Raw genomic sequence first — 54,334 nt, forward strand, 5'->3', positions numbered from 1 at the left:
GGCCGGTCACGGTGTAGGTGACGTTGAAGCGGTCGCCCCAGCTCTCGCCGCGGGTCCAGCTGACGGTGCAGCCGTTGGTGGTGTTGCTGCCCGAGTCCGTGCCGTTGCCGGTGCCCGGGTTCCCGCCGTTGTCGCCGCCGCCGGGCGTGCCGTTGAGCGGCGCGACGGCCCGGCCCGTGGTCGGGGAGATCTGCCCCGCGCACAGGTTGCGCGCCTGCAGGTCCTGCAGGATCCCCGGGAGGGCCTGCACGGTCGCGCCCGGCCAGTCGTGCATGAGGATCACCTGCCCGGGCTGCAGCCGCTGCGCGGCCTGCCGGATCGCGGACGCCGACGCGTTGTTCCAGTCCGCCGAGTCGACGTCCCACGTCACGACAGTGAGCCCGAGCGACGACGCGACCGAGCGGACCGTCTGGTTGACCTCGCCGTACGGCGGGCGGAACACCTGGGGCGTGACGCCCGCGGTCTGCTGCACGACCTGCTGCGTGCGGGACAGCTGCGACCGCACGTCCGACTCGCTCATGTTCACCAGGTGCGGGTGGTCCCAGCTGTGGTTGCCGATCTGCAGCCCGGCGTTCTTGTACGTCTGCATGAGCGACGCGTTGTTCTGCGCGTTCTGGCCCGTGGGGAAGACGGTCGCCGACGCGCCGTACTGGCGCAGCGTCGAGACGATCTGCGACGTCGTCGCGGCGGTGGGCCCGTCGTCGAACGTCAGCGCGACGTAGCCGGCCGAGCAGGACGCGGCGCTCGCGGTCGGGGCCAGCGCGAGGCCCCCCGCCAGGACGACGCCGACCGTCGCGAGTCCGGACAGCGCACGCAGCGCGCGACGCGGGGAGAGGGTTCGGGACACGGGGGAAGACCTCTTCTCGGGGAGGGGCGCGACGGGTCGCGCACGGGCCAGTACGACGGTGCTGAATCGCCCTCACATGGTGAGAGTGCGATCCGGTCTGGTTGCGGATGGTGCTGGATTGCGCTCTCGCGGGTGGGGCGGGTGCCGGATCGCCCTCTCGCGGCGAGAGGGCGATCCAGCGCCCGGCGTCAGGAGCAGATGCCCCAGGGGATGTAGCTGATGTTCTGGGAGCCCTTGTAGTAGGTGACGCCGAAGCTGTTGGAGCCCGACGGGGTGAAGGTGTTGCCGCTGCGGTTGGCGCCCCAGGCGCTCTGGATGGACTGGCCGGTGTTGGGGTACACCGTCACCGACCAGTTGGACCGGCCGGTCACGGTGTAGGTGACGTTGAAGCGGTCGCCCCAGCTCTCGCCGCGGGTCCAGCTGACGGTGCAGCCGTTGGTGGTGTTGCTGCCCGAGTCGCCGCCGCCGGTGTTGCCGCCGCCGTTGTTCCCGCCGCCGTTGTCGCCGCCGCCCGTGGTCGAGCCGACCGTGATGTTCGACGAGCCGGACGACTGGTACCCCTCGGTCGCGAGGATCTGGTAGTTGTGCGTGCCGAGCTGCATGCCCTTCGACGCCCACGCGTTGAAGTGGTTCTGGGCCGTGATCGTGCCGCCCACGCGCTTGGACTGCCGCACCGACCAGAACTGCTTGAACGTCGAGCTGTTGCCCTCGATCGACGGCGCGTTGTACCGCGTCGTCTCGTAGATGTCGTACGTGCCGCCGTCGGACGTGACGGTGCCCTTGAACGTGCCGGTCGGGCGGTACGTGCCCCACGAGTCGACGATGTAGTACTCGACGAGCGGGCCGGTGGTCCAGCCGTACAGCGTGAGGTACGCGTTGCCGGACGGGTTGAACTGGCCCGAGTAGGAGACGGCGCGGCCGGTGCCCTTCTCCCAGCCCTTGCCGATGACGAAGTTGCCCGTGTTGGACCACTGCGTCGTGTAGTTGCCGCCGTCGTTCAGGTTGGCGGACACCGTGCCGGGCGAGTCGGTCCAGAAGGAGTACCAGTAGCCGCCCTGCGTGCCGGTCTTGTTGCTGTTGACGTACTCGGCGGCCGCCGGCGTGGCGAGCGCGACCGTGCCGGCGAGCAGCGCCGCCGAGGCGACGGCGCTCACGGCGGAGCGGAACGACCGGCGCTGACGGCGCCGAGCCGGGACGAAAGTATCGGACATCTCGCGACTCCTTTGTGCGTGCGATCCGGAGGGCCGGGGGAGGGTGGCTGCGCCTGCGCTGCGGTCCGGCAGGTGCGGGTGGCCGCCCCGGGCGGTGCCACGCGGGACGTCGTCGACCCGCGTGGATACCGTTATCGAGCGAGTCTGCAACGTGGGAGCGCGACCGCCGCGCCCCGTTCGGGCGATGAAGCGTTTCAGTCGGGAGCGTGCGGCGTCGTCGCCGACGCACGCCGGTGAGGAGCGCGGAGACGTCCGACGTGCTCGAAAGTTGCGAGCCACGTGCGGGGTAGTGCCCGCACACGACTACCGTCGTCCCGTGGCGGAGCACGCAGGCGTCGTGACGATCGACGGCGGGGACCTGGGCTGCGCGCGCCTCCTGCTGCTGCTGCGCGACCGCGTCACGACGCTCGCCCCCGGCACGGTCGTGCACCTCGTCACCACCGACCCCGTGGCACCCGTCGACCTGCCGGTGTGGTGCCACATGACCGGGCACGTGTACCGCGGCGTCGTCGCCGGGCCCGACGACCGACCGACCTACGCGGTCGAGGTCGCGGAGCGTCCCGCGGCTACCGACGCGCGGCACCCGTGGCGGCTGGGCCAGGGCTGACGGTTCGTCGTCGCGCCGCCGGCCCCGCGCCCGTCAGCCCAGGACGACGACGAACCCCAGCACGGCGCTCACGACGCTGACCGCCAGCAGCGCGACCGCCGGGCCCACCGGCTCGCGCCGCCGCACGTGCACCACGACCGCCCCGACCATCGTCACCGCGAGCGCCGTCGCCGCGACCGGGGCCAGCACCGGTGCGATCCCGGTCGCGAGCGGCAGCACGAGGCCGAGCGCCCCGAGCAGCTCCGCGAGGCCGACGAGCTTGACCGCGGCGGGCGAGAAGTCCTCGACCCACGCGAGCCCCGACGTGCGCAGCGCCTCGCGCGGGCGCACGAGCTTCATGACGCCGGCGCCCGCGAACGCGAGCGCGAGCAGGCCGTTCACGATCCAGAGCGCGACGGTCACGGGGTCTCCTCGGGGTGGGCGGTGGCGGGGGTGCTCGCGACGAGCTCGACCTCGAACCCCTGCGCGTCCTCCAGGTAGGCCGCGTAGTGGTCCGGGCCGCCCGCCCACGGGTGCCGGTCGGCGAACATCAGGGACCAGCCGTGCGCGAGGGCCTCGGCGGTCAACGCGTCCACGTCGGCGGGGGTGCCCGCGTGGAACGCGAGGTGGTTGAGCCCGGGGCGGCGCCGCTCGTGCGCGCCCGCGACGACGTCGGGCCCCGCCTCCAGCACGACGTACGTGCCGCCGCGGCGCCACGTGCCGCCCGTCGGCCACGCGTCGTCGCGCGCGTACCCCAGGCGCTCGAGCAGCCACCCGAGCGAGGTGGTGGCCGTCTCGAGGTCGGCCACCCACAGCTCGACGTGGTGCAGGGCCCCGGTCTCGCTCACGAGGTCAGTGTGCCGCGTCCGTCGGCGAGCCCGACGTCCCCGTCCGGCGCGGCTCGTGCCGTCCGGGTGTCCGCCGGGCGTCGGGCGGACGCCGGGCCTGGGGGCGTCACGGGTGCGCCCTGCCGGGTCGTTACCCTCGGTGGCCATGCCGACCGATCCGCGCGCCCGCGTGCGCCGCCTCGTCGAGGCCCGACCGTTCCAGCGCGCCATCATCGGCCTCATCGTGCTCAACGCGGTCGTGCTGGGCCTGGAGACGTTCCCGCGCGTGATGGCCACGGCAGGACCCGTGCTGGAGACCGTCAACCACGTGGTCGTCGGCGTGTTCGTCGTCGAGGTCGTGCTGCGCATCTACGCGGACGGGCGGGCGTTCTTCCGTGACCCGTGGAGCCTGTTCGACCTGTTCGTGGTCGTGGTCGCGCTGATCCCCGCGAGCGCGGGGTCCGAGGTGCTGCGCGTGCTGCGGCTGCTGCGCGTGCTGCGCCTGCTGTCGACCGTCCGCTCGATGCGCATGGTGATCTCGGCGCTCGCGACAGCGGTGCCCGGCATCGCCGCGATCGGCGGGCTGCTGGTGATGGTGGTCTACGTGTTCGCGGTGAGCGCGTCGACGCTGTTCGCCGCCGAGGCGCCGGAGGCCTTCGGCGACCTGTCCCGGTCGGTGACGTCGCTGTTCCGCATCATGGTCGCCGACGGCTGGGCCGACATCGCGGTGCCGATCGCCGAGCGGCAGGCGTGGGCGTGGGCGTACTTCATCGGGTTCACGGTCGTGTCGACGTTCGTCGTGCTCAATCTGTTCGTCGCCGTCACGGTCGAGGCCATGAACCGCAGGCATGACGAGGAGCGCGAGCCCGGCCCCGACGCGGACGCCCGGGTGCTCGCCGAGGTCGTCGCGCTGCGCGCGCAGCTCACTCGGCTCGAGGAGCGGCTCGCGACGACCCCGGCGCCGCGGGACGGTGCCTGAGCCGGTCGCCGTCGTCCGTCGTCGGGCGCGCCGTCCCGGCGTGCGGCGTCGGTGCGGGCGGTGGTGCCGGACGTCTCCGCGCTCGGGAGCCGCCGGCACCGTGCGGCGGGCGGGCGTCAGTCCCCGTGCGCGGGAGCCTCGTCGACCGCGCTGCGGAACGGTGCCGTGAGGGTCGGCAGCAGGTGCCGGCGGTGGTAGGTCGCCGCGGCCGCCGCGATCACCAGGTAGACGCCCGCGAGGACCAGCCGCCCGTGCGTGCCGGTGACCGGGAACTGCACCGCGAACAGGGCGAGCAGCGCCCACGCCGACCAGCGCGGGAACCGCAGCGCGAGCAGCACGGCGATCCCCATGAGGGTCTGCGCCGCGGTCAGCAGCATCTCCTCGGTCTGGCGGGCGTCGAGCACGAGGCTCGCGGTGCCGCCGCCGGCGAGGTACGCGATCGGCAGCGACCCGACCAGCAGGGTCCACTGGTTGATCTTCGAGGAGATGAGCGTCGCGATCGCCGCGGTGCCCTTGCCGCGCCACGCGAACAGCACGGCGACGATGAACTCCGGAGCCTCCGAGGCGAGCGGCGCGAGCCACTGCACCAGCAGGAACTCGTCGACGCCCAGGCGTGTGCCGGACGCGACCAGCGACTCCGCGAACGGTTCCGCGGACGCGAGGATCACGCCGGCGGCGAGCACGAACAGCGCGACGACGGTGATGCGGCGCGCCCGCCGGGGGAGCGCCCCGACGGCGGCGGCGGTGCCGATCAGGTCGGGCTCCTCGGCCTCGCCGCGCGTGAGGCGGACCATGTAGAACGCGAACCACGCGATGAGCGCGAGGCCCAGCACCAGGTGGATGTGCCCGGTGGCGGGGATGACGAACGCGACGAGCCCCGCGACCAGCAGGAAGCCGAGCTCCAGGCGGTTGCCCTGGTCGAGCGCGAGCTCGCGCACCGGCGCTCCGGTGGTGCGGGAGGCGACGAACAGCGCGACGAGCACGACGAGCGGCCAGCCCAGGCCCAGCAGCAGGCGGTTGGAGCCCGTCATGTTGGCCGCCGCGTACTGCACGTACGTGGGGTCGCTGCCCGCGGTGTAGGCGTAGTACAGGTCGACGGCGTACTCGGGGAGCACCGCGATGAGCGCGAGCACGGCGATCGCCAGCCCGCCGGACACGTCGACCTGCGCGGCCTCGGCCGCCCACGCGAGCACGAACGATGCCGCGACGACCGCCACGCCGAACACGGCGAGCTGCACGAGCGGGTCGAGGTGCGCGCCCGAGGCGCGCAGCACGAGCGCGGGCAGCACGAGGGCGACCGCGATCGTGGCGGACCGGGCGAGCGTGCGTACGGCGGCGCGGTCCACCACGCGCGAGGGCGAGCCGGGCGGCGCGGCGTTGTCGAGGGGTGTCTGCACGGTGCTGCCTCCACGTCGGGCGTGGTCGGGCCGTGCGACGGTCAGGGGTCGACGGCCTCGACCAGCGGTGTCCACTGGTCGAAGGTCTCGTCCACCGTCGTGGCGCGGTGACCGGGCGTCACCGCCAGCATGTCGACCACCGCTGCCGGCCTCGCGGCCGACCGGACTACTCCCCTTCGCGACCGCCACGCTAGGCGAGGCGTGGGACCGGGCGGAAGTGCGGGGCCTGTGAGGCTGATCTCGGAAAATCCGGGTGCCTGACCTGCGAAGACGAGGTTTCGGCGACCCGTGCTCCCGGTCGCCGGACGACCACCGCGCGGCACCTCGGAGACACGGTGCGGGGAGTTGCGGCGGCCTGGTGACCGCGTCGCCGCACACCACGTCGAGCGTCGGCGGCGGAGGCCGACGCCGGGCCGCTCGGACCTCGCTCAGCCCTCGCGCAGCACGTCCGCGAACGTGATCGGCGGCGCTCCGGTCACGTCCTCGACGTCCTGCGTGACCTGCGCCATGACGTCGCTCGCGATCGCCGTGTACGTCGACACCCACGCGTCGACCTGCCAGTCCGGGGCGCCGTAGGACGCGCGCGACGCGTACGCCTCGTCGAGCGTCTCGTCGACGAAGCGCACCGGGCGCCCGCGCACGTCGGAGATGACGCGCGCGACGTCGGCGAGCGTGAGCGCCTCGGGGCCCGTGAGGTCGTACGTGCGGCCCGCGTGCGGTGCCGGGTCCCGCAGCACGGTCGCGGCGACCCGTGCGACGTCCGCGCGGGCGACGAACGCGCAGCGCCCGTCACCGGCCGGGCCGCGCAGCGCACCGTCGGCGCCGACGAAGTCCTCGAGCACGTCGAGGTAGAACGTGTCCCGCAGGAACGTCCACGCGACGCCCGACGCGCGCAGGTGCTGCTCGGTCGTGAAGTGGTCCCGCGCGAGCGTGAACGTCGCGTCCGGCGAGGCCGCCGCGAACGACGTGTAGACGATGTGCCGCACGCCCGCCGCGGCGGCGGCGTCGACGAAGGCCACGTGCTCCGCGACGCGCGTCGCGCTCTCCGACGCCGAGACCATGAGCAGCGCGTCCACGCCGCGCAGCGCGTCGGTGCACAGCGCTCGGTCGGCGTAGTCGACGCGGGCCACCTCCGCCGGCCGGGCCAGGTGCGGGAGACGTGCGCTCGTGGGGTCGCGGACCAGCAGCCGCTGCGTCGCGCCGGCCTCGTCGAGCAGCCGCGCGACGCGCGCGCCGACCTGCCCGGTCGCCCCGGTGACGCCGATCGTGACCGTGCCCATGGTGCCTCCTGCGCGTGCCGCGTGGTCGCCGTCCATCCTCGCGCCGCACGGACGGCGGGGCCACCGGCGCCGGTGCCGGTGGCGGTCCCGCGGGGCGGTCCCCGGGCGCGGGCGTGGGCGGGTTGCCGGTAACGTCACGGTCCGCAGACGCGCCCGCCCACCCCCTCGCCGCGCGTCGCGCCCGTCCCCCGAGGAGCTCGTCCATGAGGATCGTCCGCACCGGCGTCGCGCTGGCCCTGCTCGGTGCGCTGGGGCTGACCGCGTGCTCGTCGGGGGCGTCGGGCACGGGGTCGCCGGGCACGGCCGCGCCCGTGGCCGACGCGGTGACGACGCCGGCCGCCCAGCCGACGCTCGCGCCCGTGGCCCAGGCGCCCGAGGAGTGGCGGACCCTGCCGCTGGGCCCGGTCGTGCTCGACGTCCCGGGCGGGTTCGAGATGGTGCAGGAGCCGGGCGACGACGACGCGCGGACCGCGTCGTGGGTCGTGCGGCGCGGCGACCAGGACGGCGCGCGGGCCGCGATCTCCGTCGCGCGGGACACCGACCCGACGCGCACGCCGGCGCAGAGCGCGCAGGCCGCGCTGCGCTCGGAGGAGTCGCAGCGCGGCGCGCACGACGGCGAGCGCACGCCCCTGACGTGGCCGGGCGTGCAGGACGCCGCGCACCTGAGCTACCTGCAGGACGTGCTGGTCGGCAGCCGCACGGTCGAGCACCGCGCCGAGTGGGTCTACGCCGACCTGCCGGACGGCTCGCAGGTGGCGGTCGGGGTGGTGGCGCCCGTCGAGATGTTCGACGAGCTCGACCTGCACGAGGTCCTGGAGACCTGGCGCCCCGCGTGACGGGGTCCGCGCGCCACCGAGGCGCGGGCGGTCCGCGTCAGACGAGCCGGACCAGCCCGGCGGCGGTCGGTCGCAGCCCGCACGCGTCCTCGTAGAACGCCACGAGGTGCGGCTCGTCGTCGGCGTGCACCCAGCGGCACCCGGCGGCGCGCGCCTGCTCGACCGCGGCGGCGACGAGCGCACGGCCGACCCCGCGCCCCCGCACGTCGGGTGCGACGCACGTGTCGAGGAGGATCGCGTGCACGCCGCCGTCGCCGACGACGTTGACGAAGCCGACGAGCCGGCCGTCGTGCCGCGCGGTGACCCAGGTGAGGCTGTGCTGCGCGAGGCGGCGACCCCAGGGCGTGGCGCCCGGGTCGTGCCCGAACGCGGTCGCGTGCAGGGCCTCGAGCTCGGCGTCGGTCAGCGCGCCGCGGACGTGCAGCGTGGGGGCGGGGTCCATCACGTCATCCTGCCTGCGACGTCACGTCGACTCCCGTGCGACCGGCCCCACGGCCCGCCGTGGGCTCAGGGTGCGGCGGCCGGCCCGGCGGGGACGACGGGCGTCGCGTCGTCGTCCCGCGGCGCACCCGCGACGAGCACGCGCCCGACGCCCGCCACGACGACGCCGGCCGCGACGACGGCGAGCAGCGCGACGCGCAGGCTCGCGGCGTCCGCGACGACGCCGACCAGGGTCGGGGACACGAGGAACCCGACGCGCAGCAGCCAGCTGACCACGGTGAGCCCGACGCCCGCGGGCAGCCCGGGCAGCTCGTCGGCGGTGTGCATGACGGCCGGGACGAGCGTCGCGACGCCGAGCCCGGCGAGCGCGAACCCGACGAGCGTGGTCGTGAGCGACGGCACCGCGAGCGCCAGGCCCATGCCGCCGGCGATGAGCACGCCGCCGACCCGGGCGACGCGTCGCTGGCCGAACCGGTCGACGACGCGGTCGCCCGTGAGGCGTCCGACCGTCATGGCGACCTGCAGCGCGACGAACGCGAGGCCCGCGGCGGCGGCGCCGGTGCCGACCTCGCCGCGCAGGTACAGCGCGCCCCACGACGAGCCGGCGTCCTCGACGAACGCGGCGGCGGCCGCGAGCACGCCGAGCGCCGCGAGCAGCGCGACGGTGCGCCCGGCGACGTGCCGTAGCGAGCGCGCGCCGGGGTGCTCGTCGGCGGGGGCGGCGTCGCGCTCGGCGTCCTCGGGGCCGCGGAGCAGGAACCGGTGGGCGACGACGGCGACGACGCTGAAGACGACGGACGTGACGGCGACGTGCAGCGGCAGCGGGACGTCGAGGCCCGCGGCGACGGAGCCGAGCAGGCCGCCGAGCACGGCGCCGACGCTCCACAGGCCGTGGAACGCGTTGACGATGGACCGCCCGTAGAGGCGCTGGACGCGGAACCCGTGGGCGTTCTGCGCGACGTCGACGACCGCGTCGAGCGCGCCGGCGAGCAGGAACAGCCCGGCGAGCGCGAACCAGCTGCCGGACAGCGGGATGACGGCGACGGCGGCGGCGAGCGCGACGAGCCCGAACGACGCGACGGCGGCGGACCCGAGCAGGCGGATGAGCAGCGGTGCGAGCAGCCCGGCGAGCAGCGCGCCGAGCGGCATCGCGGCGATGGCGGTGCCGAGCGCGGCGTTGCTGAGCCCCAGGCCGTCCTTGACCTCGGGCAGGCGGGGCACGAGGTTGGCGTAGAGCACGGCGTTGACGAGGAAGACGGCCGAGACGGCGACGCGCGCGCGGCGGGCGGTGCGCGTGACGGGGGCGGGCATGGGGCTCCGGGTGGTCGTCGACGGGAGGTCGGGGGGGCGGGCGCGCGGTGCTCGACGCCGATGCGGTCGAGCGTACGCATCGATGTGTACGATCGTCCACATGACGACGCGCGACCACTTCGGCGACGACCCGCGCACGAACCGCGAGCGCATGCTCGCGGGCGACCTGTACATCGCCGACGACCCCGAGAACGAGCGCCTCGCGCGCCGCGCGTTCGCGCTCGCCGACGCCTGCTACCGCGCGACCGTCGCCGGCGACGACGAGGCCGCCCGGCAGGCGCTCACCGAGCTGCTCGGGTCGCTCGGCGAGGGCGCGTACGTCAAGCCGCCGCTCGCCGTGGACTACGGCGAGAACGTCCACGTCGGCGCGCGCACGTTCGTCAACTCGAACCTCACGGCGCTCGACGTCGCGCGCATCACGATCGGCGAGGACTGCCAGATCGGCCCGAACGTCCAGCTGCTCACGCCGACGCACCCCGTCGACCCGCAGCCCCGCCGCGACAAGCTCGAGGCCGCGCTGCCCATCGTGCTGGGCGACAACGTGTGGCTCGGCGGCGGAGTCATCGTCTGCCCGGGCGTGACCATCGGCGACAACACGGTCGTCGGCGCCGGGTCCGTGGTCGTGCGCGACCTGCCCGCGAACGTCGTCGCCGTGGGCAACCCCGCGCGCGTCGTCCGCGAGATCGCCTAGGCCCCGCGTGGCCGAGCGGCGTGCCCGACGGCACGACCCCCAGCGGCGCGACCGCATCGTCGAGGCGTGCCTGCGGGTGATCGGCGAGGTCGGCGTGGCCGGCGCCTCGACGCGCCGCATCGCCGCCGCGGCCGACGTCCCCCTCGGGTCGATCACCTACCACTTCGACGACGTCGACGCGCTGCTGCGCGAGGCGTTCGAGCGCTTCACCCGGCGCGTCAGCGACCGGTTCGAGCACGCGATGGCCGCCGCGCCCGACCGCGCCGCGGCCCGCGACGCCGTGATCGCGCTCATCAGCGTCGACGTGCTCACCGACCCGCACGAGCTCGTGCTCACCCACGAGCTCTACACGCTCGCCGCACGCGACCCCGGCTTCCGGCGGCTCACGCACGACTGGATGTCACGCAGCCGCCGCGCGCTCGAGCGGCACGTGGACCCGCAGACCGCACGCCTGCTCGACGCGCTCATCGAGGGCATGACGATCCACCGCGCGCTCGACACCGAGCCGCCCGACCCGTCCGACGTCGCGGTCGCCGTCGACCGCGTGCTCGCGGGTGCACCGTCGCCGTGACCAGCGGCGCGGCGCCCGGCGCGACCACCGGCGCGACACCCGGCCCGGCGGACGACGCCACGGCCGGCCGCACCGCCGGCCCCGACGCGGGAGAGAGGGTCGCCGCGACGACCGCGCTCGGCACACGACCTGTCGGGCGGCTGCTGTGGCACGCGTGCACGCAGACCACGCTCTCGGTGGGCGTGTACGGCGTCTACGCGCTCACCAACGCGTGGTTCGTGGCACGCGGCGTCGGGCCGACGGCGGTCGCGGCCGTCAACCTCGTCGCGCCGCTGCTGCTCGCGCTCGGGGCGCTCGCGACCGCGCTCGGCGTCGGTGCCGCGTCGGTCGTGTCGCGGCGGCTCGGCGCGGGCGACCCCGCCGGAGCGGCACGCGCCACCGGCAACGCGTTCACGGTGTTCTGGCTCGCGGCCCTGACCACGACCGGCGTCGGGCTGACGTTCCTCGACCCGCTGCTGCACGCCCTCGGCGCGCGCGGCGCGACCCTGCCGTACGCGCGTGACTACGCCGTGGTCGTGCTCGCGGGGGCGGTCGTCTCCACAGGGTTCTCGAGCCTCGTGCGCGCCGAGGGGCGTCTGCGGTTCTCGGTGCTGCTGTGGGTCCTGCCGGTCGTCGTGCAGATCGTGCTCGACCCGCTGCTGATCTACGGCGCGGGGCTCGGCGTGCGGGGAGCCGCGCTCGGCACGGTCGGCGGTCAGGCCGTGTCGGCGGCCATGAGCGTGTGGTTCTTCTTCCTGCAGCGCGGCCGCCCGTACCGCGTCCGCGCCGCCGACCTGCGCCCGCACGCGCCGACCGTCGGCACGCTGCTGGGCATCGGGTCGCCGTCGTTCCTCGCGGGCGCGGGCACGACGCTGCTCGTCGTCGTGGTGAACACGGGTCTGTCCCGCGCCGCCGGTGCCGCCGCGCTCGCGGCGTACGCGATCTGCGCGCGCGTCCAGACGTTCGTGCAGATGCCGCAGCTCGGCATCAGCCAGGGCATGCAGCCCGTCGTCGGGTACAACGCGGGCGCGGGACTCACGGCGCGGACGTGGCGCGCGCGTGTGCTGACGCTGCGCGCGACCCTGCTGTACGGGCTGCTCGCGGGTGCCGCGACGGCCGCGCTCGCCGAGCCCGTGGTCGCGGCGTTCGTCGACGCGGGGCCGACGCGGACCGCGGCGGTCGACGCGCTGCGCGTGCTCGCGGTCGGGTTCGCCGCGGCGGGTGTGTCCCCGCTGGTCGCGGCGTACTTCCAGGCGCTCGGCCGGCCGCGTCCGGCCTACCTGCTCACGCTCGGCACGCTCGTGGTGGTGAAGGTGCCGCTGGTGCTCGGGCTCGGAGCGGTCGGGCCGGCGGGCACGTGGGTCGCGCTCGCGGCGGGCGAGGTGGTCGGGGCCGTCGTCGCGCTGGTCGTGCTGCGGCTGCGCGACCCGCTGCGGCGCGTGGTCGACGAGCCGGTGTGACGCGTCCTGGCGGTCAGGCCCGCCCGACCCGCCACGCGACGCCGACCTGCACGGCCGCCAGCGCGGTGAGCACCAGCAGCGCCGGACGCCACGACCCGGTCGCCTCGGTGAGCACCCCCGCTGCGACGGGCCCGGCGGCCGCGAGCAGGTACCCGAGCGACTGCGCCATGCCGGACAGCCGTGCCGTCTCGCGCTGGTCCCGCCCGCGCAGCGCGACGAGCGACAGCGCGACCACGAGCGCGGCCCCCTGCCCGAGCCCTGCGACGACGACCCACAGCACCACGAGGTCGGGCGCGAGCAGCAGCCCCAGCAGCGCGACGAGCGCGGGAGCGCTCGCGGCGACCGCGCCGAGGCGCTCGTCGGGGCCGCGGTGCAGCAGCGCGGGGACCACGAGCCCCCCGACGATCCCGAGGCCCTGGTAGACGAACAGGTGCACGCCCGCGGTCGTCGCCGTCACGCCCTGCGTGACCTCCACGGTCGGCAGCCACGTGACCAGCACGTAGAACACCGTGGACTGCAGGCCCATGAACGCCGTGAGCCACCACGCGGTGCCCTGCCGCCACACGCTCGTCACCGGGGCCGCGTGCGGGTCGACGACGTGCGACGCGGGGGGCCGGGCCCGCCACGCGCGCGGCGCCCACACGGCGGCCACGAGCACCACGAGCCCCGCGGACGACGCGAGCGCGACCCGCCAGCTCGTGGCGTCCGCGAGCGGAACCGCGAGCGCCGACGCGGTCGCCGCGGCCCCCACGATGCACGCGGTGTACACGCCCGTCGCGAGCGAGACGCGCCGGGCGAAGTCCCGCTTGACCAGGGCGGGGACGAGCACGTTGCCGACCGCGATCGCCACGCCGATCACGGCGGTCGCGAGCCACAGCCCGGCGGTGCCGGTGAAGGGGCGTGCGAGCGTCGCGACGCCCAGCGCGAGCAGCGCCGCGAGGATCGCGCGCTCGGGGCCCGTGCGCTCCGACAGCCGGTGCACGAGCGGCGACGCGGCCGCGAAGGCCAGCAGCGGCAGCGTGCCGAGCAGACCCTGCGCGCCCTCGCCGAGCCCGAGGTCGGGGCCGAGCTGCGGCAGCAGCGGGCCCACGGCCGTCAGCGCGGGGCGCAGGCACAGCGCGACGAGGAAGACGGTCGCGGGTGCGAGGGTGCGGACGAGCGTGCGCTCGGTGGTGCTCATGCGGGGCGGCTCGTTCCGGTGTGCGCGACGGGGTGCCGCACCTTCCTACACCCGCCCCGGCGCGGCGCCTGCCCCCTCGGCGCGGGACGGTGTGTGGCACGCGTCATGATGGGCCGGTGGACGGCTCGACAGTCATCGAGGACCCGCCCGTGCTGACGGACGGCGTCGTGACGCTGCGCTGCCTCACGGCCGACGACGTCGACGCGCTGCTCGCGGGCGAGGACGACGACCAGGTCCGCTGGCTGAGCGAGGGCCACCGCTCCGAGCGCCCGCCCACCACCGCGTGGGTCGCGCAGAACCGCGCGCAGTGGCGCGACGGCGGGCCGCGGCGGCACCTCGGTGTGCTCGACGCCGCGACGGGCGAGCTCGCGGGCACGGTCGAGGCCCACCTCGCGCTGCCGGACCTGCCGCGCGGCACGGCGAACGTGTCCTACGCGGTCCTGCCCGCGTGGCGCGGGCGCGGCTACGCGGTGCGCGCCGTGCGCCTGCTGCGCCGCTGGCTCGCCGAGCGCACCGACGCCACGAGCGCCGTGCTGCGCGTCGACGCCGCGAACGTCCCGTCGCTGCGGGTCGCGCGCGACGCCGGCTGCCTGCCGCCCGAGCCCGGGCCCGACGGGCTGCTGCACCACGTGCTGCCGTTGCGTGAGCCCGCGCGGGTCGTGCTGGTGTGCGGGCCCGCCGGCTCCGGCAAGTCGACCCACGCGGCGCGGCTCGCGCGCGCGGGCTGGGCGCACCTCGCGTTCGACGCCGCCGCGTGGGCGGCCGGGCACCGCGAGCACCCGCTCCCGGCCGACGTCGCGGCACGCGTCCACGAGGACCTGCGGGCCCGTCTCGTGGGCCTCGTGGGCGACGGCGTGGACGTCGTCGTCGACACGTCGTTCTGGTCGCGTGCCTCACGCGCGTCGTACCGCGCGCTGCTCGCGCCGCTCGGGGTCGTGCCCGTCACGCACCACCTCGTCACGCCCCGCGCCGAGGTGCTGCGACGCCTGGCGGCGCGCACGGGCGCCGGCCCCGACGACGTCGTCGTGCCGCCGGACCGCGCCGCCGTCTACCTCGATGGCTTCGAGGACCCGACGCCCGACGAGGGCCCGCTGGTCCGCGTCCCGCCCGCCTGACCCACCTCGCCCGACCCGCCCCCGTCGCGACGGACAGCGGTACGGCACGACGGACACGAGCGTGCGGCTATCCGTCGTGCCGTGGGCCTGTCCGTCGAGGTGGTGGCGGGGCGGCGCCCTCCGGGGCGCGGCGGGGTGCGGACCGGGGGCGGTACCGTGGCGCGCGCCGAACCGACGGCGGCGTGCGCCGAACCGGAGGAGACCCGTGACCGAGCCGACACCGACGGACGCGCCTGCCGACGGCACGCCGCCGACCGCCGACGCGTCCCGCACCGCCGACGCGCCTCGTCCGGCCGACGCGCCGCAGCGCACCGGCACCGCGTGCCTCGAGATCCACGTGCTGCCGTGGAGGCGACGCACGCGGATGGTCGACTTCGGGCCCATCGGCGGCATCCCGTCGGTCGACGACGACGTCCTCGGACCCGTCGTCGCGACGCTGTTCACGGTGCTGGGGATCCTGTTCACCGTCGTCGTGGTCGGGTCGGTCGTGCTCGTGCTGCTCGAGCTGTGGGTGCTGCTCGCGCTCGCGGTCCTGCTGCTGCTCGCGCGGTTCGTCGGGCTGCTGCCGTGGGTCGTCGACCCCGCGACCGGCGGTCCGCGCGAGCGCTACCGCTGGCTGCCGAACGCCGTGCGCCGCGTGCGCGCGCTCAACGGCGGCGGCCGGGTCCGCGTCCGCTGGTCCTGGGTCGGTTGACGACGCCCGGGCGGCCGCGCGGTCGGTGAGGCGGTCCGCCGCCCGCCGACGCGTCGGTCCGCCCCCCGGCTGTGCGGCGGTGCGGCACCTCACCGTGCGGTGCGGGAGGGTGAGGTCAGGCGTCGCGCAGGGCCGTCCAGCGCAGGTGCACGTCGAGCGGCAGACCGTCCTCGGTGCCCGCGTCGTCGACGAGCTCGCCGGGCACCGCGCGGCGCATGGCGTCCGGCACGGGCCGCGACACGGGTGCGCCGTAGTCGTCGGTCCAGTCGATCTCGTCGTCGTCGGTCGGGTCGAACGCGATGCCGTGGTCGGCCCAGAACCCGGCGGCGTACCGGTCCTCGATCGTGCGCAGCAGCGCGTACGTGCCCTGCTCGTCCTCGGGCACGTCCTCGACGCGGGCGTAGCGCGCGTAGTAGCTCGCGCCGAGGATCCAGTACGCGCTCAGCGCGGTCGCCCGGTCCGTCGTCGGGTCGTCGAGCACGGCGCGCACCAGGTGCTCGCCGCGGTCGTAGTCCGCGCGCCGCACGAACGTGTGGCGCTGCTGCGGGGTCGCCGCGGCGAGGAACTCGCGCAGGAACTGGTCCGGGTCGTCGGTCGCGGGGGAGCTCACCCGGCGATGCTAGACGCCCGCCCCGAGCCGTGCCCGTGGCCGGCCGCAGCCCGTGCCACCCACCCTGCCACCCGCCTCGCCGGTCACCCCGCGACTCACCAGGCGGCGCGCGCGTAGTCCTTGAGGAAGCACCCGTACAGGTCCTCGCCGGCCTCGCCCCGCACGATCGGGTCGTAGACGCGCGCGGCGCCGTCCACCAGGTCGAGCGGGGCGTGGAACCCCTCCTCGGCGAGGCGCACCTTGGTGTGGTGCGGGCGCTCGTCGGTGATCCAGCCCGTGTCGACGGCGGTCATGAGGATGCCGTCCTGCTCGAGCATCTGCGCCGCGCTCGTGCGGGTCAGCATGTTGAGCGCGGCCTTGCTCATGTTGGTGTGCGGGTGGCCGGGACCCTTGTACCCGCGCGAGAACACGCCCTCCATGGCCGACACGTTGACGACGTACGTGCGGCGCGCGGGCGACGCCGCGAGGGCGGGCCGCAGCCGGCTGATGAGGATGAACGGCGCCGTCTGGTTGCACAGCTGCACCTCGAGCAGCTCCATCGGGTCGACCTGCTCGACCGTCGCGACCCACGAGTTGCTCTCGGCGACGTCGGGGATGAGCCCGCCCGCGTCGATCGACGTGCCCGCGACGAGCCGCTCGAGGCTCGCGGCCTGCGCCGTGAGCGACTGCTCGACGAGCTCCTGCGCGTCCCGCGCGGCGCGCTCGATCGCGAGCGCGGGGCTCGTCAGGTCGCTCACCGACCCGGCGAGCGCGCGCGGGTGGGCGTCGCTCGTGTGCCCGAACGCGGTGATCATGCGGTCCCCGTCGTCCGGCAGCGGGGACAGCTCGGCGTCGACGAGCCGCGAGTACGCGCCGGGGGATCGCCGTACGGTCTGCGCGGCGTTGTTGATGAGCACGTCGAGCGGACCCTGCGCGGCGACGTGGTCGGCGAGCTGCACCACCTGCGCGGGGTCGCGCAGGTCGATCCCGACGACGTGCAGCCGGTCCATCCAGTCCGCGGAGTCCTCCATGGCGCCGAAGCGGCGCACCGCGTCCCGCGGGAACCGGGTCGTGATGGTGAGGTCGGCGCCGTCACGCAGCAGCCGCAGCGCGATGTACATGCCGATCTTGGCGCGCCCACCCGTGAGCAGCGCCCGCCGCCCGGTGAGGTCGGTGCGCGCGTCGCGCTTGGCGTGGTGCAGCGCCGCGCAGGCGGGGCAGAGCTGGTGGTAGAACGCGTCGACCACCGTGTAGTCCTGCTTGCAGACGTAGCAGGGGCGCGCGCGCAGCAGCGTCCCCGCCGTCGCGCCCGTCGCGTTCGACGTCAGCGCGATGCCGCGCGTCTCGTCGTCGATGCGGCCCGGGCTGCCGGTCGCGGTCGCGGCGACCACGGCCGCGTCGGCCTCGGCGATCGAGCGGCGCCGCTCGAGCCGGCGGTGCTTCTTCGCGGCCTTGAACAGCGCCGAGGCGGCGCGGCGGGCGACCGCGTGCTGCGGGTGGTCCTGCGGCAGCGCCGCGACCTGGTCGGCGACCCGCAGGAACGTCGCGAGGTCGGCGGGGTCGACGCCGGGGAGCGTGCCGTCGGGCGGGGTGGCGTCGGGCACGCTGCCGTCGGCGGTCGCGTCGTCGTCGGTCGTCGCGGCGGGGTGCCCCGCGGGGGCCGTGGTGTCCGCGCTCATGCGCCGTCCGTCCTGCGTGGGGAAGGGCCCGTCCGGTCACCGGGGCCCGGAAGATCGTACGCGCTGCCCCCGCGTTGCCCCCGGCACGAGCGCCCGTCCTCGCACCGCTCGCGCGCGCCTGCGTGCTCCAGTCGTCGACGGACAGCCCGACGGTCCCACGGACACCGGCGCGCGCGTGCCCGTGGGACCGGGGCGCTGTCCGTCGGTGGCCGGGGTGGGGCATGGCTACGGTGGTTCGTCGCGTCCGACCGAAGGAGGCCCGCCTTGCCCACCTCGCCCGTGTCGTCGCCGGCGTCGTCGTCCGAGCGGACGCTGCTCGAGACGTTCCTCGACGGCTGCCGGACCGCGCTCCCGGCCACGCTCGACGGCCTCGACGAGGAGCAGGTCCGGCGTCGGCTGGTGCCGTCGCGGACCACCCTGCTGGGGCTGCTCAAGCACCTGACGTACGTCGAGGCGTTCTGGTTCCAGCACGCCGTCACGGGGGCGTCGCTGCGCGACCTGGGTGTGGCCTCGACGCCCGACCGCTCGTTCGTGCTGCGGAAGGACGACTCGGCGGCCTCGCTGCGCGCCGCGCACGCGGCGGTGGTCGAGGCGTCCCGCGCGGCCGTGGCGGGGCGTCCGTTCGACGAGGTCGTCACGGGTCGCGGGCGGCCCGTCAGCGTCCGGTTCGTGCACCTGCAGGTGCTCAAGGAGTACGCGCAGCACACCGGCCACGCCGACATCCTGCGCGAGCAGCTGCTCGCGGGCTGACGGGCACCGGCCGGGGCGGACCCCTCAGCGGCGGCGCGCGACGAGCGTCGTGACGACCGGGGCGAGCAGCGCGACGGCCGACGCGACGAACGCGGCGTTCGCGACGGTCGCGTCGACGAGCGGGCCGTTGGTGCGGCCCAGGCCGATCCATGCCAGGCCCCACGCCATCGCCAGGCCGATCGGCAGCGCGACCGCGGGCCGCACGCGCGCGAACACGGCGTACGCGACGGACAGCGCCGCGCCCGCGGCGAGCACGACCACGGACCACGTCGTGGCGCCCAGGCCGAGCTCGCCGATCTCGGCCACCGTGAGGAACGCGGCGACGTTCGCGAGCGTCGCGACGCTCACCCACCCCAGGTACAGGCCGGTCGTCACGTCGGTCACCGCCGACGGCAGCGCCGCGGTGTGCGACGTACGGACCAGCCGCACGAGCACGACGGACAGCACGACGACCAGCGCGACGATGACGAGCACGCTGCCGCCCACCGACCCGGCCTGCACGACGCCGATCCACAGGGCGTTGAGCAGCATCGACGCGAGCAGCCACCACGACACGGCCCGCAGCCGCGCGTCGGACGCGTACCGCGGCAGCGCCTGCACGACCGCGAACACCAGGAGCGCGGTGTAGATGACGGACCAGATCGAGAACGCGGGGGTGTCCGGCGCGAGCGGGGTCGCGCTCGCGGACAGCGCGCCGCCCGCGGCGTCGGCGGTCGACTGCCCGCCGAACGCGCCCGACCCGTACGCCGCACCGAGCGCGGCGACGAGCGACCCGACGAGGACGACGACCTGCCGGACCCGGTCGCGGGTCGTGGCGGTCCCGGTGGTGGCGGTGAGGGAGGTCATGCCCCCAGCGTGCACTTCCTCAGCCTGCTGAGCATCTTGAACGCCCGCCCGGCTCCGCGGCCTGCCTAGGCTCGTGCCGTGACCACCCCCGCGCCCGTCCCCCTGGCCTCGACCGTCGTCGGCGACACCGGTGCCCCGGTCGTCTTCCTGCACGGCCTGTTCGGGCAGGGGCGCAACTTCACGCAGATCGCGAAGGCCCTCGCGCCGGACGCGCGGTCGCTGCTGGTCGACCTGCCGAACCACGGGCGTTCGGCGTGGACCGAGCGGTTCGACTACCTCGAGGTCGCCGACGCGGTCGCGGCGCACCTGCGCGGCGGGTTCGCGGCCGACGGCCCCGTGCACGTCGTGGGGCACTCGATGGGCGGCAAGGTCGCGATGGTCCTGGCGCTGCGCCACCCCGACGTCGTCGACCGGCTCGTCGTCGCGGACATCTCCCCGACCGCGCGTGGCTCGCTCGGGGAGTTCGAGCACCTGCTGGACAGCCTCGCGGCGCTCGACCTGCCGTCGCTGACGCGCCGCTCCGACGCCGACGACGCGCTCGCGCAGCGCGTCGACGACCCGCGCGTGCGCGGGTTCCTGCTGCAGAACCTGCGCGCCGACGGCGACACGTTCCGGTGGCAGGCGAACCTCGCGCTGCTGCGCCGCGACCTGCGCGCGATCGGCGGCTTCCCCGACCTGGGCGACGCGGTCGACGACGGCCCCGTGCTGTGGGTCGCCGGCGAGCGGTCCGACTACGTGCGCCCCGAGGACGGCCCGACGATGCGCCGGTACTTCCCGCGCACGACGCTCGTGACGATCAAGGGCGCCGGGCACTGGGTGCACTCGGAGCAGCCCGCGGCGTTCGTGTCGGTGCTGCGCACGTTCCTCGAGCTCGGGGCCTGACGGCGGCGACACCGTCGTCGGTCGCCCCGACGCACGCTTCGGGGCGACCGAAGACGGTGTCGGTGTGCGTCGGGGGCGACGGACGACGGTGTCGGTGTGCGTCTCGGTGGTCGGCGCCCTCCTCGGTCTGCGAGCCGTCATCGGTCGGCCCCCGGTCGCGGCTCGGCGGCGGCCTTCGCCTCGCGGCTCCCGAGGCGCGGGACCCGGGCGACCCGGGCCGCGCGTGGCCCGGCCGCGCGCGGGGTCGTCGTTCCCGGGACGTGCGCCGCCGTGCGGCACTACCGTGCAGACGTGCCTCGACGCGTGCGTGCCACCCTCCCGTCGGTCGTGCTGCTGACCGCGCTGCTCACCGCGCCGGTGCTCACGTCGTGCGCGGGTCTGCGCGCGGCGGACCCGACCGGCGCCGACGACGCCCGCACGGGCGGCGGGTCGACCGCCGACGTCGACGCGCGTCTCGCAGGGGCGGGCGTCGCGCGCGACCTCGTGCGCGTCACGGACGTCGACGGCTTCACCGTGGCGACGCAGTCCGTCGGGGTGTCGGGTGACGACGGCTTCGGCGCGTTCCTGGTCGGTCCCGACGGGGCGCAGCTGCTGCTGCGGACGTCGCGCGCCGCCGACCCGACCGTGGTCGCGTGCGACGACCTGACCGACGACGGCGCCGACACGCTGCGGTGCGGGGTCGAGCACGAGGGCGTGCACGTCACGCTCGAGGGCGACGGGGTCGACGCGGCGACGCTGCGCGCGGCTGGTGCGGCCGTCCGGGTGCCGAGCGGCCGCGAGCTCGCCGCGCTCGTCGTGGACCTGCCCGACCTCGGCGACCAGCCGGTCGAGCGCGGCGACCTGCCCCCGGGCGACGGCGCTCCGCGCAACGACGTCGGCGAGGGCGGCTGACCCGGGCCGACCGGGCGCCGCGGATCAGTCGGCGGACGGGGCCGTGCTCGCGGCCGGGTCGAAGTAGTCGTCGTCGTCCGCGGCGTCGTGGTGCGGTGCGGGCGGGCGCGCAGCAGCGGGCGCGCGGTCGTGCGTGACGTCGTCGTCCGCGTCGTGCTCCCGGGCGTCCGGGTCCTCGACGACCACGACGAGCGTGACGTCGTCGCCCAGCTCGACGCCCTCGGCGCGGCGGGCCGCGACCTTGAGCGGCACGAGGAACCCGCCGTCCTTCGGGAAGATCGACGTCGTGAACGTGGTCGCGCCCAGCCTGACGGTCGCGGGGACGCAGCCCCACCCGTAGGTCACGCGCGACGCGACCACCCGCAGCCGCTCGGCCTCGGGCCCGGGCAGCGCGACGAAGTGGTGCGGCGCGGGCCCGCGCCACCACACGACCTCACCCGAGAACCGCAGCTCCACGGCACCGAGCATGGCAGCGCCCGCCCACAGCCCGCCCGCCCACAGCCCGCACGGCCCCGTCAGCCCGCGGCGGCCGTGCGGCGCACGTGCGGGCGGTACGTGAGCTCGAGCGTGCGGCCGTCGAGCACGCGCGAGTCGAGCAGGTCGAGGTCGAGGTCGGGGGCGCCGCCGAGCACGGGGTCGGTGCCGGTCACACCCGTGACCACGGGGAACACGGTCACCTGCACGCGGTCGACCAGCCCCGCGGCGAGCAGCGCGCGGTTGAGCGACAGGCTGCCGTGCGAGCGCAGCGGCACGTCCGACTCCTCCTTGAGGCGCGCGACCACGTCCACCGCGGCGCCCGTCGCGACCGTCGCGTCGGGCCAGTCCAACGGGCCCGCGAGCGACGACGACACGACCGTCGCGGGCTGCGCGCGCATGAGCCCCACCCACGCGTCGAGCGCCTCCGACGGCACGGTCGCGGCCCCGAGCATCGCGACGAACTCGCGGAACGTCGTCGCCCCGAACACCATGCGCGTCGGCGCGGCGTACAGCGCGCGGCGCCGCTCCAGCAGCTCGGGTCCCTGCTTGCCCCAGTAGCCGCCCCAGTCGCCCGGTGCGCGGAACGAGCCGAACCCGTCGAGGCTCGTGAAGACGTCGTAGGTGTAGGTCGCGGTCACCTGGTGGCTCCTCGGTCGTGGTGGGCGGTGGTGTCGTGGTGGGCGACGGTGCAGACCGGGCCGGGGTGCGGGACTCGTCGGGAGGGAGGCGCGCGGATCGCACGCGGTGCGTCCGGCACGACGCCGCGCGCCCGTGCGCGGCCGGCCGCGACGGCGCGGGTAGCGTCGCCGGGGTCGACGCGACGTCGCGTCGACGCGCACGGAGGGTGGCATCGTGGCACGAGTCCCGACCGATCGGTTCGTCGCGCGCGGCCTGCCGCGCTGGCGGCTCGGCGAGCACCCGTGGCTGGCCGACGCGCCGCCCGTGCCGCCGCGGGCGCGCGTGATCGTCGACAACGACTTCGCGGGCGACCCCGACGACCTGTTCCAGCTGGTGCACCACGTGCTGTCGCCCGCGGTCGAGATCCCGCTGGTCGTGTCGTCGCACCTGCGCCGCGACGCGCCGGGCCCCGCGACGACCGCGACCGACGGGCTGCGCGTGGTCGAGGACCTGTGCGCGCGCCTGGGGCTCGACGCGGCCGACCGCCTGGTGGCCGGCGCCGAGGAGCCGCTCGTGGACGTGCGCACGCCGCGCGCGTCGGCGGCGGTCGACGCGATCGTCGCCGAGGCGCTGCGGGACGACCCGCGGCCGCTGTTCTACGCCGCGGGCGGCGGGCTGACGGACCTCGCGTCGGCGTACCTGCGGCACCCGGAGATCGCGCGCCGGCTCGTGGTCGTGTGGATCGGCGGGTTCGAGCACGATCCGCTGCCGTGGCTCGACGCGTCGGCGCCCGTGACGGCCGAGTACAACCTGTCGACCGACGTCGCCGCCGCGCAGGTCGTGTTCGACGCGCCCGACCTCGAGGTGTGGCAGGTGCCGCGCAGCACGTACCGCACGTGCGTCATGTCGGACGCCGAGATGCGGGTGCGCGTGCGCGGCACCGGGCCGCTCGGGCGGCACCTGTACGACGAGGTGCGCGCCGAGATGGTCAAGCACGCGCACCTGCGGCCGCAGGCCGAGGCGTACGTGCTCGGCGACTCGCCGCTCGTGCTGCTCACGGCGCTCGCGGACTTCTGGGAGGCGGGGCCGTCGTCGTGCGAGCACGTTCTCGTGCCGAAGCCCGCGCTCCGCGACGACGGCCGGTACGCGCCACGACCCGACGCGCCGCCGATGCGCGTCTACGGGCGCGTCGACGTGCGTCTCATGCACGAGGACCTGCACGCCAAGCTCGTGCTGTTCGAGCGGTGGCGGGCCGGGGCTGCGTAGCGCGCGACCCCGCGCGTCACTCCGCGACGCGGAACACGGGCCACCCGACCTCGGTGCGCCACGCGGCGGGGTCGGGCGTGTCCCGCGGCCCGACGACGTACGTCTCGCGCACCGGGCCGGCGACGGCGAGCGCGTTCTCGACGACCCACGCGCCGAGCGCGCCGTACGTGACGTCGACGTCGTCGTGCGGGCCGGCGTGCGTGGTGACCGCGAGCTCGACGGCGGGGAGCGTCGTGGCGTGCACGCGCCCCACGGGCGCCGCGAGGTCGACCGGCCGGTAGACGAGCGCGTGCCCGCGGCCGTCCTCGAACAGCGCGTTGTCGTACAGGCCGCCCGGCGTCCCGGCGGTGCCGACGACCGCGTCGAGCTCGGCCATCGCGCCCGCGTACCAGGCGGTGACGGCGTCGTGCGTGACGTGCCCGCCGACCGCGGCGACGGGGGTCGCGGGGACGGCGCGCAGCTCGACCGCGAGCGGCGCGGGCGCGGGCGCCAGCAGCCGGCGCAGCGACGCGACGGCGGTGCGGGTGCGGTCCAGCTCGTCCTCGAGGCGGGCCAGGTGATCGGCGACGAGCGCGGCGCGGTCCGCCGGGTCGGTCGCGTCGAGGATCCGCCGGACGTCGGCGAGCGGCACGTCGAGCTCGCGCAGCCGGTGCACGACCTGCGCGGTCGGGATCTGCTCGGGCCCGTAGGACCGGTAGCCGGTGAGGTCGTCGACCGCCGCCGGCTCGAGGATCCCCGCCTCGTGGTAGCGCCGCAGCGTGCGCACGCTCAGGTGGGTCAGCCGGGAGAACTCGCCGATGGTCAGCACGGCACCATCGTCCCCCCTCCCGCGGGGGGAGACCCGCGCGCTTGACCCTCCCGCGGCGCGACGCCGCAGCCTCGGGGCATGACGACACCGACCAGCATCGCGACCACCGACCTGCCCGCGACCGTGCGGGACTACCTCGCCGCCCACACGGCGCGCGACACCGACGCCGCCCTCGCGGCGTTCGCCCCGACGGCCGTGGTCGTCGACGACGGGCACACCTACCGCGGCACCGACGAGGTCCGCGGGTTCCTCGCCGACGCGGGCTCCGAGTTCACGTACACGACCGACCTGGTCGCCGCGCAGCGCGTCGACGCCGACCGCTGGACCGCGACGCTGCACCTCGAGGGCGACTTCCCCGGGGGCGTCATCGACCTGGTGTACCGGTTCGTGCTGGCCGACGACCGGATCGCGGAGCTCGTCATCGCGCCGTGACGCCGCACCGCGGGCCGGGGCGCGGCGACGTGTCCCCGGCCCGCGCGAGCCGCGCTACCGCCGCACGGCCCACACCAGCAGGTGCGTGCCGTCCACGGGGTGCAGCTCGACCCCGGGCTCGAGGCCGCGCTCGACGTCGTACGGCTGGGCCGCGCCGACCTCCCACGTGCCGTCGGGCTGCTCGGACGTCAGCGCGGGGCCCGTCGCGACGTCGTGCGCCACGGCCGTCGCGGTGTCGCCGGACAGCACGCACACCGACCCGTCGGTGCCCGCGTAGACGCTCGCACCGCCCGGGAGGGTCGTGACGTCCCCGACGGGGGCCTCGTCGCACGCGAAGGCGGGCGTGGGCAGCGGCGGCTCGCCCAGCGGGAACGTCGCCGTGCCGGCCCACGCGACCAGCGCGAGCGCGGCGACGCCCGGCAGCAGGCGCCGCGGCTCGGGCAGCGTCGCGCGCCGCGCGACGAGCAGCCCGAGGCCCGTGATCGCCAGGCCGAGGACGCCGCCGATCGTGTTGAGCAGGATGTCGTTGACGTCGAACGCGCGCCACGCCCACCCGACGGACGCGGACACGACCAGCTGGACCGTCTCGATCGTGACCGTCACGGCGAGGCACGTGAGCACGAGCGCCTCGTAGCGCCACCGCACGACGAGCGGCAGCAGCACGCCCAGCGGCAGCGTCATGAGCACGTTGCGCTGCGCCTCCCAGCCGCCGAGCAGGTCGGGGGCGCGCAGCGTGAGGTCCCAGCTCGGCCCGTCGCCGTGCGGCACCTGCTCGAACGGCAGCGGCAGGAACGCCGCGGCCGCGAGCACCACGAGGTAGAAGCCGAACATCACGGTCGCGACGAGGCGGACGCGCGGTGCGCGGTGCGGGCGGTCGGTGGCGCGGCGCGCGGTCGGGGTGCTCGACGCGGCGGACGAGGCCGGCGCGGTGGACGGGCTCGACGCGGTGGTCGGTTCGGGGCGCTGCTCGACGGGCTGCAGGGTCACGGCACCAGCCTGGCGCGCTGACCTGCGTCGGCGCGTCCGCCGGGAGCCGGATCATGCCTCCACCCCTGGTCGGAGGCGGGCGCGCTCAGGCCTCGCCGCTGGGGAGGCTGTGCGAGGTGTCGTAGTGACCGCGGCGGCGGCCTCGGCATCGCTGGCGGCGCACAGCCGGATGAGCACGTCGTGCTGGCTGACGGACGCGCGGCCGTCGATCGAGCCGAACCGCAGCATCTCGGCGCGGCGGATCACGGGCGTGAACTGCTCGCCGCCCCCGACCCCGCGAGCGACGGCCCGGCGAGAGCCGGCGTGGTTCGACCCGCCGGCGGTCCCCCAGGCTGAGCGCAACGACTTGTTGGCGCTGCACTGGGTTCGTGGCCAGGTGGCCGGAGAGCACCGGTGAGCGTCGCCGTGCCGGCGCCGACGACGCGCGGCGTGGGCCCGCTGGCAGGCCACGGTCGTGGCCGCGATCGGCGCCGTGATCCCGACCGTTCTGGCGGCCCAGAGCATGACGTCGCTGGCCGTCGACGTGCTCGGCTTCCTCGTGCTGGCCGCTGCGGCGCTGGCGGCTTCCTCGAACTCGCGCTCGTCTCGTCGGCGCTGCTGGCGCGCGCCGCGACCCTGGCCGGGCGGCCCGGCGGCGCCGACGCCGTCGCGGTGTGGGTCGTCTCGGCGACGTCGGGACTGCTGGCCGGCGTGCACGAGCTGGTCGTCACCACGCCCGTCGGGTCGTCGTGGAGCGTGGAGCCCGGGTCGGTCCTCGCCGCGGCGGTGCGCCTGGTCGCGCCGCTGGTCGCCGCGTGGCTGTGGGAACGGGTGTTGCAGGCGGCCCGCGCGGAGCAGGCGCACCGCACCCTGGACGATGTACGCCGGGACCGGCGTCTGCTCGCGGTGGCTCGCACGGCGCTGCGCGTGCGCCGCCTGGACGCGGCCGGCGCGATCGACCCGCAGCGCTGTGCGCGCTCGTCGACGCCTGGACCGTGCGCACGTCGCCGCGCTGCGCGTCGCGCCGCCGGGAAGGCTGCCGGTGGGGCCCACCGCATCCGGTGGGCCCCACCGGCCGGGGAGGTCAGCCCTTCCCGAGGGTGCTGGCGGCCTTGCTCTTGGCCGGCTTGCTGGAGGAGTCGGACGCGAGCGTGCGACCGGCCTTCGACAACTGCGCCTTGGACGGCTTGCCCATGAGGATCGCCCCCTCTTGGGTGGGCTACGCCCACGGTCCCACGCTGCACCGACACACCCTCGGACAGGTGTCCGACATTCGTGCAATGCGACGTCGTGTCGCTGATCACCAACCGTTCCCGCAAGACCCGTAGCGTGCCCCGCAGGCGCAGCGCGTGGGTGTCGACAGGTGATGCCGGGCTACATCGCCTGAACGGCCATTGGTTGGCTGCGAGAGCACCGCATGCCGGACCTGCATGTGGGTGTCGCCGTCGATCACCACAACGTCCACGTCGCGCGGGCCACGGCTTGCACGGCTCGACGAGGTGATGTCCAAGCGCGAGGCGCTCGACGGGCGGCTCTTCTTCAACGGACCTCTGACCCATGTGTCGGCGAGGCGTCGAGACCACCATTGTCAGATCACCGCCGCGACTGGTGTCATCGAGGACTGCAGCGGGGCCACGCGGAGCGGAGTGAATGAATGACTAGAAGCAGGCACAACCTGGCGCGAGGACTGGCGGCGTTCGTCGCGACGTGCTCACTATTTCTCCTGGGCGTCCTGCCCTCGGCGTCGGCCTCTCCTGTCGGGACGCTGACGACGGAGCAGGAGAGTCAGATTCGGGACGGCCTGGAGGCCTACGGGGTCGGCCAGGACGTCCAGGACTCGCTGATCTCAAAAATCATCGCCGGCGAGACGTGGGATTCTCTGGCGGGCGCCGAGCCCGTGGCAGTCGAGCAGCGACTCATTCGGGGCGAACTCGTCACGCTTTCGACCTACGCCGATGGCTCCATCACCGCATCCGGCGTCGAACGTGCCACCCCTGTGGACCCGGGAAGCATCAGGCCGTTCGATGTGAGCCGTTGCACCTCGAGGCAATCCGGACAGGTTCGCATCAAGACGGGGTGCAATGTCTGGGCTAGCACCGTCCTCATCACCATGAGTTTCGAGGCGGACTACAACCAGACATTCAGTGCAAGTGACCCTGTCTGGGTAACCGCCGGGTCGATTGTTGCGGTTCGTTACGCGAACGCCTCCACGCTCGCTGGGACGTACAGCGTCCGCAACTTCGGTCGGACGCAGATCAACGCGACAGCCTCGTCCCCGGCCAAGGCGCGCCTGACGCTCGATGTCCAGGCAGTCGGGGGCGGTGCTGCAACGACAGTGTGGCTACAGTTGAACGTGCCCACGAACACGTACTCCCTCGGCTACTCCAGCATCAACTAGGAGGACCAGATGACGGCGGCAACTCTGATGCTCGGAGGAGGGCTCGCCCTCTTGGGAGCGCTCGTTGTTGTGATCGTGCGGGCGCTCCGCACGACAAGCTCGAAGAAGCAGCGCTGACGGTGTGAACTCGCGAACGCTCCCTTCCGGCCCGCGCCTCTGGGATGGAAGGGAGCGTTCGGAGCCTTGCTGGCTCAGAGCCGCAAGGCGCGGAGGCTGCAGCTGCGCATGCCGGGCTCGGTCAGCGGGCCTGTCAGCCGTTGAGGAGGGCGGCGATGGCGTCGACGCGGGTCACAGATGCGGGAGCGTCGTTCTGCACACCTAGGCGCGTAGCGCGAACGATGGCCCCAGCCCGACCGGTGTGGGCCCCTCGTTCATGACACGCTGCTACGTCGCCACCTCACCCGACCGTCCTTGCCTACGCATGTCGGGAACATCCCCATCGGTGGTGCGACGTACGGCACCGGCTCGCCCGGCTTGCACAAGTCCTGAACGCGGGTCGTGGGCAGTGGGTGAGGTCCGTACCGCGTCCGCCTGCGGGCCGGTCATCCACGGCTGGGTGCAGATCAGTGTGGGTCGTGCGCCGGAGCACAGGACGACCGCGCGGCCCTTGGGCGTCGCCGCGGGGTCGGCGACGTCGAGGATTCGCTCGCGGTGCAGCTGCTGGGACACGGTGCGGTGACCGCGCCCCGTTGACCGTCGACGACGAGAGTCGGTCGTAGTCGCCGATGATTCGGGACAGGTCCTCGAGGAACGCGCCCTCGGAGACGCCGCCGCCGTAGACCTTCAGTTGGATGCGGACCACAGCTTCTTCATGCCGGACTCGCCCCAGACCTCCGCGCCCCTGGGACCAGGACTGCAAGATCGTCATGAGGACGATCCCGCGCGAGCCGTAGTGCGAGTACAGGTTGGGCAGCTCGCGCCACCGACAGACGTTCGCAGCCCCGTCGAGGACCCCGAGCAACGGGGTGGTCAGCCGGCCGCCGGCTGCGAGGGCGGCCAGTTCCTCGGCGGCCTCGACGACGGCGACGGTCGGCGCGGTGACCACGGCGCGCGCGGTGCCACGACCCTCTTTGGACAGCGAGTACAGGGTGCCGCCGTCGACGCGTACGAAGTCCTGCGGGTTGAGCTGCGGCTGGGCGTCGGCGGGTCCTTGCGGGGTGACCCATGCGGCCACCTTCTGGTTCGTCAGGCAGGAGGCCATCTGTTGGGCCGTGCCGACGACGCCGTCGGCGGCCTGGTCGGCGGTCAGCGGGAAGCCGTGGTCGCGCAGGATGTCGACGGCGGGTTCAACTGTGGGCCGCATCTGCCGCGTGTAGACGTCCGCCGGTCCGACGTCGTCGCGGACCTGGTACGGGAGGCCGCGCGCGTCACGGCCTGACGGCCTCGCTCCGCGACCTGCCCCGACGAGTTCCGCCGCCGGGGCCGGTCGACACCCGGGACACCCGAGCACGGAGGACCCGCGATGCCTGACGTCACCTACTCCCTGACCGCCTCGCTCGACGGCTACGTCATCGGTCCCGACGGCCGGTTCGATTGGGCCGCGCCCCCGCCGGACGTGTTCGCGCTCGCCACCGACGAGGTCCGCGGCCTGGGGGTGCACCTGCTGGGCCGGCGGCTCTACGAGACGATGGAGTACTGGCGCGACGTCGACCCCGCGTCGCTCGACGACGCCGAGCGTGAGTTCGCCGCGCTGTGGAACGCGCTGCCGAAGGTCGTGTTCTCGCGCACCCTGACGTACGTGCGCGGCCCGGCGCGGCTCGCGACCGGTGACCTGGCCGTCGAGGTCGCCCGCCTGCGCGACGAGGTCGACGGCGACATCGGCATCGGCGGCGCCGACCTCGCGCACCAGGCCGCGGGCCTCGGCCTGATCGACGAGTACCGCGTGCGCGTCCTGCCCGTGCTCGTGGGCGGCGGCACGCCGTACTTCGCGCACGACGCGCGGCAGGTGCGGCTGCGGCTCGTCGAGTGCCGCACGTACGACGAGGGCGTCGTCTACCTGCGGCACCGCGTGGTGCGCGACGACGCGTGAGCGCGCGTCCGGCCGCGCGTCGGGGACCATGGGGCATGCGCTCCGCCGCCCCCACCCCCGCCGTGCTGCCCGGCCGCCCGCGCCGCCGCGCCCGTTCCGCGCTCGCCGCGCTGCTGCTCGTCGCACCGCTCGCGGCCTGCGGCGGCGGTGACGAGGAGGCCGCCCCGGCCGCGTCGAGCACGCCGCCCGTGACGCCCAGCGCGTCGCCCACCCCGACGCCGGGGCCCACGCCCACCGAGCCCGTCGAGGTCGGCGCGCGCCGGGAGATCACCGCGCCCGGCGCCGTGCTGGGCGTGGGCGACGCGGCCGTGATCGAGATGCACAACGGGTTCGACCCCGCGGGGCCGGCGTACTCCGAGGCTCAGGTCACGTCCCGGTTCGTGGGCGTCACCGTCGCCGACCCGGCCGACCTCGCCGGCGTCGACCTGGACACGCCGATCGACCCGGCCGCCGAGACGGTCTACTACGTCCGCACGCAGCACACCCTGGAGTGGGCGCGGGGCTTGAGCCTCGTCTCGGTGTCGCCGCCGCACGTGCGGGCCTGGGACGTCGACGGCGCCGGGGCGTCGGACCTGCTGGTGTTCGGGGTGTTCCCGGCCTGCCAGTCGGGCCGGTTCGCCGAGCACACCCCAGGCGAGACCGTCGAGGCCTGCGACATCGTGGTGCTGCCGAGCGCGCAGACCCTCGGGTACGTCGGCGTGCCGGAGAACCCGCAGCTCACGCGCGACGCGCACGAGCAGTACGAGGTGCAGCCCGTGCTGTGGCAGGTGCCGGCCGCGGGCTGAGGTCGGCACTGCGCCGCGCGCGGAGCCGGAGGCCGGAGCGCGCCGAGGTCAGAGCGTCCGGTAGTGGTCGACCGCGGGCACCAGCTCGACGGGCACCTCGGGCAGCAGGTCGACGAGCCAGCGCGCCATCTCCGCCATGCCCTGCTCCTCCGACGGCATGTGCCCCACGACCACGAGCCCCGCGCTCACGCCCGCCGCGACCGCGTCGGCCGCGTACTCGCCGGTCTCCCACTCGTGGCCCTCGCCGATCACGACCACGTCGACGTCGGGGCGGGCGAGCAGGGCCCGGTTCTTGGCGAAGCCGAGGAAGCCGGGCTGCAGCGCGACGCTCGCCACGCGGGTCGCCGGGTCGCCCACGTACCGCAGCGCGCGGGCGCCCAGGCGGTCGGCCACGTGCGCGGCGAGCTCGCCCAGCGTCGTCGGCGCCAGGTCGAAGACGCCCGGCTCGCCCGGGCGCTCGGCGTCGAGCCAGCCCAGCGCGCGTGCCTGGCCGGTGAGGACGCCGTCGGGCTCGCGGTCGTGCCACTGGTCGTGCTGGCGCAGCACCCGCAGCCCGTGCTCGGCGACGAACGCCGCCTTGGCGCGGTGCACCGGGTCGTCCTCGGCGAGGAGCGTCGACTCGGACGTGCCCGCGTGGTCGAAGTACAGCGGCTCGTGCGTGATCACCAGGTCCAGGCCGCGCTCGACGGCCGTGCGCAGCACGTCGAACGTCGCCATCACCGTCACGGCCACGCCCCGCACGGGTGCGTCGGGGTCGCCCGCGAGGAACCCGTCCACCGTCGTCGCCCGCAGCGGCACGCCCACGTGCTCGACGATCCGCTCCGCCACCTGCCGTGCCGTCACAGCCATCGCGCCACCCTAGCGACGCGGCGACGTCGGGGGAGCGTGGTCCGGCGGACGCGACGAAGCGTTTCGACGCCTGGTGCGCGGGGCCGCGCCGACGAAGGGTGCACGGACCACCCGTCGTCACCGAGGAGCACCCATGACCCGCACCCCGCCCCTGCGCCGCGTCGCCGCGGTGCTCGGCGCCCTCGCGCTCGGAGCCGGCATGGCCGCCGGCTCGGTCGCGCTGGCCGCGCCCGCCGCGGCGCACGGCGCCGTGTCCGACCCGCCCGCGCGCGTCTACGGCTGCTGGGACCGCTGGGCCGGCAACCACACCAACCCTGCGATGCAGACGCAGGACCCGCAGTGCTGGGACGCGTGGCAGGCGAACCCGCAGGCCATGTGGAACTGGAACGGCATCTACAAGGAGGGCGCCAACGGGAACCACGAGCAGTCGGTGCCCGACGGGCGTCTGTGCTCGGCGGACAACGACCTGTACGCGGCGGCCGACGACCCCGGCCCGTGGCGCACGACCCCCAAGCCGTACGACTTCCGGCTCACGGTCCACGACCCGTCGAACCACGGCGCGGACTACCTGAAGATCTACGTGACCAAGCAGGGGTACGACGCGCTCACCGAGCCGCTCACGTGGGCGGACCTCGAGCTCGTCAAGACCACCGGGCGGTACGCGCCGTCCAGCCCGTACGTGACCGACGTGAGCATCCCGCGCGATCGCACGGGGCACCACGTCGTCTTCACGATCTGGCAGGCCAGCCACCTCGACCAGCCGTACTACCAGTGCAGCGACGTGACGTTCGGCGGCACGACGACGCCGACGCCGACACCCACCCCGACGGCGACGCCCACGCCGACCCCGACCGTGACCGTGACGCCCACGCCCACACCCACCCCGACCACGACCCCCGGCCCGACGCCGACGCCCACGCAGCCGCCCGCCGGCGCGTGCACCGCGACGGTCCAGGTCGTCAGCACGTGGACCGGCGGCTACCAGGCCACCGTGACCGTCACGGCGGGCGCGTCCGCCATCGGCGGCTGGAAGGCCACCGTGGCCGGCGCGACCATCACGCAGGCGTGGAACGGCACGGCCTCCGGCAGCACGATCAGCTCGGCGTCGTGGAACGGCGCCCTCGCACCCGGGGGCACCGCGTCCGCCGGGTTCCTGGGCAGCGGCAGCCCCAGCGGGCTGACCGCGACCTGCAGCGCGACCTGACCGGTCTGCACCGACCGGCCGACGACGGGGCCGCACGTCCGAGGCGGGCGTGCGGCCCCGTCCGCCTGCCATGATCGGCCGGTGCTCGCCGATCGCCGTGCCCGCCACGACCGGGTCGCGGCCGCCCTCGCGGCGCTCGACGACGACGCGCTGGGCGCGCTGCTGGCCGACGGCACCGACGGCTCGGTGGGCGTCGGCGGCGGCACGTCGGTCGTCGACGTCGACGGGGTCGCGGTCTTCGCCAAGCGCGTGCCCGTCACGGCGCGCGAGCTCGCGCACCCGGGCAGCACCGCCGACCTGCACGGTCTGCCGATGGCCTGCCGGTACGGCATGTTCCCGCTGGCCGGGCCGGGCGTCGGCGCGTGGCGCGAGCTGGCCGCGAACCGGGTCGTCACCGCGGGCGTGCTTGCCGGCGAGGCGCAGGGGTTCGCGCTGCTGCACCACGGGCGCGTGCTGCCCGGCCGCCCGCCCGTCGCCGACGAGCAGCGCGACGTCGACGCCGTCGTCGCGCAGTTCGGCGGGTCGCCGGCCGTGCGCGAGCGGCTCGAGGAGCTCGCGGCCGCGACGTCGAGCCTCGTGCTGCTCTCCGAGCACGTGCCGTCGCCCCTGCTCGACACGGTGCCCGACCCCGTGGCCGCGGCGGAGCGCGTCGAGCGGCAGCTCGGCGACGTCGTCGCGTTCCTCCGTCGCCACGCGCTGCTGCACCTCGATGCGCACCTGGGCAACCTGCGCGCCGACGGCGACCGGCTCGCCCTGGTCGACTTCGGCCTCGCGACGTCGGCCCGGTTCGAGCTGGACGACGACGAGCGTGCGTTCGTCGCCGCGAACGTCGACCACGACGCCGACTACGTCGCCATGCGCCTGGTGAACTGGCTGGTCACGACCGTGTGCGGGGTGCCGGGTCCGACGGCCGGGCCACCGGTCGAGCGCAACGCGTACGTGCGGCGGTGCGCGACGCACGGCGTCCCGCGCGACGTCCCGGCGCCCGTGGCGGGCGTCCTCGCGCGGCACGCGGCCGCGGCGGCCCGCATGAACGCGTTCGTCGCACGGCTGCACGACGGCGACCTCGACGCCCGGTACGCCCCGACGCGCCGCTGACCGGCAGCCCCGCCGGGCATCGTCCAGATCGTGGGACACGCCCCGCGCGAGACCGGGCTCGGTGGCCTCCTGCCGCCGGTGAGCGCCGTCAGCCCGGTCTCGACGAGGGCGTCGTCCACGGGGTGGGACCTGTTGCCAGCCCCGAGGTGTCTCGTGCCCGCCAGCGCCGCACCCGAGGGGTGCGGTCGCGGGGCGCCGCATCGGGGTACGACGGGCAGCCGACGTCGAGCCCGCCGCCCCGAGGCGGTCCGGCCTCGTCCTGCGCGAGGGCCGAGCGGTGCCCGTGGCGGGCGCGGTGGTGCGCCCGCCACGGGCGGCCGGTCACGCGTCGTACTGCGCCGCGACCGTGTAGAGGCCCGGTCGTGCGTTGGCGATGGCGGCGGTGCGGGCTGCGTACTCGGCCGCGGCCGGGTCGGCCTGCGTCGCCCGCACGTCGTCCGCGCTGCGCCAGCGGGCGAGGTTGACGACGCGCGAGCCGTCCGCGCTCGCGAGCAGGGTCAGGGAGACGAACCCGGGGCGGTGCCGGATCACGCGCTCCGCTCCTTCCTGCAGCAGGGCCACCAGCTCGGCCTGCCGTGCGGGGTCGACGTCGACGACGTTGACGAAGGTGATGCCGTTGTCGGTGGTCATGGACCACGTCCTTCCTGCCGGGTGCGGGCCGTGGCCGGTCCGCACGTCGTGGGTGGCCGCGGGGCGGCCGTGCGCACCGCCGGGCGACGGCGCTCACGCACGTCATGACGAGGCAGGACCCCGGGACGTCAGGACGGACGGGCCGCTAGCGTGGCGTGGGCACAGGTCCGCGCCCCGACGCGGTGCGGCGGTGCGACACGGCGAGCCGCGACGGCAGGGGGCCGGGTGCACGACGACCGAGACGCACCGGGGGTGCTGCCGGACGGTACGCCGAGCGCGGCGCCGGTGGAGGCGCCGCGCCCCGACGACGACCGGCGGCTGCTCCTCGACGTCGCGTACCGGCTGCTCGGGTCGGTCGCGGAGGCCGAGGACGCCGTGCAGGAGACGTACGCGCGGTGGTTCGCGATGCCCGCGGCCGAGCGCGCCCGGGTCGTGACACCCACGGCGTGGCGCGTGACGGTGTGCAGCCGACTGTGTCTCGACGTGCTGCGGTCGGCGCGCGTGCGGCGCGAGCGCTCCGCAGGGACGTGGCTGCCCGAGCCGCTGCCGGCGCCCCGGTGGAGCAGCCGTGCGGCGTCGCACGGCGCGCACGACCCCGCCGACCTCGTGACGGCCGACGAGTCGCTGCGCACCGCGTTCCTCGTGGTCCTCGAGCGCACCACGCCGGCCGAGCGGGTCGCGCTCGTGCTTCACGACGTGCTCGGGTACGCGTTCGCCGAGGTCGCGGACGTGCTCGGACGCACGCCGCACGCGTGCCGGCAGCTCGCGTCGTCCGCGCGCCGCCGGGTCGCTGCCGGGCCCGTGCGTCCCGTCCCGGTCGACGACGCGGCCGTGGCGGCGTTGCAGGACGCCTGGCGCCGCGGCGACGTCGGCGCGCTGGTGGCGGTCCTGGACCCCGGGTGCGTGGCCGTGGTCGACGGCGGTGGCGTCGTCAGCGCCCCGGCCGCACCCGTGCGCGGGGCGGCGGCCGTCGCCGGGCTGCTCGCGGGCGTGGCCGAGCGGGCGCCCGGGCTCACGCTGGTTCGGGTGGTCGCCAACGGCGAGCCCGCGCTGCTCGCGCACGCCGGTGGCCGGGCGCTCGCGGTCGTCGCGCTGGGGCTGCGCGACGGCCGCGTCGCCGACCTGTGGGTCGTGCGGGACCCCGCGAAGCTGCGCGGCTGGCGCGTGCCCGCCTGACGTGTCCGCCGCGCCCGGGCGTGCGCGGCGTCCGGTGCGTCCGGTCGGGTCCTACGCGAGCGACAGGAACAGCTTCTCGAGCTTCGCGACGTCGAGCGTCGGGTCCTGGTCGGCGTCCTCGTCCGTGCCCGGAGGTCGCGTGAGGCACTGCTTCATGCCGGACGCGATGATCGCGAACCCGGCGCGGTCGAGCGCGCGGGACACGGCCGACAGCTGCACGACGACGTCCTCGCAGTCGGCGCCCTCGTCGATCATGCGGATCACGGCGGTCAGCTGCCCCTGGGCGCGCTTGAGCCGGTTGCCGACCTTCGTCATCTCCGTGGGGTCGAGCTCCACGAGGTCCTCCTGTCGCCGGTGGGGTGCCGCGTCAGCGGCAGGTGCACTGCTGGTCGCGGGGCACGTCGGCCATGACGGCGTCGACGTGCTGGCCGCAGCCGGTCCAGGTGACCTTGCCGCAGGTCTCGCAGGTGGCGGGGCTGCACATGAGGGGAGTCCTTCCGGTGGGGGGTGGGGTGAGGGTACGTCGTGGGTCGGCGGCGGGTCAGCGGCGGACGGCGCCGCCGGCCGCCTGCCAGGCGCCGATGCCGCCCGACAGGCTCGTGGCCGCGATCCCCGCGGCGCGCAGCTGCTTGGCGGCGGTGCGCGAGCGCATGCCCGACGCGCACATCACCACGACGGGCGTGCCCGCGGTGAGGCGGCGGGGTGCGTTGGCGACGTCACCGAGCGGCACGTGCACGGCCTGCGGCGCGTGACCGGTGCGCCACTCGGCGCGCTCGCGGACGTCGAGCAGCTGGGCTCCCTCCCGCACGAGCGCGACGGCGCGCGGGCCGTCGACCGTGGTGGGCAGGGCGCCGTCGTCGGGGGTGCGGCCGCGCAGGCGGTCGAGGACGTCGCGCAGGCTCATGAGCGGGCTCCTTGGAGGGGACGGACGAGGTCGGGGTGGGTGAGGACGAGGCTGAGCCAGCCGCCCGAGAGGTTGCGTGCCTCCAGGCCGGCGTGCAGCAGCACGCGGGTCGCGATGTGCGCGCGGACGCCGCTCTGGCAGTGCACCGCGACGGGCCGGCCGGCCGCTGCCGCGCGCACCTCGTCGAGGCGGTCGCGCAGCTCGGTGTGCGGCACGTGCAGCGCCTCGTCGAGGTGGCCGCGCGCGTGCTCGGCGGCGGTGCGGACGTCGAGCACGAGGTGCGTCGCGCGCACGGCGTCGAGGTCGGCGGCGTGCCACTGCGGCATCGTGCCGTCCAGGACGTTCTGCGCGACGAACCCGAGCATGTTCACGGGGTCCTTCGCGGCGCCGTAGGGCGGCGCGTACGCGAGCTCGAGCTCGGCGAGGTCGTCGGCGGTCATGCCCGCGCGCAGCGCGGTCGCGAGCACGTCGATGCGCTTGTCGACGCCCGCGCGGCCGACGGCCTGCGCGCCGAGCAGGCGGCCGTCGGGCGCGAACGACGCGACCAGGTGCACGGCTTGCGCGCCGGGGAAGTACCCGGCGTGGTGCCCGCCGTGCACGCGCACGACCTCGTGCTCGATGCCCGCACGGGCGAGCGCGGCCTGGCTCGCGCCCGTGACGGCGGCGGTGAGGCCGAACACGCGGACGATCGCGGTGCCGAGCACGGGGGCCTGCGGCGTGGTGCGGCGGCCGAGCATCGCGTCGGCGGCGCGGCGGCCCTGCCGGTTGGCGGGGCCCGCGAGCGGGACGGGGCCGACGGCGCCGGTCACGGCGTGCGTGACCTCGACCGCGTCGCCGACGGCCCACACGTGCGGGTCGGACGTGCGCTGGTCGGCGTCGACGATGATCGCGCCGGTGGCGCCGAGCGTGAGGCCCGCGTCGCGCGCGAGGTCGCTCGCGGGGCGCACGCCGACGTTGACGACGACGAGGTCGGCCGGTACCCGGGTGCCGTCGGTGAGCGTGACGAGCGCGGCGCCGTCGGCGCCGGTCGTGACGGACCGGGCGGCGACGCCGAGGTGCAGCGCGACGCCGTGCGCGCGCAGCTCGTCGGCCAGCAGCGGGGCGAGCTCGGGGTCGAGGGGAGGCAGCACGTGGTCGGCGAGCTCGACGAGCGTGACGTCCAGGCCGCGGTGCGCGAGCGCCTCGACGGCCTCGAGGCCGATGAACCCGGCGCCGACGACGACGGCCCGGCGCGGGCGGTCCGCGGGCAGGGCCGCGACGCGCGCCGTGAGCGCGTCGAGGTCGGGGACGGTCCGCAGCGTGTGCACCGCGGGGTGGTCGAGCCCGTCGACGGGCGGCCGGACGGCCATCGCGCCGGGGGCGAGCAGCAGCGCGTCGTAGGGCAGGTCGTACGTGCCGTCGGCGGTGGCGACGGCGACGGTGCGGGCCGCGCGGTCGATCGCGGTGACGCGGTGGCCGGTGCGCACGTCGAGCGCGAGGGCGGCGTGCAGCGACGCGGGGGTGTGCAGCAGCAGGGCGTCGCGGCTCTCGATCTCGCCGGACAGGTGGTACGGCAGGCCGCAGCTGGCGAACGACACGTGCGCGGACTGCTCGAGGACGACGATCGACGCGGACTCGTCGAGCCGGCGGGCGCGCGCCGCGGCGCTCATGCCGCCGGCGACGCCGCCGACCACGACGAGGCGTCGCGGTGCGGGTTCCGGGGTGGGGGACATGGCTCCAAGATACCCCCGGGGGTATATCTGGCCAAGTGCGCAGGTCGCGCCGCGGACCCGCCCGCCGCTCGCGCTCAGTCCCGGGCGCGCACCTTGATGCCGCACCCCAGCCAGCGCCCGTCGACGTCCTCCAGCACCAGGTCGACGTTGCCGTAGTCGGTCAGGCCCGGCGCGCGCACCACCCGCACACCCGCCGCGAGCAGCTCGGCGTGCAGGCCCGCCGCGTCGTCGGTGATGACGTACGCGTCGTACCCGAAGCCGTACCGCTCGCGGTGCGGCACCACCGGCACGCCCGGCGCGGACGTCAGGACGATCTCGATGCCGTCCCGGTACAGGCACACGTGCGGCTCCGCGGCGTCCAGGTACTCCACCACCCGGAACCCCAGGCGGTCCCGGTACCAGGCGGCCGTCGCCGCGACGTCGGGGACGGGGAAGACGGGGTGGGTCGCCTGCAGCGTGGCCATGGGAACCTCCGGTCCGAGGGGTCGGTGCCGCCGACGCTAGGGCGGCCGTCGGCCCTCTCACCAGGGATTTCGACGCGTCCGGCGAGGACGTGGGTGCTCGGTGCCGGCGGTCAGCGGCCCGTCGAGAGCGGGTCGGCGAGCACGTCGCGCAGCACGAGCTGCGCCGCGCCGACCGCGAGCAGGTCCGCGCCCAGCGCGGCCGTCACGACGCGGGCGTCCTCCCGGGCACCTGGCAGCGCGCGCGCCAGGTGGGCGTCGAGCGCGGCGGTCCCACGCGTGCGGACGAGCGCGGCGAGGAACCCGCCCAGCACGATCCGCTCGGGGTTGAGCACGTTGACGACCGTGCGCAGCGCGACGCCCAGGTACCCCAGCTGCCGGTCGATCTCGGCGAGCGCCGTCGACGGGCGCGCCGCGACGACGCGCGCGAGCGTGGGCTCGAGCTCGGAGGCGGGCACGTCGCCCAGCGCCGCGAGCAGCCGCGCGCGCGACACCTCGGTCTCGAGGCAGCCGTCCGCGCCGCAGTGGCACGGGCGGCCGTCGGACCGGACCAGCGTGTGCCCGATCTCGCCGCCGAACCCGTGCGCCCCGACGGTCGGCGTGCCGCCGTCGGCCACCGACCCGCCGATGCCCGAGGCGCCGCCGTTGAGGTAGACGACGGCGCGCGCACCGCGGCCCGCGCCGAACAGCGCCTCGGCCACCACGCCGCAGTTGGCGTCGTTGTCGACCGTGACCGGTGCGTCGAGGGCCGCGGCGAGCAGCGGGCCGAGCGGGACGTCGCGCCAGCCGAGGTGCGGTGCGACGACGACGTGCCCGGTGCGGCGGTCGACGAGCCCGGGCGCTGCCACGCCCACGCCGCGCAGCGGACCGGTCGGCGCGAGCCGGTCGCGGAGCTCGCGCGCCGCGGCCAGCACGTCGTCGGGGGTGGGCGGTGCGTCGTGCGGGACGCGGGCGCGCGCGAGCACGCGGCCGCCCAGGCCGACGAGCGCGCCGTGCGTCGCGTCGAGCTCGGGGTGCAGCGTGAGCACGCGGGTCGCGTCCGTCGCGTGCACGCGCGGGCTCGGGCGGCCGACGCCGCCCGACGGTGCGGGCAGGTCCTCCGTGACGATCCCCGCGCGGACCAGCTCGGCGACCAGCGCCCGCACGGTCGAGCGGTGCAGGCCGGTCTCGCGCGTGAGGTCGGCGCGCGTGCTGCCGTCGCGCAGGTGGACGGCCTGCAGCACGGCGGCGAGGTTGCGTCGGCGCAGGTCGTCGCGGTCGCTGCCGGACGGGTCGGGCGCGCCGCCGGCGGGGTGCGCGGGCGGCGTCGGCGGGCGGGGGGTCATCGCGTCCGATCGTAGGTCGCGCGGTCCGGCCGGTGGCCCTGGCCGGGTGGGTCTTGTGGCACGGCTGTCGCGGTCCCTAATATGTTTTGCATGACAACAAATCGACGGGACGAGCACGTCGCGACGCTCGTGGCCCAGCACGACGACGTGCGCGACCAGTTCGCGGGCGACTGGATCCGGTACCGCGTCTCGCCCGCGCTGCAGCGGCTCTCGTGGGAGACGCAGTCCGCCTGCGCCCGCATCAGCCGGCTCTTCTACGACGACCCCGACGAGGCCCGCCGCCAGTTCCGCGAGCTCGTGCCCGGCGCCGGTGACGGCATCGACCTGCGCCCGCCGTTCGCGCTCGACTACGGCGTAGGCCTGAGCATCGGCGACCGCACCTTCATCAACAAGGACTTCCTCGTCACCGGCGGCGGGCGCATCACGATCGGCGCCGACTGCCTCATCGGCCCCCGGTGCAGCATCTACACGCCCAACCACGCCGAGGGCCGCGTGCGGCGCCTCGAGGGCTGGGAGCGCGTCAGCCCCGTGACCATCGGCGACAACGTGTGGATCGGCGGCTCCGTCACGATCCTGCCCGGCGTCACCATCGGCTCCGACGCGATCATCGGCGCCGGGTCCGTCGTGACCCGCGACGTCCCGCCCGGCGTCGTCGCCGTCGGCAACCCGTGCCGCGTGCTGCGCCCGATCACGCAGGACGACGAGCTCGCGCGCACCGCCGAGGAGACGGCGTGAGCTGCCACGAGTGCGCCGCGAGCGGCGGCGCCCCGCGCCCCGCGACCGCCGTGTGCTCCGGCTGCGGCGCCGGCACCTGCCCCGAGCACACGCACGAGACCGTCGACGTCGTGCGCGTCAGCAGCGTCGGCAACCCCGTCGAGCGCCGCACGCGTCGTCTGACGTGCACGGCGTGCGCTCGCGCCGCAGCGGTACGCGCCGGCGGGGTGGCCTGACCGGTCGGTCGCCCGCCCTCGCCGGCCCGGTCCCGGGGACGGCAGGCAGGAGTGTCACCCGCCCGGCGTGGCAGACTCGGCGGGTCGTGCCCGCGTGAACGGGCCGGCAGGTCCGCGGCGAGCCGCACAGCGTGGGCCGACCGTCTCCGCGCGAGGCGGCCCCGACGGCAGGCGTCGGCGACACTGGACGGCAGCAACCGCGTTTTTCGTCGAGGAGTCGTCATGCCCCAGGCCACCGTCCGTTGGTTCGACACCGAGCGAGGCTTCGGCTTCCTCGCGCTCGAGGACGAGGGCGACGACCTGTTCGTCCACGCGTCCGAGATCGTCGGCGACTCCTCGCGCGGCCTGCGCGAGGGCCAGGCCGTCGAGTACGAGCTCGGCGAGGGCGACCGCGGCCCCGTCGCCCGCAAGGTCCGCGTCACGGGCGACGTCCTGGCCGACGCGTCGCTCGGGCGGCTCGGCACCGTGAGCTGGTACGAGCCGACCAAGGGCTACGGGTTCGTCACGCCCGACGGCGACGGCGCCGAGATCTTCCTGCACTCGTCCGCGATCGTCGGCGGCGGGGTCGTCACCGAGGGTCAGCGCGTCGCGTTCCTCGTCGTCCCCGGCGAGAAGGGCCCGCAGGCCGACCACCTGCTGCCGCTCGGCCCCGACGCGGCACCCGCGGGTGCCGGTGCCGCGAGCAAGGACGACGGCGCCGACGGCACCGTCACGTTCTACGACGCCGACAAGGGCTTCGGCTTCGCGACGGTCGACGACGGCAGCGAGGACGTGTTCGTGCACGCCCGCATGCTGCAGGGCGTCACCGAGCTCGCCGAGGGCGACCGCATCAGCTTCACGGTCGTCGCGGGCGAGCGCGGCCCGCAGGCCACCGACGTGCGCCTCGTGGGCGGGACGCGCCCGCGCCGGTCGTCGGCCCCCGCGGGTCGCGGCCAGGACCGCGGCCGCTCGGGCGGGTTCGACCGCGGGTCCGACCGCGGTGGCTACGACCGGGGCGGCGACCGTGGGCGCTCCGACCGCGGCGGCTACGACCGGGGCGGCGACCGTGGGCGCCCCGACCGCGGTGGCGACCGCGGCTCCGACCGCCGGTCGTCCGGTGCACCCGCGCGCGGCGGCGAGGGCGTCGTCGCGCGCTACGACGCCGACCGCGGCTTCGGCTTCATCCGCCCCGACGCGGGCGGCGACGACCTGTTCGTGCACGTGTCCGTCGTCCGCGGCGGCGAGGCGCTCTACGAGGGCGACCGCGTGCGCTTCAAGGTCCGCCAGAGCGACCGCGGCCCGCAGGCCGACGGCGTCGAGCTGCTCTGATCGTCCCGTCGGTGGGTGCCCTCGCGGCACCCACCGACGGCTCTCACGTCTCCAGCTCGATCTCGACGGCGTACCCGGTCGGGTCTCCGTCGAGGTCCTCCCCGACGTCCGCACCGTCCTCTCCCGAGGGCGGGGGTGGCGGGGGCGCCTGCCGGGGGACGGGTCTCCTCCCGTGGGAGGAGAAGGGTGCCCCCGCGGTCTCCTCTCGCGGCAGGTGCTGGCGCACCCCCGCGTCTCCGTAGCGTCGCCGACGGACGCCCCACGAGGGGCCGGCACGGGCGAGGAGACGTGATGATCGAGGTCGAGGCGCTGACCAAGCGCTACGGGAGCACGACGGCGGTGGACGGGCTGACGTTCACCGCGCGGCCGGGCACGGTGACGGGGTTCCTGGGCCCCAACGGTGCGGGCAAGTCCACGACCATGCGCGTCGTCGTCGGGCTGGAGCGTGCGACGTCGGGCACGTCGCGCGTCGACGGGCGCCGGTACGCGGACCTGCCGGCGCCGCTGCACGCGGTCGGCGTGATGCTCGACGCGCGGTCGGCCCACCCCGGGCGCACGGCGTACAAGCACCTGCTGTCGCTCGCGCAGACGCACGGCATCGGCAGGGCGCGGGTCCGCGAGGTCCTGGGGCAGACCGGGCTGGAGGCCGTCGCGCGCCGCCGGGCGGGCACGTTCTCGCTGGGCATGGGCCAGCGGCTCGGCATCGCGGGTGCGCTGCTGGGCGACCCGCGGACGCTCGTCCTCGACGAGCCGGTCAACGGTCTCGACCCCGACGGCGTGCTGTGGGTGCGCCGCCTGGTGCGCGAGCTCGCCGCGGAGGGCCGCACGGTGCTGCTGTCGTCGCACCTCATGCACGAGCTCGCGCTGTGCGCCGACCGCGTGGTCGTCATCGGCCGCGGGCGGCTGCTCGCCGACGCGTCGGTGCAGGAGGTCGTCGACCGCTCCGAGCGCGCCGGCACGGTGCGCGTGCGCACGACCGACCCCGAGCGCCTCGCTCGTGAGCTGCTGGCCGCCGGCGCCGAGGTGACTCCCCAGGAGGGCGGTGCGCTGCACGTGCGCGGCGCCACGGTCGACGACGTCGGCACGGCCGCGCAGCGCTGCGGTGCGGCGGTCCTCGAGCTGGCTGCCGAGCAGGTGTCGCTGGAGGACGCGTACCTGCAGCTCACGGCCGACGCGGTCGAGTACCGGGCGGCCGGGGCCTCGGGCGGTGCGCGATGAGCGCGGCGGTGGCCGCGCCCGGCGTGCGGTCCGACGCTCGCCGCGGGCCGACGTTCCCGCGCGTGGTGGCCTCCGAGTGGACGAAGCTCGTGTCGCTGCGCGCGCCCTGGTGGACGGGCGGCGTGACCGTCGTCGTGGCCGGGGTCATCACGTACCTCAGCGCGCAGGCGTCCTCGGTGGACCTCGGGTTCGACCCGGTCGACTCGCTGGGCACGGGTCTCGCTCTCGCCCAGGTCGGGGCGCTCGTGCTGGGGGTCCTCGCGGGCGCCGGCGAGTTCCGCACGGGTGCCGCACGCACCACGTTCACGGCGGTGCCGCGTCGTTGGCCCGTCGTCGCGGCGCAGGCGCTCGTGACCGCCGCGTTCGCGGCCGTGGTCGCGGTGCTGAGCGTCGCCGCGAGCGTCGTGGGCATCCTGCCCCCGGCCGCGCGCCGCGGCATCGAGGTCGACCTCTGGGCCGGCGAGACCCCGGGCGTCATGCTCGGCATGGGCCTGTTCGTCGTCGGGCTGACGCTGCTGGGCCTCGCGATCGGCGTGCTGCTGCGCCGGACCGTCCCGGCGATGGTCACGACGCTCGTCGTCGCGCTGGTCCTCCCGGTGCTGCTGACGATGGTGGGCCCGCCGCCGCTCCCCGCCGACCCGGCCGTGCTGGAGCCCGTCGCGCAGGTGACGGTCGGCGGCACGCTCATGGTCCTGTCGCCCGGCGGCGCCGCGCAGCTCATGACGTTCCCCGCGTCGTCCGGCCCCATGGAGGGCGGCCCGGACATCGGCCCCGTGGGCGGTGGCCTCGTGCTGGCCGCGTGGGTGCTCGTGCTGCTCGTCGCGGCGGCGCTGCGGCTGCGGCTGCGGGACGTGCGATGACGGCGCTGGTCACCGGGCGACGTGCGGACGGGGGTGCCGTGCGCGGCGCCCCCGCCCGCCGCGGGCCCACGTTCCCGCGTGTGCTGCGCTCGGAGACGACCCGGTTCACGAGCCTGCGCACGAACGGCTGGCTCGTGCTCGGCACGGTCGCCGCCGCCGCGGCCGTCGCGTACGGGCTGGGGCTGTTCGTGCGGCCCGACGACGGCCGGTCCGGCTCGTGGGTGGTCACGTCGGGGTTCGTGCTCGCGCAGCTCGGGTTCCTCGTGCTCGGGGCGCTCGTCGCGACGGCCGACCACACGACGGGCACGGCCCGCACGACGTTCACGGCCGTGCCGCGGCGGCTGCCCGTGCTGCTCGCGCAGGTGGTCGTCACGACCGTCGTCGCGCTGGTCACCGGGGCGCTCGCGCTCGTCGCGTCGTGGGTCGCGACCGTCCCGGTGCGCGCGGCCGACGCCCCCGCGCTCGACCTCGCCGTGCCCGGCACCGCGCGGGCGCTGCTCGGCCTCGTGCTCGCCGGGGTCGGCGTGGCGCTGCTCGGCCTCGGGCTCGGCGCGCTGCTGCGACGCCCCGCCGGTGCGATCGTCGGCGGCCTGGTGCTCGTGCTCCTCGCCGACCAGCTGCTCGCCGCCAACCCGGGCCGGTTCACCGACACGCTGCGCGCGTCCCTGCCGTCCGCGGGGGCGCGCCTGCTGCAGGACGACGCCACGCTCGCGGCCCTCGACGCCACCACGCGCGGCCCGCAGCTGGGCGTGTGGGGCGGGGGCGCCGTGCTCGCGGTGTGGGTCGTGGTCGTGCTCGCCGCCGCCGGGTACCGCCTGGTGCGGCATGACGTCCGCTGACCGGGCGCGCCCGCCGACGGGCGGCGTGCCCGTCGCTCGGCCTGGCGTCGCGCCGGGCGTCCGCCGCGAGGTGGCGCCCGTCGTCCCGCCCGGGCACGACCCCGCGCGGGGGTGGGAGAGTGGGCGCGTGGTGGTCCGACGCGCGCCGGCGACGCAGCCCGTCGCACCCGCGTCGGCGCCGCTCACCGAGGAGCAGGTCGGCGACGGCACCGCGCTCGCGCGGCTCGTGCGCGCGAGGCCGTGGCTCGTCGACGTCGTGGTCGTCGTCCTCGTGGTGGCCGTCGGGCTCGTCGGTGCGGGCTTCGGGTGGGAGGGGGCCGCGGGGGCGCGGTACCTGGGGCTGTACCCGCGGGACTCGGGCATCGAGCGCACGGTGGCCTGGACGTGGGTGGCCGGGACGGTCCTGGGTGCCGCGGTGCTCGTGCTGCGTCGCACGCGCCCGCTCGTCGCGACCGTGCTGCTCGTCGGGCTGTCGATCGCGTCGCTGCTGGTCGCCGGCGTGCTCGGCGTCCTGGGGCTGTGCCTGGCCGTCGCGCTGTCGGGCGTCGCGGCCACCCGCGAGCCCCGCACCACGTGGGCCGTCACGGGCGGCGTGCTCGTCGTGGTCGTCGGGGCCGTGTGGCGCTGGCAGGACCTCGGCCTCATCGAGATCCTCGCGTGGGCGGGGTCGGTGCCCTACCCGCTGTGGGAGCCGCAGCAGTTCCTCGCGCAGCCGAACTTCTCGCCCGGGCGCCGGATGGGCTCGGTGCTGCTGCTGCTCGTGCTCGTCCTGCTCGGCGTGGCCGTCGGGTCCGCGACGCGCTCGCGGCGGCTGCACGTGCAGGAGCTCGTCGAGCGCTACCGCGCGCTCGCGCGCGAACGTGACCAGAGCGCCGCGCTGGCCCGCGCGGCCGAGCGCGCGCACATCGCGCGCGAGATGCACGACGTCGTCGCGCACAACGTGTCGGTGATGGTCGCGCTGGCCGACGGCGCCGACGCCGCGTTCGAGCGCGCGCCGGACCGTGCGCGCGACGCGGTGCGGCAGGTCGCGCGCACCGGCCGGGCGGCGCTGGGGGACATGCAGCGCGTCCTCGGTGCGCTGGGGCCGGCCGCGACGGAGCCGGTGCCCGGTGGTGGCGACCAGCCGCAGGACCCCGCCGAGGTGGGTCTCGCGACGGTCGTCGAGCGCTTCGGCGCGACGGGCCTGGCGGTCACCGCGACGGGCCTGGACACGCCGCTGCCACAGGACACCGCGGTGCGGCTCGCGGTGCTGCGGATCCTCGGCGAGGCGCTGACCAACGTGCTGCGGCACGCCCCGGGCGCCCCGTCGGTCGAGGTGGCGGTGCGCCGCACGCCGACGGCCGTGGAGGTGGACGTGCTCGACTCGGGCGGCACGCGCCCGGGCGACGGGCCCGGGTCGGGCCGCGGCGTCCTCGGCATGCGCGAGCGCGCCGCCCTGCTCGGCGGGACCGTCGACGCGGGCCCGCGCCCCGGCGGCGGCTGGCGCGTGCACGCGGTCCTGCCGTGGCACGACGACGACGGAGGTGCGTGATGGCCGGCACGACGACGAGCGACGACGGGCGGCCCGCGACGACGGTGCTGCTCGTGGACGACCAGGCGCTCGTGCGCGTCGGGTTCCGGCTGGTCATCGAGTCCGAGCCGGACCTCGTGGTCGTCGGGGAGGCGTCCGACGGCGGCGCCGCGCTCGCGCAGGTCGCGGCCCTGACGCCGGACGTGGTCCTCATGGACATCCGCATGCCCGGCGTGGACGGCATCGAGGCGACGCGACGCGTCGTCGCCGAGCACCCCGGGTCGCGCGTGCTGGTCCTCACGACGTTCGACGTCGACGACCTCGCGTTCGCCGCGCTGCGCGCCGGTGCGAGCGGGTTCCTGCTGAAGTCCGCCGCCCCCGGCGAGCTCGTCGACGCGATCCGCACGGTCGCGGCCGGCACCGCCGTCGTGGCGCCGCGCGTGCTGCGCCGCATGCTCGACCTGTTCGCGCCGCACCTGCCCGCGTCCGGCGAGGTCGCCCAGCCGGGGGAGGACCCGCGCCTGAGCGTGCTCACGCCGCGCGAGCTCGACGTGCTGCGGCTCATCGCCGCGGGTGCGTCGAACTCCGAGATCGCCACCGAGCTGTACGTGTCCGAGACGACCGTGAAGACCCACGTGGGCAACGTGTTCGCCAAGCTCGGCGCGCGCGACCGCGTGCAGGCCGTGATCATCGCCTACGAGTGCGGGCTGGCCGGCAGCGCGACGCGCCGCGCCTGAGCCGCCGGCGCGGCGTCCTCTACGGAGGCCGCAAGACCACCGCAGACCATGCTGGTGCTGTGATTGTCACACCCCAGGCGTTACATTTGCAGCATGCGCACGTCCGATCTCGCGACGCTCACCGAGCTCGCCGCTGCGCAGTGGGGGCTGGTGACTACCGCCCAAGCGCAGGAGGTCGGGGTCTCGCGCATGACGCTGGCCCGTCTGGTCGACGCCGGCATCCTTGATCGGGTCGCGCACGGCGTGTACGCCACCCCGGCGGTCCTGGGCGACGAGCTGCTCGGGCTGCGGACGGCGTGGGTCGCGCTGCAGCCGCGCCGTGCCGTAACCGATCGCCTGGCGGACCCGATCGGCGCCGGCGTCGTCTCGCATGCCTCCGCCGCGCAGCTGCACGGCCTCGGCGACCTGCTTGCCGACGAGCACGAGCTCACCCTGCCGACCCGCTACCAGTCCACACGCCCCGGCGTGCGAGTGCACCGCGCGACCCTGGCGCCGGCCGACGTCACCGTGGTGGCAGGTCTGCCCGTCACCACAGCGGCGCGTACGGTCGCCGACCTCCTGGCCGCCGGCCACGACGTCGAACACGTCGGCCAGGTCGCGGCCGACGCCGTGCGTCAGGGATCGGCCGACGGCCGAGCGCTCGTGCGCGCGCTCGAGCCTGTCGCGCGACGCCACGAGTCCGGTGACGTTGCCGCGCTGACGACCCGGCTGCTGCAGGCAGGGGGTCTGGCCCCGCGTGAGCTCGGGGACCGCCTGATCGGCTCCGACGTCGGCGTCGACCTGGTCGCCCGCTCCCTGAACGACCGCCTGGTCCTGTCTCCCGAGAGCGTCAAGCTCGTCGAGGACCTCGTCACGCTCGTCGGCGTCGTAGCGAGCAACCCCGAGGTGCGTGCCCGTCTGGCCAGCATGGCCGAGCGAACCCGAGCGAGGGTTGCGCCGATCAACGAGGCCATCACCGGCACGCTCCTGCCCGGCGTCGACGCTGCGCGCGCCCGGATCGCGGCCGCCCTGCCGAGCCCGGAGACCCGCCAGCGGATGGCGACCTGGTTCGAGGACCCGGAGAACCAAGCCGCCCTGCAGCAGATCCTGCTCGCGCTGCAGACCGCCGCCCAGACCACGGCCGCGGTTGCCGACGGCGACGTCCACGAGCACGACGACGACGAGCACGACGAAGACGAGGATCAGCTGTGAACGTCACCGGGTACCGCGACGGCGTCGCGATGTGGCGCGCCATCAGCGATCGCGCACGCGTCGCCTCCAAGGAGACAGGGCGCCCGACGAACGAGCTGGTCCGCCGGTTCGTCTACGACCGCTTCCTCGCCCGCGTGTTCGCCGACCCCAGCTCGCCCTGGGTGCTCAAGGGCGGCACCGCCGTGCTCGCGCGCGTGAACGACGCCCGGCACAGCAAGGATGTCGACCTCCTGCGCAGCCTCGGCAACATCGACGACGCGCTCGAGGCGCTGCGCGCGGCCGTGGCCGTCGACCTCGAGGACCACTTCCGGTTCGTGGTCGGCACCGTGCGTCCCGTCGGCGGGCCGGCCAGCAGCCCGACGTCGCGGGCCACCGCGTGCAGATCGACGCGTACTGCGGCACCCGCAGGTGTGAGGCATTCGGGGTCGACCTGGTCACCGGCTCGCTGATGACTGCCGAGCCGGAGGTCGTGCGCTCGAGCCTGCCGCTGGAGCTGCCGGGTGTGCAGGCGCCGACGGTGCGGGCCTACCCCGTCGTCGATCACGTCGCCGACAAGCTCGCCGCCACCGAGACCGTCTACGCCGACGGCGCCCGCTCCAGCCGCGCGCGCGACCTCGTCGATCTCGTCGTGTTCGCCCGGACCCAGGCCGTCGACGGCGAGGCGCTGCACAACGCGATCGTCGCCGAGCGCCTGCACCGGCGGCTGCCGGCCAGCGAGACCTTCGCCGTCCCGCCGGCCTGGGCGACCACCTACCCGCCACTGGCAGCCAAGACGCCTCACTGCGACGGGCTCCACGACCTCGAGGCAGCGGTCAGCCTCGTCGCGGCATTCCTCGAGCCGGCCCTGACCGACGCGGCCACAGGTCACCGCTGGGACCCGGACGGTCAGGTCTGGAGCCCGCTCGGCTGACACGGGGCAGGGGCCGCGGTTCAGCGGCCGCTGGCATCCCCGACGACGCTGCGCGGGTCGGTGTTCCGCGGACACTGCGAGGTCACGCGAAGCCACGCACGAGCGGCTCCGGCAGTCGGCCCGCGACGTCGGGTGTCTGGTCCACGAGGTCCCCGTCGTCGCGGTCACGACCCGCACGAACTCGCCTGCGGGTTCCGCCGGCCCGGTCAGGGCCGCGGGGCGGGTGTGTGGAGGTGCGCGACGTCGCCGACGGTGACGACCGCGCGGTTGTGGAAGAACCCGTCCTCGCGCAGCGTCGTGATGCTGCCCGACGGCACGGGGAACGCGACGTGCCCGGCGGACGCGACGGGCATGCCGATCCACGCCGCGACGAGCAGCCCGGCGGTGAAGCCGTGCGTGACGACCACGAGGTGGTCGACGTCGAGCGTCAGCAGGTCGGTCAACGCGGCGTACGCGCGCACGGCGAGGTCGAGGCGCGTCTCGGCGCCGGGCACGCCCTCGTCGTGGCGCAGCCGGTCGCCGACGGCGGGCGGCGGCACGAAGCGCGCGTCGAGCCACGCCTGCGGGCGGCCGCCCGCCTCGCCGTAGGACTTCTCGCGCAGCCGCGCGTCGAACGTGGGGGTCACGGCGAGCGCCGAGGCGACGACCTCGGCGGTCCGGCGGGTGCGCAGCAGGTCCGACGACGCGACGGCGACGCCCGCCCCCGCGGTGATGCGCGCCCGCAGCGCCGCCCCGATCGCCGCCGCCTGGCGCTCGCCCAGCGGTGTGAGGTCGGAGTCGAACTGCCCGCCGACCAGGCCGTCGACGTGGTGCGTCGCCTCGGGGTGCGTGACGACGTGCACGGTGCGCTCGCGCACGGGGACGCGGCCGGGCACGGGTGGCAGCGGCACGGGGTCCGCCGCCACGGGCGGCGCGGCGTAGATCAGCTCGGGGTCGCCCTCGTCGAGCCCGTCGACGACGCCGACGCACGCCCACCCGGCCGCGTCGAGCACCGCCTGCATGGGTCGGTTCGACAGGTTCGTCGACGTGAAGACCTTCGGCGTCGCGCGCGTGCCGGACGCGTGCGCGAGCAGCGCCGTCGCGACGCCGCGGCGCCGTGCGGCGGGCGCGACCTTGACCAGCTCGACGAGGTCGTGGCCGAAGAAGTGCGGCACGACGACCGCGAACCCTGCGACCTCGCCGGCCGTCCCGGCGACGCGCAGCGCACCCGTCGATGCCCACGCGGCCACGTCGTCGCCGCTCAGGGTGCCGCCGGTCGCGTGGTCGAGGTCGAGGACGGCGGGCACGTCCGCGGGCGTGGCGCGGCGGGTCTGCGGAGTCGGGTGGGCGCTCACGCGGGCACGCTAGCGACGGCCGTCGCGTCGGGCCAGGGGGATCGTGCCGTCCGTACCGGGCGGCACGCCCGTCGCCGTCCGCGAGCGCACGTCGGTCTGGTGCGCACCACACGGCCCGTCACGCGAGTCGCCGCGTCACGACCCCGCGCGGCGCAGCAGCACGACCCGCTCGTCGTCGGCGGGCACCTCGACCCGCTCGACCGTGAGCCCCGCGCCCTCGGCCAGCAGCCGGAAGCCGTCGTCGGTGTACCAGTGCATCACCCAGTCGCGGTCGGCCTCCTGCACGCCGTCGGGGCCGTCGAGCCGGTAGCGCACGTGCGTCGTGCGCGTCCGTGCGGCGGCGTCGTACTCCTCGCCGACGACGTGGAACCGCGCCTGCCGGCCCTGCTCGGTGACGGCCTCGCGGACCCGGCCGATCTGCTCGGCGGGAGTCGGCGGCGGCGACCACAGCGGCACGAGCGCCGCGCCGCCGGGCAGCAGGTGCCGCGTGATCGACAGCAGCGCGGCCGCCGCGGTCGCGTCGTCGGGCAGCAGGTTGAACGTCGCGCCCGCGAGGTACACCGACCGGAACCGCCGCGGCAGCGCGAGGTCCTCCATGCGCTGGTGGTGCACGGTGGCGGTCAGCCCCTGCGCGGCGGCCTTCTCGCGGCAGCGCCGCACCATGTCGGCCGACGAGTCGACGCCCTCGACGTCGATCCCCGCCGCCACCAGCTCGAGGAACGGGCCGACGTCGCCGCAGCCCAGCTCGAGCGCGGGCTCACCCTCCGCGCGGACGAAGTCGAGGTACGGACCGGCCTCGACGACGTCGCCCCGCAGCGGCCCGTAGGCCTCGGCGACGATCCCGGTGTAGAAGTCCGCAGCGCGCATGGCGGCACGCTAGTGAGGCGTCCACGGCCGCGACCAGGGGATTCGACGCGCGGTCGCCGAGGGCGCCACCGGCCCGCCCGACCGGGCAGCCCCTCACGACGCGCAGGCGACCTGCGGCGTCCCCGGCGTCCCGGTGGCGATGAACCCGAACGTCGTCGTCCCGCCCGCCGCGAGGGCGCCGTTGTAGGGCGCGTTGCTCACGACGACGCTCGTCCCGGACGTCGTCTGGACGCCGTTCCACAGCGTGCTCACGGTCGCGCCGGTCAGCGTCACGCGCCACGACGTGAGCGCCGCCGCACCCGCCGTGACCGTGACCTCGCCCTGGTAGCCGCCCGACCACGTGCTGACGGCCCGGAACGTCGCGGTGCACGCGGCACCGGGCGTCGGGGTGGTCGTCGGCGTGGGCGTGACGGTCGGGGTGGGCGTCGGAGTCACGGTGGGCGTGGGCGTCACGGTCGGCGTCGGCGTCGGCGTCGGTGTGGGCGTCGTGCCGCCGCCGGACGTCGTGTACGGGACGACCGTCCGCGGTGCGGAGCACTTGCCGCCGCACGCGGCGGGCAGCGAGAACGCGTACTCGCGCCCGCCGAAGAGGTAGGCGTCGGTGACGTCCTTGACGCGGATCCGGTAGTCGGTGCCGCCGGGCGTGGTCGGCTTCACCAGGAACGACTGCCCCATGTCGGTGTTCATGGGGGTCGGGACCCACGCGCCGTCGGCGTAGTGCTCGACGCCGTGGATGCCGTTGGGCAGGTGGTTGATGGACACCCCGGCCCACCAGCGCTCGGATCCCTGGATGAACCCGATCTCGATGTCCCCGGTGTAGTGCGGGGCCTCGATGAACTCCCAGGTCACCTTGCGGTTGCCCCAGTGCGCGGGCTCGAGGTCGCCGACCGCGGCGCCGTCCTTCACGAACCGGTTGATGGCGGCGTGCGCGAGGTCGAGGTGGTACGGGTCGTCGCGGCACCACGCGTTGGGGTCGCCGCAGCTGTCGGCGACGAGCATGTCGAGCGTCGCGCCGTTGTACCTGTCCTCGACCCACGCCCCGTTGCGGCAGAACGCCTGCCCGGCGGCGCCGTCGTTGAGTCCCGTGCAGTAGTCGTCGATGGTCACGCGCACCCACCGGCCGCAGTTGCGGCCGTTGTCCCACATGCCCGTCTTCGGGTCGCCGGTGGCCATCGGGCGCGGGTACATGGCGTAGTCGCCGGGGGTGTGGAACACGTTGAGCGCGATCCAGTTCTGCGTCTCCAGCTGGTCCTGCGGCAGCCCGCAGCCGCCGTAGGGTGCGCCGAGGTTGTCGAACCACGTCGCGTTGCCCGTCACGGGTGCGGGCTCGCCGCCCGGGGTGATGGCCTGCGTGGTGGGCGCCTGCCTGGCGACGGCCTGCGCCCCGGAGGGGGCCGCGACGAGCGCGGCACCCGTCAGCAGCACGGCGAGCACGTGGCTCCACGACCGGAGCAGCCTCTGCGCGGACATCACGGTCCCTCTCGGTGGGCGACGGGTCGCGCCGAGTGTGCTCCTGCTGCGGGCCCGGCGGGCGGGGGTCGGGCGTCGTCCGGGGCTGCGAATCGTTTCCGACGACGGACGGGCCCGCCCGACCCCGTCAGGCGCTCACCGCAGCCGCGTCCACGTCCCCTCGGAGACCACCTCGACCACGCCGTCGACGACCGCGATCGCCGTCTGCTCGTCGATCGCGTACGCGGGGACGTCGAGGTCGGCCGCCCACCGTTCCGCGTCGGCCGGGGTGTTGGTCGGGAACGCGTTCAGGTGCGGGAAGATCGCGAAGTCGACGAGGCCCAGCGTGCGGTCGTCCGGTGCGGACGGCCACTCGACGAAGGACGGGCCGATGCGCGGCGTCAGCACCATGCTTCCCGCGCTCACGCCCACCCACACCGTGTCCGTCAGCGACGGCAGCAGCTCCGCGACGCCCGACGCGCGCAGCCAGTGGGCCAGGTAGGTCGCGTCGCCGCCGTCGACCAGCAGCACGTCGGCCTCCCGCAGCCACGTCTCCCAGCGCCGTGAGCCCGTCGACGGCAGCGCCGTCAGCTCCAGGACGCCGAGCGACGCCCACCCCAGACCCGTCAGGTGCGCGTCGCCCGCGACGACGCGCCGCACCGACGCCGGCCCGCACATCGGGTGCCCCCACTGCGCGGTCGGGATGCACAGCGCATGCGCCTCGGCGACGGGCTTGCCGAGCAGCCGCACGAGCGCGTCGTGGATCGACGGGTTGGTGACCCCGCCCGACGTGAGCAGCAGCTTCATGGCACCTCCGGGTCGGCGTGGACGTCCTGGTCCGACCGACCGCCGGGAGCGCCGAACCTCATCGGGGTGCGCGGACCGGCTCTCGGGCGGGTCGCCGGTGGTGGCGGGGTCGCGACTCCTACGCTGCCGCCATGGCCCGCCCCACCCGCCGCGTCCAGGTCGCCCGCCGCCGAC

The 54,334-nt window shown here is 75.7% G+C and carries 61 protein-coding genes (1 of these 61 cut by a window edge); 32 read left to right on the forward strand and 29 right to left on the reverse strand.

What is annotated here, in order from left to right:
* Together CS2_RS00970 and CS2_RS00975 are read right to left on the reverse strand one after the other, a co-directional pair.
* On the reverse strand, positions 1-847 hold an 847-nt coding region (locus CS2_RS00970; RefSeq protein ID WP_233421020.1), incomplete at its 3' end, for a polysaccharide deacetylase family protein.
* Positions 848-1,035: 188 nt separating this feature from the next.
* Positions 1,036-2,058, reverse strand: coding sequence for a glycoside hydrolase family 11 protein (locus tag CS2_RS00975; protein WP_070318499.1), 1,023 nt, complete (start codon positions 2,056-2,058; stop codon positions 1,036-1,038).
* Positions 2,059-2,374: 316 nt separating this feature from the next.
* Here CS2_RS00975 and CS2_RS00980 point away from each other — a divergent pair, with 316 nt between their 5' ends.
* The gene (locus CS2_RS00980) at positions 2,375-2,665 is read left to right on the forward strand and encodes a sulfurtransferase TusA family protein (RefSeq protein ID WP_070318500.1); all 291 of its coding nucleotides are present in this window, start codon (positions 2,375-2,377) and stop codon (positions 2,663-2,665) included.
* Between the two features lie 33 nt (positions 2,666-2,698).
* On the opposite strand, the gene CS2_RS00985 is transcribed toward CS2_RS00980, so the two are convergent.
* A complete protein-coding gene (locus tag CS2_RS00985; protein ID WP_070318501.1) occupies positions 2,699-3,067 on the reverse strand; it encodes a DoxX family protein in 369 nt (122 codons plus the stop codon).
* A complete protein-coding gene (locus CS2_RS00990; RefSeq protein ID WP_070318502.1) occupies positions 3,064-3,492 on the reverse strand; it encodes a VOC family protein in 429 nt (142 codons plus the stop codon). The genes CS2_RS00985 and CS2_RS00990 overlap by 4 nt, the downstream gene beginning before the upstream one ends.
* A 145-nt stretch (positions 3,493-3,637) precedes the next feature.
* Between CS2_RS00990 and CS2_RS00995 the strand changes: the two genes are divergently transcribed.
* On the forward strand, positions 3,638-4,450 hold the full coding sequence (locus tag CS2_RS00995) for an ion transporter (protein ID WP_070318503.1): 813 nt from the start codon (positions 3,638-3,640) through the stop codon (positions 4,448-4,450).
* A 116-nt stretch (positions 4,451-4,566) separates the two neighbouring features.
* On the opposite strand, the gene CS2_RS01000 is transcribed toward CS2_RS00995, so the two are convergent.
* Positions 4,567-5,847 carry a calcium:cation antiporter family protein gene (locus CS2_RS01000; protein WP_217997344.1) on the reverse strand — a complete coding sequence of 427 codons (1,281 nt, stop codon included), beginning with the start codon at positions 5,845-5,847 and terminating at the stop codon, positions 4,567-4,569.
* Positions 5,848-6,275: 428 nt separating this feature from the next.
* Positions 6,276-7,127 (reverse strand): SDR family oxidoreductase, encoded by an 852-nt coding sequence (locus tag CS2_RS01005; protein WP_070318504.1) that lies wholly within the window; start codon positions 7,125-7,127, stop codon positions 6,276-6,278.
* A 203-nt stretch (positions 7,128-7,330) separates the two neighbouring features.
* On the opposite strand from CS2_RS01005, the gene CS2_RS01010 reads away from it, so the two are divergent.
* Positions 7,331-7,963, forward strand: coding sequence for a hypothetical protein (locus CS2_RS01010; RefSeq protein WP_070318505.1), 633 nt, complete (start codon positions 7,331-7,333; stop codon positions 7,961-7,963).
* Between the two features lie 37 nt (positions 7,964-8,000).
* Here the strand turns inward: CS2_RS01010 and CS2_RS01015 are convergent, their stop codons facing one another.
* Together CS2_RS01015 and CS2_RS01020 are read right to left on the reverse strand one after the other, a co-directional pair.
* On the reverse strand, positions 8,001-8,405 hold the full coding sequence (locus CS2_RS01015) for a GNAT family N-acetyltransferase (RefSeq protein WP_070318506.1): 405 nt from the start codon (positions 8,403-8,405) through the stop codon (positions 8,001-8,003).
* 65 nt (positions 8,406-8,470) lie between these two features.
* Positions 8,471-9,715: an MFS transporter gene (locus CS2_RS01020; RefSeq protein ID WP_070318507.1), complete on the reverse strand. Its 1,245-nt coding sequence runs from the start codon at positions 9,713-9,715 to the stop codon at positions 8,471-8,473.
* Between the two features lie 100 nt (positions 9,716-9,815).
* Here CS2_RS01020 and CS2_RS01025 point away from each other — a divergent pair, with 100 nt between their 5' ends.
* From CS2_RS01025 to CS2_RS01035, 3 genes are read left to right on the forward strand one after another with little or no spacing between them, the layout of a single operon-like run.
* Positions 9,816-10,406, forward strand: coding sequence for a sugar O-acetyltransferase (locus CS2_RS01025; RefSeq protein ID WP_070318508.1), 591 nt, complete (start codon positions 9,816-9,818; stop codon positions 10,404-10,406).
* A gap of 7 nt (positions 10,407-10,413) precedes the next feature.
* Entirely contained in the window at positions 10,414-10,977 is a 564-nt protein-coding gene (locus CS2_RS01030) for a TetR/AcrR family transcriptional regulator (protein WP_070318509.1), read from the forward strand.
* On the forward strand, positions 10,974-12,416 hold the full coding sequence (locus CS2_RS01035) for an MATE family efflux transporter (protein ID WP_082739611.1): 1,443 nt from the start codon (positions 10,974-10,976) through the stop codon (positions 12,414-12,416). The genes CS2_RS01030 and CS2_RS01035 overlap by 4 nt, the downstream gene beginning before the upstream one ends.
* A gap of 13 nt (positions 12,417-12,429) precedes the next feature.
* On the opposite strand, the gene CS2_RS01040 is transcribed toward CS2_RS01035, so the two are convergent.
* The gene (locus CS2_RS01040; protein ID WP_070318510.1) at positions 12,430-13,596 is read right to left on the reverse strand and encodes an MFS transporter; all 1,167 of its coding nucleotides are present in this window, start codon (positions 13,594-13,596) and stop codon (positions 12,430-12,432) included.
* A 116-nt stretch (positions 13,597-13,712) separates the two neighbouring features.
* Between CS2_RS01040 and CS2_RS18355 the strand changes: the two genes are divergently transcribed.
* Both CS2_RS18355 and CS2_RS01050 read left to right on the forward strand, forming a co-directional pair.
* Positions 13,713-14,711 carry a GNAT family N-acetyltransferase gene (locus CS2_RS18355; protein ID WP_169798609.1) on the forward strand — a complete coding sequence of 333 codons (999 nt, stop codon included), beginning with the start codon at positions 13,713-13,715 and terminating at the stop codon, positions 14,709-14,711.
* 205 nt (positions 14,712-14,916) lie between these two features.
* Positions 14,917-15,405: a hypothetical protein gene (locus CS2_RS01050; RefSeq protein ID WP_070318511.1), complete on the forward strand. Its 489-nt coding sequence runs from the start codon at positions 14,917-14,919 to the stop codon at positions 15,403-15,405.
* 115 nt (positions 15,406-15,520) lie between these two features.
* On the opposite strand, the gene CS2_RS01055 is transcribed toward CS2_RS01050, so the two are convergent.
* Together CS2_RS01055 and CS2_RS01060 are read right to left on the reverse strand one after the other, a co-directional pair.
* Positions 15,521-16,015 (reverse strand): DUF4274 domain-containing protein, encoded by a 495-nt coding sequence (locus tag CS2_RS01055; protein ID WP_070318512.1) that lies wholly within the window; start codon positions 16,013-16,015, stop codon positions 15,521-15,523.
* 95 nt (positions 16,016-16,110) lie between these two features.
* The gene (locus tag CS2_RS01060) at positions 16,111-17,673 is read right to left on the reverse strand and encodes an SDR family NAD(P)-dependent oxidoreductase (protein WP_233421021.1); all 1,563 of its coding nucleotides are present in this window, start codon (positions 17,671-17,673) and stop codon (positions 16,111-16,113) included.
* A 264-nt stretch (positions 17,674-17,937) separates the two neighbouring features.
* On the opposite strand from CS2_RS01060, the gene CS2_RS01065 reads away from it, so the two are divergent.
* Positions 17,938-18,423, forward strand: coding sequence for a DinB family protein (locus tag CS2_RS01065; RefSeq protein ID WP_233421022.1), 486 nt, complete (start codon positions 17,938-17,940; stop codon positions 18,421-18,423).
* A 24-nt stretch (positions 18,424-18,447) separates the two neighbouring features.
* On the opposite strand, the gene CS2_RS01070 is transcribed toward CS2_RS01065, so the two are convergent.
* Positions 18,448-19,269 carry a TspO-related membrane protein gene (locus tag CS2_RS01070; RefSeq protein WP_070318514.1) on the reverse strand — a complete coding sequence of 274 codons (822 nt, stop codon included), beginning with the start codon at positions 19,267-19,269 and terminating at the stop codon, positions 18,448-18,450.
* A gap of 78 nt (positions 19,270-19,347) precedes the next feature.
* Here CS2_RS01070 and CS2_RS01075 point away from each other — a divergent pair, with 78 nt between their 5' ends.
* Together CS2_RS01075 and CS2_RS01080 are read left to right on the forward strand one after the other, a co-directional pair.
* Positions 19,348-20,151: an alpha/beta fold hydrolase gene (locus tag CS2_RS01075; protein WP_070318515.1), complete on the forward strand. Its 804-nt coding sequence runs from the start codon at positions 19,348-19,350 to the stop codon at positions 20,149-20,151.
* A 303-nt stretch (positions 20,152-20,454) separates the two neighbouring features.
* Entirely contained in the window at positions 20,455-21,042 is a 588-nt protein-coding gene (locus CS2_RS01080) for a hypothetical protein (RefSeq protein WP_070318516.1), read from the forward strand.
* Positions 21,043-21,066: 24 nt separating this feature from the next.
* On the opposite strand, the gene CS2_RS18360 is transcribed toward CS2_RS01080, so the two are convergent.
* On the reverse strand, positions 21,067-21,498 hold the full coding sequence (locus CS2_RS18360) for a DUF1905 domain-containing protein (protein ID WP_082739625.1): 432 nt from the start codon (positions 21,496-21,498) through the stop codon (positions 21,067-21,069).
* Between the two features lie 59 nt (positions 21,499-21,557).
* Positions 21,558-22,157, reverse strand: coding sequence for a dihydrofolate reductase family protein (locus CS2_RS01090; RefSeq protein WP_070318517.1), 600 nt, complete (start codon positions 22,155-22,157; stop codon positions 21,558-21,560).
* Positions 22,158-22,371: 214 nt separating this feature from the next.
* Here CS2_RS01090 and CS2_RS01095 point away from each other — a divergent pair, with 214 nt between their 5' ends.
* The gene (locus CS2_RS01095) at positions 22,372-23,403 is read left to right on the forward strand and encodes a nucleoside hydrolase (protein WP_082739615.1); all 1,032 of its coding nucleotides are present in this window, start codon (positions 22,372-22,374) and stop codon (positions 23,401-23,403) included.
* Between the two features lie 16 nt (positions 23,404-23,419).
* Here the strand turns inward: CS2_RS01095 and CS2_RS01100 are convergent, their stop codons facing one another.
* Positions 23,420-24,211 carry a MerR family transcriptional regulator gene (locus CS2_RS01100; protein ID WP_070318519.1) on the reverse strand — a complete coding sequence of 264 codons (792 nt, stop codon included), beginning with the start codon at positions 24,209-24,211 and terminating at the stop codon, positions 23,420-23,422.
* Between the two features lie 78 nt (positions 24,212-24,289).
* Between CS2_RS01100 and CS2_RS01105 the strand changes: the two genes are divergently transcribed.
* Entirely contained in the window at positions 24,290-24,643 is a 354-nt protein-coding gene (locus tag CS2_RS01105; protein ID WP_070318520.1) for a nuclear transport factor 2 family protein, read from the forward strand.
* Positions 24,644-24,697: 54 nt separating this feature from the next.
* Here the strand turns inward: CS2_RS01105 and CS2_RS01110 are convergent, their stop codons facing one another.
* The gene (locus tag CS2_RS01110) at positions 24,698-25,630 is read right to left on the reverse strand and encodes a VanZ family protein (RefSeq protein WP_070318521.1); all 933 of its coding nucleotides are present in this window, start codon (positions 25,628-25,630) and stop codon (positions 24,698-24,700) included.
* Between the two features lie 124 nt (positions 25,631-25,754).
* Here CS2_RS01110 and CS2_RS18690 point away from each other — a divergent pair, with 124 nt between their 5' ends.
* Complete coding sequence (locus tag CS2_RS18690; RefSeq protein WP_156441934.1) at positions 25,755-26,027, forward strand: hypothetical protein; 273 nt, start codon at positions 25,755-25,757, stop codon at positions 26,025-26,027.
* A 1,236-nt stretch (positions 26,028-27,263) separates the two neighbouring features.
* The gene (locus tag CS2_RS01125) at positions 27,264-28,007 is read left to right on the forward strand and encodes a hypothetical protein (protein ID WP_070318524.1); all 744 of its coding nucleotides are present in this window, start codon (positions 27,264-27,266) and stop codon (positions 28,005-28,007) included.
* Between the two features lie 415 nt (positions 28,008-28,422).
* On the opposite strand, the gene CS2_RS18365 is transcribed toward CS2_RS01125, so the two are convergent.
* Positions 28,423-29,310, reverse strand: coding sequence for a TraM recognition domain-containing protein (locus tag CS2_RS18365; RefSeq protein WP_082739617.1), 888 nt, complete (start codon positions 29,308-29,310; stop codon positions 28,423-28,425).
* 159 nt (positions 29,311-29,469) lie between these two features.
* On the opposite strand from CS2_RS18365, the gene CS2_RS01135 reads away from it, so the two are divergent.
* Positions 29,470-30,036, forward strand: a complete 567-nt coding sequence (locus tag CS2_RS01135; RefSeq protein WP_070318526.1) for a dihydrofolate reductase family protein — start codon at positions 29,470-29,472, stop codon at positions 30,034-30,036.
* Between the two features lie 35 nt (positions 30,037-30,071).
* A complete protein-coding gene (locus tag CS2_RS01140) occupies positions 30,072-30,821 on the forward strand; it encodes a hypothetical protein (protein WP_070318527.1) in 750 nt (249 codons plus the stop codon).
* 48 nt (positions 30,822-30,869) lie between these two features.
* Here the strand turns inward: CS2_RS01140 and CS2_RS01145 are convergent, their stop codons facing one another.
* Positions 30,870-31,670, reverse strand: a complete 801-nt coding sequence (locus CS2_RS01145; RefSeq protein ID WP_070318528.1) for a Nif3-like dinuclear metal center hexameric protein — start codon at positions 31,668-31,670, stop codon at positions 30,870-30,872.
* A gap of 133 nt (positions 31,671-31,803) precedes the next feature.
* Here CS2_RS01145 and CS2_RS01150 point away from each other — a divergent pair, with 133 nt between their 5' ends.
* Both CS2_RS01150 and CS2_RS01155 read left to right on the forward strand, forming a co-directional pair.
* The gene (locus tag CS2_RS01150; protein WP_070318529.1) at positions 31,804-32,874 is read left to right on the forward strand and encodes a lytic polysaccharide monooxygenase; all 1,071 of its coding nucleotides are present in this window, start codon (positions 31,804-31,806) and stop codon (positions 32,872-32,874) included.
* 81 nt (positions 32,875-32,955) lie between these two features.
* Positions 32,956-33,972, forward strand: coding sequence for a BUD32 family EKC/KEOPS complex subunit (locus CS2_RS01155; RefSeq protein WP_070318530.1), 1,017 nt, complete (start codon positions 32,956-32,958; stop codon positions 33,970-33,972).
* 321 nt (positions 33,973-34,293) lie between these two features.
* On the opposite strand, the gene CS2_RS01160 is transcribed toward CS2_RS01155, so the two are convergent.
* Positions 34,294-34,602 (reverse strand): antibiotic biosynthesis monooxygenase family protein, encoded by a 309-nt coding sequence (locus CS2_RS01160; RefSeq protein ID WP_070318531.1) that lies wholly within the window; start codon positions 34,600-34,602, stop codon positions 34,294-34,296.
* Positions 34,603-34,827: 225 nt separating this feature from the next.
* On the opposite strand from CS2_RS01160, the gene CS2_RS01165 reads away from it, so the two are divergent.
* A complete protein-coding gene (locus tag CS2_RS01165; RefSeq protein WP_233421023.1) occupies positions 34,828-35,778 on the forward strand; it encodes a sigma factor in 951 nt (316 codons plus the stop codon).
* A gap of 51 nt (positions 35,779-35,829) precedes the next feature.
* Here CS2_RS01165 and CS2_RS01170 read toward each other — a convergent pair whose 3' ends face one another.
* The 6 genes from CS2_RS01170 to CS2_RS01190 form a co-directional block, all read right to left on the reverse strand.
* Positions 35,830-36,114, reverse strand: a complete 285-nt coding sequence (locus tag CS2_RS01170; protein ID WP_070318532.1) for a metal-sensitive transcriptional regulator — start codon at positions 36,112-36,114, stop codon at positions 35,830-35,832.
* A gap of 31 nt (positions 36,115-36,145) precedes the next feature.
* Positions 36,146-36,262: a DUF8730 family Cys-rich protein gene (locus CS2_RS19755; RefSeq protein WP_501161964.1), complete on the reverse strand. Its 117-nt coding sequence runs from the start codon at positions 36,260-36,262 to the stop codon at positions 36,146-36,148.
* A 57-nt stretch (positions 36,263-36,319) separates the two neighbouring features.
* Complete coding sequence (locus CS2_RS01175) at positions 36,320-36,682, reverse strand: rhodanese-like domain-containing protein (RefSeq protein ID WP_082739619.1); 363 nt, start codon at positions 36,680-36,682, stop codon at positions 36,320-36,322.
* Positions 36,679-38,394, reverse strand: coding sequence for an FAD-dependent oxidoreductase (locus CS2_RS01180; protein WP_070318533.1), 1,716 nt, complete (start codon positions 38,392-38,394; stop codon positions 36,679-36,681). Before CS2_RS01180 ends, CS2_RS01175 begins: the two co-directional genes overlap by 4 nt.
* Positions 38,395-38,468: 74 nt before the next feature.
* Entirely contained in the window at positions 38,469-38,858 is a 390-nt protein-coding gene (locus tag CS2_RS01185; protein WP_070318534.1) for a VOC family protein, read from the reverse strand.
* 110 nt (positions 38,859-38,968) lie between these two features.
* Positions 38,969-40,180 (reverse strand): ROK family transcriptional regulator, encoded by a 1,212-nt coding sequence (locus CS2_RS01190; RefSeq protein WP_070318535.1) that lies wholly within the window; start codon positions 40,178-40,180, stop codon positions 38,969-38,971.
* A 90-nt stretch (positions 40,181-40,270) separates the two neighbouring features.
* Here CS2_RS01190 and CS2_RS01195 point away from each other — a divergent pair, with 90 nt between their 5' ends.
* The 11 genes from CS2_RS01195 to CS2_RS19625 all read left to right on the forward strand — a co-directional run bounded on the left by CS2_RS01195 (position 40,271) and on the right by CS2_RS19625 (position 49,703).
* Positions 40,271-40,915 (forward strand): sugar O-acetyltransferase, encoded by a 645-nt coding sequence (locus CS2_RS01195; RefSeq protein WP_070318536.1) that lies wholly within the window; start codon positions 40,271-40,273, stop codon positions 40,913-40,915.
* A complete protein-coding gene (locus CS2_RS01200) occupies positions 40,912-41,130 on the forward strand; it encodes a DUF2180 family protein (RefSeq protein WP_070318537.1) in 219 nt (72 codons plus the stop codon). Before CS2_RS01195 ends, CS2_RS01200 begins: the two co-directional genes overlap by 4 nt.
* Positions 41,131-41,352: 222 nt before the next feature.
* Positions 41,353-42,438, forward strand: coding sequence for a cold-shock protein (locus CS2_RS01205; protein ID WP_070318538.1), 1,086 nt, complete (start codon positions 41,353-41,355; stop codon positions 42,436-42,438).
* Between the two features lie 291 nt (positions 42,439-42,729).
* Positions 42,730-43,656, forward strand: a complete 927-nt coding sequence (locus tag CS2_RS01215; RefSeq protein WP_070318540.1) for an ABC transporter ATP-binding protein — start codon at positions 42,730-42,732, stop codon at positions 43,654-43,656.
* A complete protein-coding gene (locus CS2_RS01220) occupies positions 43,653-44,516 on the forward strand; it encodes a hypothetical protein (protein WP_070318541.1) in 864 nt (287 codons plus the stop codon). The genes CS2_RS01215 and CS2_RS01220 overlap by 4 nt, the downstream gene beginning before the upstream one ends.
* Entirely contained in the window at positions 44,513-45,355 is an 843-nt protein-coding gene (locus CS2_RS01225; RefSeq protein ID WP_070318542.1) for a hypothetical protein, read from the forward strand. The genes CS2_RS01220 and CS2_RS01225 overlap by 4 nt, the downstream gene beginning before the upstream one ends.
* 127 nt (positions 45,356-45,482) lie before the next feature.
* Positions 45,483-46,886, forward strand: a complete 1,404-nt coding sequence (locus tag CS2_RS01230) for a sensor histidine kinase (RefSeq protein ID WP_233421024.1) — start codon at positions 45,483-45,485, stop codon at positions 46,884-46,886.
* Positions 46,886-47,602: a response regulator gene (locus CS2_RS01235; RefSeq protein ID WP_070318544.1), complete on the forward strand. Its 717-nt coding sequence runs from the start codon at positions 46,886-46,888 to the stop codon at positions 47,600-47,602. Before CS2_RS01230 ends, CS2_RS01235 begins: the two co-directional genes overlap by 1 nt.
* 93 nt (positions 47,603-47,695) lie before the next feature.
* Entirely contained in the window at positions 47,696-48,793 is a 1,098-nt protein-coding gene (locus CS2_RS01240; RefSeq protein WP_070318545.1) for a type IV toxin-antitoxin system AbiEi family antitoxin domain-containing protein, read from the forward strand.
* Entirely contained in the window at positions 48,790-49,242 is a 453-nt protein-coding gene (locus tag CS2_RS19620; RefSeq protein WP_070318546.1) for a nucleotidyl transferase AbiEii/AbiGii toxin family protein, read from the forward strand. The genes CS2_RS01240 and CS2_RS19620 overlap by 4 nt, the downstream gene beginning before the upstream one ends.
* A complete protein-coding gene (locus CS2_RS19625) occupies positions 49,170-49,703 on the forward strand; it encodes a nucleotidyl transferase AbiEii/AbiGii toxin family protein (RefSeq protein WP_255430642.1) in 534 nt (177 codons plus the stop codon). Before CS2_RS19620 ends, CS2_RS19625 begins: the two co-directional genes overlap by 73 nt.
* A gap of 206 nt (positions 49,704-49,909) precedes the next feature.
* Here the strand turns inward: CS2_RS19625 and CS2_RS01255 are convergent, their stop codons facing one another.
* From CS2_RS01255 to CS2_RS01270, 4 genes are all read right to left on the reverse strand, one after another.
* Positions 49,910-51,037, reverse strand: coding sequence for a GNAT family N-acetyltransferase (locus CS2_RS01255; RefSeq protein ID WP_233421025.1), 1,128 nt, complete (start codon positions 51,035-51,037; stop codon positions 49,910-49,912).
* Between the two features lie 135 nt (positions 51,038-51,172).
* Positions 51,173-51,904: a class I SAM-dependent methyltransferase gene (locus CS2_RS01260; protein ID WP_070318548.1), complete on the reverse strand. Its 732-nt coding sequence runs from the start codon at positions 51,902-51,904 to the stop codon at positions 51,173-51,175.
* 93 nt (positions 51,905-51,997) lie between these two features.
* On the reverse strand, positions 51,998-53,374 hold the full coding sequence (locus CS2_RS01265; protein ID WP_070318573.1) for a cellulose binding domain-containing protein: 1,377 nt from the start codon (positions 53,372-53,374) through the stop codon (positions 51,998-52,000).
* Between the two features lie 135 nt (positions 53,375-53,509).
* On the reverse strand, positions 53,510-54,160 hold the full coding sequence (locus tag CS2_RS01270) for a Type 1 glutamine amidotransferase-like domain-containing protein (RefSeq protein WP_070318549.1): 651 nt from the start codon (positions 54,158-54,160) through the stop codon (positions 53,510-53,512).
* A gap of 131 nt (positions 54,161-54,291) precedes the next feature.
* On the opposite strand from CS2_RS01270, the gene CS2_RS01275 reads away from it, so the two are divergent.
* Positions 54,292-54,334, forward strand: partial view of an HNH endonuclease gene (locus CS2_RS01275; RefSeq protein ID WP_070318550.1) — the 5' portion only. Its footprint extends 392 nt past the window's final position; only the first 43 of its 435 coding nucleotides appear in the window; it begins with the start codon at positions 54,292-54,294; its stop codon lies off the right edge, out of view.

Source organism: Cellulomonas iranensis NBRC 101100 = JCM 18110, from assembly GCF_001552375.1.
In the GTDB taxonomy this organism is placed as follows: Bacteria; Actinomycetota; Actinomycetes; order Actinomycetales; family Cellulomonadaceae; genus Cellulomonas; species Cellulomonas iranensis.

Excerpts from the sequence above, each read along its gene's own strand:
- CS2_RS19755 (WP_501161964.1), bottom strand. The coding sequence starts at position 36,262 with ATGTGCAGCCCCGCCACCTGCGAGACCTGCGGCAAGGTCACCTGGACC.
- CS2_RS01040 (WP_070318510.1), bottom strand. The coding sequence starts at position 13,596 with ATGAGCACCACCGAGCGCACGCTCGTCCGCACCCTCGCACCCGCGACC.
- CS2_RS01140 (WP_070318527.1), top strand. The coding sequence starts at position 30,072 with ATGCGCTCCGCCGCCCCCACCCCCGCCGTGCTGCCCGGCCGCCCGCGC.
- CS2_RS01235 (WP_070318544.1), top strand. The coding sequence starts at position 46,886 with ATGGCCGGCACGACGACGAGCGACGACGGGCGGCCCGCGACGACGGTG.
- CS2_RS01070 (WP_070318514.1), bottom strand. The coding sequence starts at position 19,269 with ATGACCTCCCTCACCGCCACCACCGGGACCGCCACGACCCGCGACCGG.
- CS2_RS01270 (WP_070318549.1), bottom strand. The coding sequence starts at position 54,160 with ATGAAGCTGCTGCTCACGTCGGGCGGGGTCACCAACCCGTCGATCCAC.
- CS2_RS01105 (WP_070318520.1), top strand. The coding sequence starts at position 24,290 with ATGACGACACCGACCAGCATCGCGACCACCGACCTGCCCGCGACCGTG.
- CS2_RS01220 (WP_070318541.1), top strand. The coding sequence starts at position 43,653 with ATGAGCGCGGCGGTGGCCGCGCCCGGCGTGCGGTCCGACGCTCGCCGC.
- CS2_RS01015 (WP_070318506.1), bottom strand. The coding sequence starts at position 8,405 with ATGGACCCCGCCCCCACGCTGCACGTCCGCGGCGCGCTGACCGACGCC.
- CS2_RS01265 (WP_070318573.1), bottom strand. The coding sequence starts at position 53,374 with ATGTCCGCGCAGAGGCTGCTCCGGTCGTGGAGCCACGTGCTCGCCGTG.
- CS2_RS01215 (WP_070318540.1), top strand. The coding sequence starts at position 42,730 with ATGATCGAGGTCGAGGCGCTGACCAAGCGCTACGGGAGCACGACGGCG.
- CS2_RS01225 (WP_070318542.1), top strand. The coding sequence starts at position 44,513 with ATGACGGCGCTGGTCACCGGGCGACGTGCGGACGGGGGTGCCGTGCGC.
- CS2_RS01185 (WP_070318534.1), bottom strand. The coding sequence starts at position 38,858 with ATGGCCACGCTGCAGGCGACCCACCCCGTCTTCCCCGTCCCCGACGTC.
- CS2_RS01195 (WP_070318536.1), top strand. The coding sequence starts at position 40,271 with ATGACAACAAATCGACGGGACGAGCACGTCGCGACGCTCGTGGCCCAG.
- CS2_RS00975 (WP_070318499.1), bottom strand. The coding sequence starts at position 2,058 with ATGTCCGATACTTTCGTCCCGGCTCGGCGCCGTCAGCGCCGGTCGTTC.
- CS2_RS01190 (WP_070318535.1), bottom strand. The coding sequence starts at position 40,180 with ATGACCCCCCGCCCGCCGACGCCGCCCGCGCACCCCGCCGGCGGCGCG.
- CS2_RS00995 (WP_070318503.1), top strand. The coding sequence starts at position 3,638 with ATGCCGACCGATCCGCGCGCCCGCGTGCGCCGCCTCGTCGAGGCCCGA.
- CS2_RS01150 (WP_070318529.1), top strand. The coding sequence starts at position 31,804 with ATGACCCGCACCCCGCCCCTGCGCCGCGTCGCCGCGGTGCTCGGCGCC.
- CS2_RS01005 (WP_070318504.1), bottom strand. The coding sequence starts at position 7,127 with ATGGGCACGGTCACGATCGGCGTCACCGGGGCGACCGGGCAGGTCGGC.
- CS2_RS01260 (WP_070318548.1), bottom strand. The coding sequence starts at position 51,904 with ATGCGCGCTGCGGACTTCTACACCGGGATCGTCGCCGAGGCCTACGGG.
- CS2_RS01180 (WP_070318533.1), bottom strand. The coding sequence starts at position 38,394 with ATGTCCCCCACCCCGGAACCCGCACCGCGACGCCTCGTCGTGGTCGGC.
- CS2_RS01240 (WP_070318545.1), top strand. The coding sequence starts at position 47,696 with ATGCGCACGTCCGATCTCGCGACGCTCACCGAGCTCGCCGCTGCGCAG.
- CS2_RS01160 (WP_070318531.1), bottom strand. The coding sequence starts at position 34,602 with ATGACCACCGACAACGGCATCACCTTCGTCAACGTCGTCGACGTCGAC.
- CS2_RS01125 (WP_070318524.1), top strand. The coding sequence starts at position 27,264 with ATGACTAGAAGCAGGCACAACCTGGCGCGAGGACTGGCGGCGTTCGTC.
- CS2_RS01135 (WP_070318526.1), top strand. The coding sequence starts at position 29,470 with ATGCCTGACGTCACCTACTCCCTGACCGCCTCGCTCGACGGCTACGTC.
- CS2_RS01145 (WP_070318528.1), bottom strand. The coding sequence starts at position 31,670 with ATGGCTGTGACGGCACGGCAGGTGGCGGAGCGGATCGTCGAGCACGTG.
- CS2_RS18365 (WP_082739617.1), bottom strand. The coding sequence starts at position 29,310 with ATGCGGCCCACAGTTGAACCCGCCGTCGACATCCTGCGCGACCACGGC.
- CS2_RS01025 (WP_070318508.1), top strand. The coding sequence starts at position 9,816 with ATGACGACGCGCGACCACTTCGGCGACGACCCGCGCACGAACCGCGAG.
- CS2_RS01205 (WP_070318538.1), top strand. The coding sequence starts at position 41,353 with ATGCCCCAGGCCACCGTCCGTTGGTTCGACACCGAGCGAGGCTTCGGC.
- CS2_RS01175 (WP_082739619.1), bottom strand. The coding sequence starts at position 36,682 with ATGAGCCTGCGCGACGTCCTCGACCGCCTGCGCGGCCGCACCCCCGAC.
- CS2_RS01020 (WP_070318507.1), bottom strand. The coding sequence starts at position 9,715 with ATGCCCGCCCCCGTCACGCGCACCGCCCGCCGCGCGCGCGTCGCCGTC.
- CS2_RS01060 (WP_233421021.1), bottom strand. The coding sequence starts at position 17,673 with ATGAGCGCGGACACCACGGCCCCCGCGGGGCACCCCGCCGCGACGACC.
- CS2_RS01010 (WP_070318505.1), top strand. The coding sequence starts at position 7,331 with ATGAGGATCGTCCGCACCGGCGTCGCGCTGGCCCTGCTCGGTGCGCTG.